The organism is Microbacterium sp. W4I20, assembly GCF_030816505.1.
Taxonomy (GTDB): domain Bacteria; phylum Actinomycetota; class Actinomycetes; order Actinomycetales; family Microbacteriaceae; genus Microbacterium.
Map to the genome: position 1 here is coordinate 3,953,328 of NZ_JAUSYB010000001.1, position 55,653 is coordinate 4,008,980.

Below are 55,653 nucleotides of genomic sequence, written 5' to 3' on the forward strand. Positions count from 1 at the left end.
CATCAAAGAGCTGAAAGCCATCCCGGCCGCGGAGTTCAAGTTCTTGGACCGCGCGGACCGCTTGCTCTACCTCGGAGACGTGCTCAGGCCGGAGTACGACGAGATCTCGCAACGGCATGCAGATGGCGAGTACATCACCGCATACAACCCGCTGAAGGTCGCGGCGGTAGATAACAGCGCGGCGAGCATCGTCCACCAGTACGAATACGTACAGCGCGCGCTCTTCCTCCAAAGAGCGGGCGACGGAACCACCGAGAACTTCGACTTTGATGCTGCACAGAAAGCAGTGTCCGCCTATTACTACATGAGTGGCGACAGCCTAGTGGTGAGCAATGAGTACAACGCGGTCTTGGAGACAATGTCGCCTCTGACCACCATCACCCGGATCATCAACTCCTGGACGGGGGAGGAGTTCGGGCCGGTGACGGCAGGCACCGACAAAGACGGCAACCCAGTGCAGTACAAGGACATCCTGGTGACGGATCACAACGGTGTTCACGAGATCAAGCGCTTCATCTTCAGCACCTTCGTGGACTGGAAAGGTCAGGACAGAGCGGTCTGGCAGTTCCTGGCGGGCACGACTCCGGAGACGCCGGAGTTGCTAGACACTTTCATGTGACCGCAGTGGTGCTGTCCGCTTCGACTGCGGTCGCGATTCGCTGGCTGAGAGGAGAAGCGTCGACGGGGCCAACGAGACGGCCTCGCTCGTGATGGCACCGGTCGGGCGCATCGATACACTGATCCTGCTTGCGCCAGGCTCCTGGCCTGCATGATCGCTGGGGGTGGGAATGGGCCAGACCAAACGTGGCTCCAAGGTCGTTGCGGGTATCGCGGGCAGCGTCATCCTCGTCGCCGTTGCTATTGGGGTTGCCGTGTGGCTGATCTCGCAACAGTCGTCGCCCACCGCAGAGCCAACGCCGAGCGCGACATCGACCCCTCCGAGCGCGGCCGAGGTCGAAGAGCTGGACAACCGCCTCGCCTCCGGTGAGCGCGAGAGTGTCGCGGCAGCCCTCGGCCTTCCACTCGACGACGCGACCGACGACATCGTCACGGGGTTCGCGGAACTCAAGGTCGAATGGGACACAGCAGTTGTCACCGAAGTGGCACCTGGTGCCTGGACGATACCGGCGTCCGTGACGCAACCCGACGGGACGACGTCCGAGTGGTCGGTCACCCTCGTCCGGTCCGACCTCGGACTCGTCTTCGTCGACTCCGAGGTCCTGTCATGAGGCTCAAGCGTTTGGCCGGCGCCGTGGTGTTGCTCGCCGTGGCTGCCATGCTCGTCGCGATTCCCGCACAAGCGAAAACTCTCGATTGCTCGGCGAACTTCTCCTTCGATAGGGACTGGAGTGCGTACGAGGGGAAGAACGTCGCGCTGGTCGTCCACGGCTGGACCGGCACCCCGATGCGGGAAACTGCGAGCCTCCTAGCGAGTGAGCTGCCTGCCTCGGAGTGGGTCGTGGACACCTTCTCCTACGAGAACGCGAACGGCGACTGGCCGGGCGAGGACTCGCAGGTCGCGGAGTGCCTACGAGCGACCCTCCTGCAGTATGCCGGCGCCACTGAACGCACCGGACCTTCGATCTACCTCGTGACTCATTCGATGGGCGGAATCGTGGCCCGCGTCGCGCTCAACCGTGGCAAGGATCCTCAGCTCGATGATCTCGTGGGCGGGGTCATCACCATCGACACCCCGCATCGCGGTTCTCCGTGGGGCGGATCAGACGTCGCAACGCTGGCTCAGTTCATCAAAGCCAACAGCGCGGGCGACGGGCTGCCCGCTGATCTGTGTCTCGCCCTTCATCACCCCGGCCCCTACCCGCCGGCGTGCGACTCCCCTCCGGCTGTGTCGACAGAGATTCCGATTCTTCAGGTCGCTGGCAGCGCGACTCTCGTCCGGACGTTCTTTCACATCAAGGTCGAGAAGTACGACCTGAACAGCGACGGCGTGGTCTGGATGGATTCCCAGGCGGGATATCGTAACTCCGTCGACAGCCCGCAGCCGCCTGCTGAGCAAGCATCGTCCTCCGTCGTTCGTTGCGAAGTCCTGTGGAAGGACACCCTCGGAAACGGGGTGGGGGGTGAGCTCGCGGGGTTCTCGCCCAGCGCCCTCGAAGCAATGCGGCTCGGGACGGCCGACATTGTGAAGCACCCACTCGCACTCCAGACCCTTTACGGGGTCATGATGGAGGCCCCGTGCGGGCACACCAAGATGACCACAAATCTGGAAGCCATCACCCGCGTGTCAGCGCAGCTGATGGAGTGGGCGAAGTCGAATGTCGACGGATGGCGCATCAGTGCTGACGGCATCGGGGCGCTCGAGGTCGGCAAGACCACGTGGGACGAAGTGTCTGCACTTCCCGGGTTCGAAGGGGACGCCAGCTACTGGGGTGAAGTCGGCTGCGTGACGGGAGGATGGTTCGGTGTGGGGGTGTCGCAGGATGGACTCGGGGTCCTCGTTGCTGGGCCCGAGGCTTCTCCTGGCGCGATTGACGTGGTGTCGCTCGGCTCCTACTTCCGCACGGGGAAGGCCGCCGACATCCCCGTATCCACCTCCGAGGGCATCCAGCTCGGAACGTCCGAAGCCGATGTCATACGCCTGCACCCCGAAGCTAAGGCCGTGACTCACCCTCTGAGCGAGGCAATCACCGACTACCAAGTCGAGGACGGGAACGGGCGGGCAATCGTCTTCGGAGTGGAGAACGCGGTCGTGACCTACATCACCGTCGGAAACGTCCCGGAGGTCTACGCCATCGAAGGCTGCGCCTAGTTCCCGTGCAACCCGTGGGCGCGCGTGTCGAGGGCCCGCTCGCAGGAGAACGCCGGCTCTTGCGCAAATACCGATCCCGGAGCACCTCGATAGGCGGGGCCCCTCGTTGACGGTCGTGCTCAGCCACTGCGCCCAAGTCCACCGGCTCGCGGTTTCCAGAGCAGAGAGCACCCTTCACCCCAGCAACGTCACACCGAACCCTGCAACCACCGCTCGCAGCTCGGCCAGGTAACGCTGCGCCTGCTCGGTGAGGGGGATTGCGGAGTGACCGATCCAGCCGATCTCGATGCGTTCGTCGGCGTCGAGCGGGATGGCGACGATCTCGGGATCGAGGTCGTCGCTGATGATGCCGGTCGAGATGGTGTATCCGTCGAGCCCGATCATGAGGTTGAAGATCGTCGCGCGGTCGGAGACACGGATCTCCCTGGCGCTCGACAGGGTGGAGAGGATCTCCTCGGCGAAGTAGAAGGAGTTGTTCGCGCCTTGGTCGAAGGTGAGCCGCGGCACGTCGGCGAGGTCGGCCAGGGTCACGCGGCTCCGTGAGGCGAGCGGGTTCTTGCGGGAGATGAAGATGTGCGGCTCGGCGACGAAGAGCGGCCGGAACGAGAGCCCGGAGTCCCGCAGCAGCTTGTCGATGACGTTCCGGTTGAAGTCGTTGCGGTAGAGGATCCCCAGCTCGCTGCGGAGCGTGCGGACATCCTCGATGATGTCCCACGTGCGGGTCTCCCGCAGCGAGAACTCGTACTCGGCCGCCGACGTCGCCTTCACCATGCGCACCAGTGCGTCGACCGCGAACGAGTAGTGCTGGGTCGACACCCCGAGCAGGCGTCGCGACGGCGGCCGGCCGAGATAGCGCTGCTCGAGCAGGGCGACCTGCTCCACGACCTGCCTGGCGTACCCCAGGAACTCCACGCCATCGGCAGTGAGCGTCACCCCGCGGGCGGAGCGGATCAGGAGGTCGCGCCCCACCCGGCTCTCGAGTTCCTTCATCGCCGCCGACATCGTGGGCTGCGCGACGTAGAGCAGATCGGCCGCCGCGCTGATCGATCCTTCCGCAGCGACCTCGATGTAATAGGTGAGCTGTTGCAAGGTGATGCCGCTCGATCGCTTGACCATAGCTTCACACTATGTCACCGCATAGCCGCAGCGCATTCTTCGATAGCAGTGCTCAGGCCGCACCATGGAGGCATGGCGCACGAATTCACCTTCCGCATCACGACCACGCGGTTCGACGAGAATTACTCGCCGTCGGCCGACTCCCGGATCACCACGAACTTCGCCAACCTCGCGCGGGGTGAGCACCGGCAGGAGAACCTCCGCAACGCCCTGACGATGATCGACCGACGGTTCAACGACCTGGCGGAGTGGGACAACCCGAACCGGGACCGCTACACGCTCGAGCTCGAGATCGTCTCCGTCGCGGTGCAGTTCGCTGCGGAAGGTGAGGACCAGGACTTCCCCCTGCTCGAGGTCCTCGACATCCAGATCGTCGACCGGCTCACCGGACGGCGCAGCCACGGGATCGTGGGGAACAACTTCTCGTCGTACGTCCGCGACTTCGACTTCAGCGTGCGGCTGCCGGCAGCCACCGAAGCAGCCGGCGGGTTCACCGTTCCCGACGACTTCGGCGATCTGCACGGCAAGCTCTTCCAGCACTTCCTCGACTCGGAGACGTACCGGGATCGCTTCACGCTGTCGCCCGTGATCTGCATCAGCGTCTCGACGAGCAAGACCTACCGTCGCACCGAGAACCACCACCCGATCCTCGGCGTCGAGTACGAGCAGAAGGATCCCTCGCTGACCGACGAGTACTTCGGGAAGATGGGGCTGACTGCTCGGTACTTCATGCCGCGCGGCAGCGTCGCGCCGCTGGCCTTCTACTTCCGCGGCGATCTGCTCGGCGACTACACGAACCTGCAGCTCATCGGCACGATCAGCACGATGGAGACGTTCCAGAAGATCTATCGTCCGGAGATCTACAACGCCAACTCGGCCGCCGCGAGCGTCTATCGGCCGACTCTCGACCAGCAGGACTACTCGGTGACGAAGATCGCCTACGACCGCGACGAACGCAGCCGGCTCGCGACCGAGCAGGGCAGGTTCGCGCACCAACACCTCATGAAGCCGCACGGCGACCTCCTCGAGCAGTGGGCCGCCGGCTCACTCGTTCCTGTCGGATGACCCACGGAGACCCCCGATCATGAACACGCTCCTCCCCACCTCCCTCGTCGGCAGCCTGCCGAAGCCGTCCTGGCTCGCCCCGCCCGAAACCCTCTGGTCCCCGTGGAAGCTCGAGGGCGACGCCCTGGTCGAGGGCACGCAGGATGCGCTGCGCATCGCCGTCCACGAGCAGCAGCACGCGGGCATCGACATCATCAGCGACGGCGAGCAGACCCGCCAGCACTTCGTCACGACGTTCATCGAGCACCTGTCCGGCGTCGACTTCGACCAGCGGGAAACCGTCCGGATCCGCGATCGATACGACGCCAGCGTGCCGACCGTCGTCGGTGCTGTGAGCCGCGACACACCCGTGTTCGTCGAAGACGCGAAGTTCCTCCGCCAGCAGACCGATCAGCCGATCAAATGGGCCCTGCCCGGCCCGATGACGATGATCGACACCCTCTACGATCGCCACTACCAGAGCCGCGAGAAGCTGGCGTGGGAGTTCGCGACGATCCTCAACCAGGAGGCGAGGGAACTCGAGGCGGCCGGGGTCGACATCATCCAGTTCGACGAGCCGGCCTTCAACGTGTTCTTCGACGATGTGCAGGACTGGGGCGTCGCGGCGCTCGAAAGGGCGGCCGAAGGGCTGCGCGCGGAGACCGTGGTGCACATCTGTTACGGCTACGGCATCAAGGCGAACACCGACTGGAAGGCGACCCTCGGAGCCGAGTGGCGGCAGTACGAGAAGTCGTTCCCGCTGCTGCAGCGCTCGAGCATCGACACCGTCTCGCTGGAGAGTCACCACTCCCACGTGCCGCTGGAACTCATCGAGCTCATCCGGGGCAAGAAGGTCATGCTCGGAGCCATCGACGTCGCAAGTCACGCGATCGAGACCCCGGAGGAGGTCGCCGACACCCTCCGGAACGCGCTCCGGTTCGTCGACGCGGACAAGCTGATCCCGAGCACGAACTGCGGTATGGCACCGCTGCCTCGTGACGTGTCGAGACAGAAACTGCGTGCGCTCAGCGCCGGTGCGGCTCTCCTGCGGGAAGAACTCGGCGGCACAGCGAGCTGAACATCCGGGGCGAGCCCGGTGCGATCGGATGCCGAGTCACACCAGCTCGTAGGGATCGTTCACGCGACCGGTGTGTCCCCAGTCGACGTCGAACTGTCCGCCCCACGGCGAGAGTTCGTCTCCGGTGTCCCGGGGGTCGTACTGCACGGCGGCGGTCGAAACGACCACGCGCGAGCGCGGGGTGATCAGTACTCGCAGACGACGGTTCCCGACCACCACGAAATCGACGAATGCCGCCGGCCCGTTCGCCGCCTCGGCGATCTGCTCCAGCAACTCGTCGAGATCCTGCTCCTGCGCGAGGAGGGCGGTCACGCCGTCGATCAGGATCTCGGTCCTCTCCATGGTCTTGATATCGCTCATCCCGGCACGATACCGCGTCCCTCGCAGGGGCCAACGGGGTTGCATCGACCCCCTCCGATCTGCAAGGCGGCGCATCCTAGGATTGCCTGGATGACCGACATCGAGACCCCACCGGCTGTGCGCGCCCCGACCTGGCGGCGACTGGTACTCAGCCCTCTCACCTGGGGTTCAGCGCTGCTGGCGGTGGCGATCATCGCGACTCTCGCGGGCGACGATCTGAGCTTCTTCCCGTTCCTGCTCATGCTGATCGGCGGCTGGTGCTTCGGCTTCTCGTTCGTGAACGCCGCGCTGGAGATGCGGCCTCCGCGCAACGGATTGATCCTGCACATCGCCGTCGCCGTCCTCGTGGCGGCAGTGCTGATCCTCGTCGTCGAGTTCGGCCGGGACGCGATGGCTTCTCTCCCGGAGCCGGTGCGGGGCGTCATCGTCGTCCTCCAGATGGCGGCGATTCCGGCGGCAGGGTGGATCTGGCTCGGACTCCTCGCGCGCATCAGTGACGGGTTCACCCGTCGGAACACGAAGAAGCGACCCTCGCCGGTACCGCCCGAGTGGGTGAAGGAAGCGAATGCCGACGGCTCAGCCGTGCGCTTTCCGGCGATACCGATCCGTGTGCGCTCCCTCCGCACCGCGATCATCGTGATCGTCGGGGTAGCAGGCAGCGGCACGACGCTGCTGCTGATCGCCCTCGACGACATCGCGATGCGCCTGGGCCCGCGTCTGCTGGTCATCGCCGTCGGCCTGCTGGTCGCTCTGCCGGTATACCTGGTGTTCACCGCGGTGCTGCGTCGGCGCACCACGTCGTGCACAGTCGCCTTCGGCAACGACGAACTGCGCGTGCGCGTGGGGGATGAGCAGCGGGCGATCCCGTTCCGTGAGCTCGAGTTCCTGCTCTGGCGCACCGGCAGCGAGTACGCCCGCATCGAAGTCCGCGGGGCGGGCGTCGACATGACCCTCGTCGCTGGGCTCGCCAAACCGCCGAGCGGGTTCACCGCCGAGCTGCCGCCGTTGCCCCGTCGGGTGTTCCGCCGGTTCGAGCTCGCCGGACTGACGCTGCAGAAGTCGCGGCGGCGCGAGGTCGTGACGTTCCGCCGCGGGGCAGGCCCGGCCGCGGTCTCAGCGCCGCGCGCGTGACCGGGCGCGGGTGACACCCTCGACTGTCGCGCGCACGGGGGTGCCGAGGTACAGGCCCAGCGATGCGCCCGAGGCGAGTCCGACTCCGATCACCGCGGCGTAGCTGAGGGAACTCCCCGCATCGATCACGTCGGCGGCGCCGCCACCGCTGTGCACCATCTCGAGCAGCCCCTGGAACACCGCGACACCCGGCACGAGCGGCACGATGGCAGCCGTCGTCACGGCCACCGACGGAACGTGCAGGTTGTGCGCGATCAGTACGCCGATGAAGCTCGCGAGGAGTGCGCCGAGTGCGCTCGCCGCCGCCGGATGCAGGTTCAGCGCCGAGGCGAGTGTGTAGCCGCCGATCGTGATCGCGCTGAGCAGCGCACTCACCAGGATGATCCCGCTTCCGGCACCGTTGAACACGGCCACGGCCACGGCGATGATGGCCGCTCCAGCGAACACGCCGGGCAGCGGACCGAACGGCGCCGGGTCGACCGGCAGCTCCATCGTGAACCCGAGCACCGTGCCCAGCTCGAGCCCGACGAGGATGCCGATGACGACGCCCAGCGTCTGCATCGTGAGATCGAGGATGCGGCCGCCTGCGGTGAGGGCGAACCCGTCGATCGCGTCCTGCGCCGCCCCGACCACGGTGAGACCGGCGAGCATCAGCACGATGCCGGAGGCGACGATGATCGACGGACGGATGCCGACGAACGGTTCGATCCCCGCGGCCCCGAGCGCCGACACCGCCACCGCGACGACCGTCGTGACGAACCCGCCGGCGATCTGGCTGAAGAACAGCGGGACCCGCAGTCGGGCGAGCGCGGCCTGGGTGATCGCCGCGCAGAGAGCGGCGATGAAGGTCAGCCCCACGATGATCGGTGAGGCTCCGAGGAGGATGCTGACGCCGACGGCGAGCAGAGCGCGCGCGACGACGACCACCGACTGCTGATAGCGGAACGGCATCCGGCGGATCACTCGGAATGCCGTGCGTGCCGACGCGAGATCCATGCCCCCTCGGATGTCGGAGACGAGGGCCTGCATGCGCTGGAGCTTGGCGTGGTCCGGCGCGGCGACGCGCACCACCCGGACGAGCGTCTCCGGCCAGGCCTCGCCGCTGAGGTGGAACGAGACCGTGATCGAGTTGTAGGTGACGTCGACCTGCACGTCTTTCAGCCCGTAGGGCGTCGCATACGCGGGTGATCGCGAGGGTCACCTCGTGCGCCGATGCCCCGACCGCGAACATGGACTCCCCGATGCGCGTCGAGAGGTCGAGCACCCGGGGGACAGTGCCCTCGTCGATCACGGGGAGGGCCTGGGTCGGCGCGACGGAGGAGGGGTCCGTATGAACGATCCGGCGCACGGAGGCGAGCAGCCGCCGGGAGGGTTTCGGGGACATGCTCCCATTCTCTCCCGGACGACGAGCGGATGCCGCGAGGGTGCGCCCCGCGGCATCCGCCCTTTCTGCCCTTTCTGACTACTTCACGGTCGCGGTGTACGCTCCCGAGCCGGAGTCGGACTTGACGACGATCCGGTACGAACCGGCCGCCGCGTTGTACGTGAACTTCTCATCCGGTCCGTTCGATACGCCCTGCGCCACGGTCATCCAGCCGAGGAAGGAGTAGTTCCTCTGCAGGTAGACGTCGAAGTCGGCGCCGGTCGGACCGTCGAGGCACACCTCGACCGCGCCGGCGGCCCGGGTGAAGGCCGCCGAAGTGGCCTGTGCCCTGACGGCGAGCGTGCCGCTGCTGGCCGTGGTACCCGTGCAGGTGCTCGGGTTCGGGTTCGGGTTCGTGCCGCCGCCCGTGACCGTCAGGGTGAAGGTCGCGGTGTCGGAGGTGACCGGGGTACCCGCGTCACGGACCGTCACGGTGACCGTCGAGGTGGCCGCCGCCGTCGGGGTGCCCGAGATCGCGCCGGTGGAGGCGTTGATCGCAAGGCCCGCCGGCAGGCCGGTCGCCGTGAAGGTGTACGGCGCCGTTCCGCCCGTCGCACTGGCCGCCACGGTGACGGGCTGTCCGACGGTGCCGGTCTTGTTGCCGATCGCAGCGAGGTCGACCGAGGTCGGCGTGGGCGTGGTGGTGCCGTTGAGGAAGCCCGTGTACAGCAGGCGGTTCGGCGACGCGGCGTCGAGCCCCGTCACCTTGCCCGGGGTGGAGTTGTCGACGATCGCCGCGTGCACCTGCGCCGGTGTTGCCGACGGGTTCTCGCCGAGGTACAGCGCGGTCGCGCCGGCCACCTGAGGTGAGGCCATCGACGTTCCCGTCGCTGACGCCGAAGCGGTGTCACCGGTGAACCACGACGACAGTATGTCGGAGCCGGGAGCCCACACGTCGAGGCAGCTGCCCCAGCTGCTCGTGGTGGCCTTGCCATCGGTGCGCGTCGTGTTGCCGACCGTGATCGTCTCGGGGACGAGTTGCGGGCTGTACCGGCAGGCGTTGTCGTTGCTGTTACCGGCGGCCGACACCCAGGTGATCCCCTTCGCGACGACGTTCTTGACGGCGGCGTCGATCGACGGGATCGAGCACGCGGTGCGGCATCCCACGCTGTAATTGACCGTCGCCGGCTTCTGGGCGTTCTCGGCGACCCACTCGATGCCCGAGAGAAGGGTCGTGCTCAGCGCGCTGCCCCTGCAGTCGAGCACGCGTACCGGGTACACCGTGGCCTTCTTGGCAATGCCGTAGGTCGACCCGACCGCGGTTCCGGCGACGTGCGTGCCGTGTCCGTTGCAGTCGCTGGCGTCACCGCCCGGCGTCTGCGCGTCGAAGCCGGGGCGCAGGCGGCCGGCGAACTCCGAGTGGGTGAGGCGGATGCCGGTGTCGACGATGTACACGTTGACGCCTGCGCCCGCGGAGTCGGGGTACTTGAAGCTGCGGTCCAGTGGCAGGTCGCGCTGGTCGACGCGATCCGTGCCCCAGCTGGGCGGGTTCGTCTGCTCGCCGATCGCGTACACGCGCTGCGCCTGTTCGACGTGGTCGACCCTGGCATCGGCGGCGATCGCGAGGGCCTGATCCTCGCTGAGTTTGGCCGAGTACCCGTCGATGACGGTGTTGAAGACGTCGAGGATCTCGCCGCCCACCGCGTCGGAAAGGGCGGACGCGATGTCGTCGGCGGCGCCGATGCCCGCCTGCGGCTTGAGGACGACGAGGTATTCGCCTTCGACCGCCGCAGCGGAGCCGGCACCGACGATCTCGGGAGCATCCGGGGAATCGGTCGTCGCTCCGGCGAACGTCGGCGTCAGGGCGAGCGTGAGACAGGTGAGGACCGCCGCCGTCGCGGCGAGTCCTCTCGGCGCGACTCTGCGCCTGGGGGTGTCAGTGAACAAGGGGTGTTCCTCTCTCTGGGGTGAGAGGGCGTCGCGGTGACGCCCCTCGCTGACGGGAGGGTCAGCGAGCGGTCCGCCCTGGGGAGCGGACACGTTCGGGGTCGGTGCCGCGCGCGCGAGCGACGCGGGCAACCGAGGGCGCTTCGTCAGAAGCGAAGGCGCGCTCTGACGGGCAGGATCAGGTCCGGTGGCGAATCGTGGTCGGGCCGACCAGATGGTCGATTCTTCCTTCATGTCGGGAACGCCGCTGGGGTGGCGTTCCGATGCTGGTCAGGGAGGTGAGCGCTTCGCGACTGAACCTAAGGGGGTCGCTCAGACAGCGTCAACCCCACCATTTGGGGGGTGCGCTGAGCCGAAAGTCAGCCCTGGAGAGGAAGGCCGTCGCGAGATCCCCGGAATTTCAAGGCTCTGAGCGCGATCTCAGACCACGACAGGCATCCCGCATTGATGGACTGCAACCAATATATTCCGTGGAGGTCTACTCGACGGGGTATTCGCGGTCCCGCAGGACGCGCGCGAGATGAGCGGCGTTGCGGGCCGCGGTCTTCGTCGCGGAGGCGACTTCTTCAGGGATCTCGTCGAGATCCTTGTAGTCGGTCGTGTGCATCGCCTCGCCGTTCCAGTAGACCGAGGACTGCGAGGGGATCGTGTATCCGACGTCGTCGAGGGACTGGAACAGAATTGCCGCGATGTGGTGCGCACCGTCCTCGTTACCCACGATGCCCGCGATGGCCACCTTGTCGAGCAGCGTCAGTCGGCCACGGGCGTCCGTCTCGCTGAGCTCGGCGTCGAGACGTTCGAGCACCCGCTGCGCGACACTCGAGTGCTGGCCCATCCAGGTCGGCGTGACGAAGACCAGGATGTCGGCATCCAGGATCCGACGCCGCAGACTCGGCCATTCGTCGTCCCCGCCCATGTCCTTCTCGACGCCCGGGCTGACGACGTGGTCGACCACGCGCACCACGTCTCCGGTCACGCCGTGAGCCGCGAGAGCGGCGAGCAGCTGCGACGCGAGAAGGTCGGAGCTCGATTCGGCGGGGGAGGGCTTCAGGGTGCAGGAGACGGCGATCGCGGTCAGCGGAGCGTTCATGGGGCGAGAGAACCACATCGCGGCCGGGCCCGGGAGGGGGTTTCCCTCTGAGGCGGGCTGCGCTAGCGGGCAGCCGCGACCGGTACGCTAGAGAGCGGCCGCTACGACAGGAGTTCCCGTGATCCTCAGCTTCATCTTCTTCCTGGTCCTCTTCCTCGGAGGCATCTGGATGATGGCTCTCGCGCAGTCGCTCGAGGACTTCCAGGCCATCGTCTTCATTGCGGGCCTGCTCATCACGAGCCTCTCGCTGGCTTTCGTGATGCGCCAGCGCGGCTCTGCCACGCGCCGACACGACAACTGGTCGGGCAGCCCCACCGAGTGATCTCGGGCGGCCTCAGCGCCGCCGTTCCAATCGCGACTCCAGGTTCGCCTTGACGGCCGGCCACTCCGGCTCGATGATCGAGTACTCCACGCTGTCGCGCAGCGCGCCGTTGCGGTAGCGGCTCATCGCACGCATCACGCCGTCCTGCTTCGCCCCGAGCCGCTCGATCGCCGTGCGGGATTGGAAGTTCACCCACTGCGTGGTGAGACCGACGCGGAAGACGCCAAGAGTCTCGAAGGCGTGCCGGAGCAGCAGCAGCTTCGATTCCGCATTCGTCCCGGTGCCGTGCGCCGACGGGCGGTTCCAGGTGTAGCCGATGTGCAGTCTCGGCACGTCGGCGACGATGTCGTAGTACGAGGTCAGCCCGAGGATTCGGCCGGTCGCATCGAACGCCGTGAACGGCACCATCTCGCCCTTGTCGATCAGGGCGATGCGACGTGCGACCTCGGCGGCGACGCCGTCGGGCGCGGGGACCGAGGTGTACCACGCGGTCTTCCACAGGTCGCCCTCCTCGACGGCGTCGATGAGCCCATCGACGTGGGCGGGTTCGAGCGGTCGGAGCTCGACGAGCTCGCCGGTGAGCGTGACGGGAGCGGGCGACGCGAGAAAGGCCATCCCGTTATTCAACCAGGGCGCGATGACGTCACGCGGCGGTGGACCGGAGCAGCGTCTCCCCGGTCCTGCGGAGGCGACGCTGATACGCGAGCACGAGTTCGATGGTGACGTCGAGCTCGAACGCGAGACTCGCCAGATGCGGCCCCCGGGCCTCCTCTGCCTCGGCGTAGGCGCGAGGCGTGATCAGCCGGCACGCCGCCCACTCGTCGGCCTGTCGTTCCTGCTGTGCCCTGATCCGCGCATCGTCTGTCGGGAGATGGCCGAGCACGGCATGGCCGAGTTCGTGGGCGAGCACACTGCGCGTGGTCCGAGCGCTCATGCCGGGGTTGAGGCGGATGGTGCGGGAGGACGGTTCAAAGCCGCCGCGGGTCGGTCCGAAGCGCTCCACGACGCGCACGCCGTGCTCCTCTGCGAGGCGGAGGAGCGGGTGCATCATGGCTCTATTCGTAGAGGTCGTCGGTGTCGGCGTCGTGCCGGAGGCGCGAGTCGAAGGCGACCTCGGGGATATCCTCGCGTGTGCCGGAGACATTCGGGGTGCGTCGGAGCACGCTGATGCGCGCGGAGCGCTCGCCGTCGTCGGCGTGCAGCCGTTCTTCCGCTCGGGCCAGGAGCACGTGCGGCTCGACGCCCAGTGCCGCGCAGATCGAATAGACCACCGGTACGGGGATGGCCCGTTTGCCCGTGACGTAGTTGTCCAGAGCGCTGCGGGCGGTACCGATGGTGCGGGCCATGGCGGCGATGCTGCTTCTCGAGGCGGCGATCTCCGCACGCAGCTGCCGGCCGACGGCGTCGTTGAAATGCTCGGCGGGTGTCTTCACGCGGCTCACCATAGCATCGCCCTGAAGCCAGAATGCCGTCATATTGGCTCATCTGCGGCTTGAATGCCTCCAGGGGAGGAGCTAGTGTCGACGCATGAGGTCGAAAGAAGGTCATTTGGTGGCCTCGGCCGTCGAAGGAGAGCTGCAGCGGGTGGAACGCTCGGTCGCGTGGCTGGCGGAACACACCGGCATCGATCCGGCCGCGCTGTCGTCGATGCTGCAGGAGCGCGAGGACTTCACCATGGTGGATCTCGCGAATATCGCCGCCGCCCTGGACGTGCCCGTCGCCGCACTGACGCCGAGCAGGCAGCCCTAACCTCCCTGGCGGCGCGGTAGCGTGAGGCGTATGAAGACCGTCCCCTTCGGATCCGCCACCGCCCCCGCCGTCATCGCCGGAATGATGCGCATCGACGACAAGGACGACGCGCACATCCGCGACCTCTACGCCGCCGCGCGCACGGCGGACATCGACTTCTTCGACCACGCCGACATCTACGGCGGGAGCATGCACTTCTGCGAGGCCCGTTTCGCCGACGCGCTCCGGCTGAGCGCCTCAGAGCGCGACGAGATCGTGCTGCAGACGAAGTGCGGCATCGTGCCGTCGGAGGGCATGTTCGACTTCTCGTACGAGCACATCGTCGCCCAGGTCGAGGGCTCTCTCGCGGCCCTGCGGACCGATCGGATCGACGTGCTCCTGCTGCACCGCCCCGATGCGCTGGTCGAGCCCGAGGAGGTCGCCCGCGCGTTCGACGAGCTCGAGGCCGCCGGCAAGGTCAGGGCTTTCGGCGTCTCCAACCACACCCCGCGGCAGATCGACCTCCTGCGCACGGCCGTCCGGCAGCCGCTGGTCGCCAATCAGCTGCAGCTGTCGATCACACACGCGCCGATCATCGCGCAGCCGGTCGCCGCCAACATGGCGGGGAGTGAGCAGAGCGTCGTCCGCGATGGCGGCGGCATCGTGGAGTACTGCCGGATCAACGGCATCACCGTGCAGGCCTGGTCGCCGTTCCAGGGCGGATTCTTCACCGGCGTCTTCCTCGGCAACCCCGAGTACGCCGAGCTCAACACGGTGCTCGATCGGCTCGCGTCGTCCTATGGCGTCACCCCGATCGCGATCGCGACGGCCTGGATCACCCGGCATCCGGCCCATATGCAGGTCGTCCTCGGCACGACGACACCGGAGCGCGTGCGGGACGCGGCGGCGGGAGCCGACATCGAGCTGACGCGGGCGGAGTGGTACGAGCTGTTCCGCGCCGCCGGGCACCTGCTGCCGTAGGCTGTCCGTCCCCGCCCGGCGTCGTCTACCCTGAAGTCATGCCGTTCCTCTCGTTCCTCGTCATCGCCCTGATGATCGGCGCGCTGATCGACCTGATCACCCGCGACCAGTCGCAGGTGAAGCACCTTCCGAAGATGGCGTGGATCGTGATCGTGATCCTGCTCCCGTTGATCGGCAGCATCCTGTGGTTCGCGATCGGACGCGAGTACGGCGAGGCGGGCATTCCCATGCCGCGGATGCGGCGCGCGGAGCGCCCCGTCGGCATGGTCGACACGCGGCCGACTCCGCCGGCGGACGTGCGCACCACCGAGCAGCAGATCGCCGACCTCGACCGTGAGATCGAGGAGTGGCGGCTCCGGGAGGAACTCGAGCGGCGACGCCGCGACGGAGAGTCTCCGGCGGGATCGACCGCCTAGCGCGAGAGAGGCCGGCCGTCGATCGGCCCGGCGAACGATTCGCGGAGGGCGCCCTCCAAGGTCGGGTGGCGGAACTCGAATCCGGCGGCGGTGAGCTTCTCCGGCAGCACCCATCGGCTCTTCAGGATCAGCTCGGTCTCGGTGCGCATGCCGATGGCGCCGATCTCCAGCATCCACCGCGGCATCGGCGCGCCGATACGCACTCCCAGCACCCGGCGGACCGTCGCCATGAACTCGACGTTGTCGACGGGGTTCGGTGCTGCGGCGTTGACCGGCCCGTCCAGCTCCGGCGTCTGTTCGAGGAAGTCGATGATGCGCGCGACGTCGTCGATGTGCACCCAGCTGAACCGCTGACGACCGTGACGAGCGCCGGGGAGATGCGCGGTTCCTGCGGCGCGGCGAGCCTTGCTGACCGGCCAGCGCCCGTCGTACTGCGGGCCGCCCAGCCCGAGGCGGGCGAGGCCGCGCACCGGTCCGAGCACGCCGCCGTCACCGAGGACGATGGCGCTGCGGAGGGCGACCCGGCGGGTGGCTGGGAGGTCGTCGGCGAACAGTGCGGCTTCCCACGCCCGGGCGACCTCGACCGAGAATCCGGTACCGATCTCTCCCGTGGACTCGGTCATCGGACGATCCTCCGCGTGCCGGTAGATCGTGGCGGTCGACGAGTTCACCCACAGCGCGGGGGGAGCGGCAGCATTCGCGATGGCGGTGCTCAGTGACGCCGTGGTCTCGAGGCGCGAGCGGAAGATCTCCGCGCGGTTCTCCGGCGTGTAGCGGCAGTTCACGCTCTTTCCCGCCAGGCCGATCACGAGGGATGCGCCGTCGACGGCGCCGTCGATCCCGGACTGATCTCCCCAGCGGAGGTCGGCGCCCGACCGGGAGATCGTGATCACCTTGCGCCCTGCCGTGCGCAGCCGCGACTGCAGGAACTGCCCCATGAATCCGGTGGAGCCTCCGATCACGACGCGCCCTGCACTCATCCGATGCTCTCCTTCTCGTCGAACGGCTCGATGCGGTAGCGGAAGTCGCCGCGATACTCGTACACGCGGCCGAGGATCGGAGCGTCGATGGTGAGCGCCACCTGCTGCCGATCCTGGGCGTCGTCGAATCGTTCGGTGAGGCGCACGACCGGGCACAGCAGGCGGGGAAGACGCACGCGCAGGCGGCCGAGGCGGAACCCGACGGCCCGGCTGGTAAGTCGCACCGCTCCCTCGTCGACGTCGATGTCGAAGCACGCGGCGATGAGGCCCGGTTCGCCGAGCTCATCGACCAGCCGGCCGCGCCGGGTGAGGGTGACCGCGTCGTGCATCGTCCAGGGGCCACGGGGGAGATGGAACGTGCGCTCCCCGATCGCGCGGGACGCGATCGTGCGGTTCTCCACGCGGAACGGGACCTCCCGCTCCCAGCAGGCAGGGACCACTCCGCGCCGCTCCAGCACACGGAGGATCGGCCAGAGCCAGCGCCGCGGCGTTCCCACGCGATGGAAGACCCCGTCGCCGATGCCGACCGAGCCCTCGGGGATGGCGCGGAAATACGACTGCAGTCGTGGGTGCAGGTCGTGGATCCGCTCGCCGAGCGCCGCAGCGTAGGGGGATTGCGGCTCGGGCGTCACCCTTCGAGCGTAGTCCGCCGCACCGCGCTGGCCGTGTCAGCCGACGGGCCGGAGCAGTCGGTCGAGGAGCGCCAGGGCCTCGTGCTGCGGGGCGCTGTCGTCCAGCAGCCACTGGGTCTGGAGACCGTCGGATGCCGCAACGACGAGAGCCGCGACGGCGTCGGGGTCGACGTCGGTGCGGATGCGGCCGCTCGTCTGCTGCTGCCGCACGGCGTCGGCGATCCCGGCGCGGATCTCGGCGAACCGGACCGTGGCGAACTCGCGCGCCGCCGGGTGGCCGTCTTCCAGCGCCGAGGCGACGAGGGTCGAGTACAGCTGCACGAGACCGGGCACCGCCCGGTTGGTGCGGGCGGAGGCGATCATCCGCTCGACGGGCGTCGCGTCGTCGAGCTGGGACTCCGGTCGGTGCCGCGGGGCGTTGCTCTCTGCGTAGACGGCGATGAGCAGTTCCTCGAGCGAGCCGAAGTAGTGCGTGAGGGCGGCATGGGTGACCCCCACCTCGCGGGCGATCGCGCGGAGGCTGGTCCGGTCGGCGCCGCGCGCGGCGAAGACCTCGATGGCGCGGTCGAGGATCTCCTGGCGGCGCGCGATGCCCTTGGCGTACGCGCCGCGCTGACGGGGCCGCTCTTCGTCTTCGGGCATGTCCGGAGTCTAGCGAATGAAAACTTCCGCGTGGAGGTATTTGGTGATAGCGTGCTGCCGTCGGGCGCTGCGCCCGCACGTCGCCGACGATTCAAGGAGCACGACCGATGACGATTCAGACCTCCGTCCAGCTGTTCACGATCAAGGATGAGCTCGAGGCCGATCTCGAGGGCTCGCTCGCCGCGGTCGCCGCGCGGGGGTTCACCGCCGTCGAGCCCTACGACTTCGTGCGCCGGGCCGCGCCGCTCGCTGAGGCGCTCTCGGCCGTCGGGCTCACCGCGCCGTCGGGGCATGCCTTCCTCGCGTCCGAATCCTTCGTCAATCCCGACGGCAGCGGCACGACCCTGCCGGTCCCGTCCCCCGCAGAGGTGTTCGCCGCGGCGAAGGTGCTCGGCATGGGCACGGTCATCGATCCGTACACGGAGCCCGCACGCTGGGAGTCGGTCGCGCAGATCGAGGAGACCGCCCGGCTGCTCAACGAGGCCGCGGCGATCGGTGAGACCGTGGGCGTGCGCGTCGGCTATCACAACCATGCCCACGAGCTAGAGGCCGTGTTCGACGGCGTGACCGGTCTCGAGGTGCTCGCGGGTCTGCTCGACGAGCGCGTCGTGCTGGAAGTCGACCTGTACTGGGTCGCGCGCGGCGGGGTCGACCCGGTCGCCCTCCTCGAGCGTCTGGGGAGCCGTGTCATCGCCGTGCACGCCAAGGACGGCACCCTCGACCCCGCCCTCCTGAATGCCTACCCGCCGGCCGACCAGGTGCCGGCGGGCGACGGCACGGTGCCCCTCGTCGAGGCGATCGCCGCGGCATCCGCTCTGGAGCTCGCCATCGTCGAGTTCGACCACTACGAGGGCGACTTGTTCGACGCGATCGAACGCAGCCGCATCTACCTCGACGAGAAGGTCGCCGGCTGATGGCGCTCGGCAACGGCCCCGTGGGCGTCGGCATCATCGGCGCGGGCAACATCAGCGACCAGTACCTGTCGAACCTCACGACCTTCCCCGACGTTCGGGTCATCGCGGTGGCCGACATGCTCGAGGAGCGGGCGCAGGCGCAGGCCGCGAAGTACGGCGTGCCGCACGCCGGAGGCATCGACGTGGTGCTCGGCGATCCGGCCATCGACATCGTCGTCAACCTCACGATCCCGGCCGTGCACGTCGAGGTCTCCGAGGCGATCATCGCCTCGGGCAAGCACGTCTGGACCGAGAAGCCGATCGGTGTGAACCGAGAGGAATCGCGACGGCTGCTGGAGAAGGCGGATGCCGCCGGCCTGCGCGTCGGCGTCGCGCCGGACACCGTGCTCGGTCCGGGGGTGCAGACCGCGAAGCGGGCGATCGCACGCGGCGACATCGGCCGGCCGCTGTTCGCCCAGACCACCTTCCAGTGGCAGGGACCCGAGGTCTTCCACCCCAACCCCGCGTTCCTGTACGCCAAGGGTGCCGGGCCGCTGCTGGACATGGGCCCGTACTACGTCTCCGCGCTCGTGCACGTGTTCGGGCCGGTCGCGGCGGTGGCGGCACTCGGCCTGCAGGGGACCCCGACGCGCCGGGTCCAGGTCGGGGAGCTGGCGGGGCAGGAGTTCCCCGTGGAGATCCCCTCGACGCTCAGCGTGCTGATGGACTTCGAGCAGGGCGGACAGGCGCAGAGCCTGTACAGCACCGACTCTCCGCTGCTGCGTCAGGGCATCGTGGAGATCACCGGCACCGAGGGCACGATCGTGATCCCCGATCCGAACTACTTCGGCGGCCCGATCACGATCACGCGTCCGCTGCAGGTCGGTCCTGAGCCGGCGGAGCAGGAGATCGTCGACGTCGCGCAGGAGGGCGTGCTCTCCGGACGCGGCGTGGGACTGCTCGACATGGCACGGTCGATCGCCACCCGGCGTCCGCACGTCGCGACGGGGGAGTTCGGGTATCACGTGCTCGACACCCTCCTGTCGATCGAGGAGGCCGCCGAATCGCGCGCCTTCGTGCCGGTGACGAGCAGCATCGAGCAGGTCGGTGCGATCGACGCGGACTTCGACCCCTTCGCCGCCACGCTCTGAGCGTCACACCGCGTGGCGGGGAGGTGCGTCAGCGCGCCTTCGCCGCCACGTAGGCGTCGACGTTCCCCGGTGACAGCACTTCGCGAGCGACCATGATCGCCGCACCCAGCACCGCCGCACGGTCGCCGGCCTGGGACTGCACGATCGCAAGATGCTGCGTGGCGAGCGGGATGGAGCGCCGATAGACGACCTCCCGCACGCCGGCGAGGAGGTGCTCGCCGGCGCGAGCGATGCTTCCGCCGAGCACGATGATCGAGGGATTCAGCAGGTTGACGACGGTGGCGAGCACCTCGCCGACGTCGCGGCCCGCCTGTCGAGTCGCCTCGATGGCGGCGGCATTCCCGGCTCGCACGAGGTCGACCACGTCGGAGGCGCTGTGCACGTCATGTCCCGCCTCGCGCAAGGCGATCGCGAGTGCGGAACCGCTGGCAAGGGCTTCGAGATCGCGGTCGTCTCCCGGCTCGCGCGATGATCCGGCGCCGGTCGGCACCTGGACATGGCCCATGTCGCCCGCCGAGCCCTGGGCACCGCGCTGCAGCTGCCCACCGGCGATGATGCCCGACCCGATGCCGGTCGACACCTTGACGAAGATCAGGTCGTCGACCTGCGGCCAGCTCGTCGCCTGCTCGCCGAGGGCGAGGATGTTGACGTCGTTGTCGACGAGCACCGGTACGTCGAAGGTCCGCTGCACGTATCCGGGCACGTCGAAGCGGTCCCACCCGGGCATGATCGGCGGATTGGTCGGGCGACCCGTGGAATGCTCGACCGGACCGGGAACACCGATGCCCACGCCGAGCAGGGGCAGACCCTCGGCCGAGGAGGTGGCGAGCAGCTCGGTGCCGTCGCCGAGGATCGTGTCGAGCAGGCTCTCGGGTCCGTCGCCGATGTCCACGGTGCGTGTGCGCGCGTCGAGGATGACGCCGGCGAGGTCGGCCACCGCGACCGTCGCATGGGTCGCGCCGAGATCCACGGCCAGCACGATTCCCGCGCGGGCGTTGAACGCCACCCGAGCGGGAGGGCGACCGCCGGTCGAGGCCGCTTCGCCCGCGGGGCGCAGGAGGTCGGAGGCGAGGAGGGCATCGACGCGCAGAGCCACGGTGGAGCGCGCGAGGCCCGTCAGCTCGGCCAGTTCTGCTTTGGTGCGGGCATGCCCGTCGCGGAGGATCTGAAAGATCTCACCGGTGCCCGGAATCGACGGCGAGACCGGGCGCAGAACGTCAACCATTGCGACAGTAAAGCACAGGCTTTGTGCTTCGTGACGCACAACTTCGAATTTCGAACGGATAACTTTTGACGGCAGGCTAGCAAAAGGGGCAGCAGCTGTGTCAGACTCCCCGACATGACAACGGATGTCACTGACACCGGTCTCGGGACGATCCGAGCCGGCATCCTCGGCGGGGGATTCATGGCGCGCGTGCACGGCACGGCATCACGAGACGCGGGCGGCGAGCTTCGGGCCGTCGCCACCAGCTCCGCCAGTGGCGGACGCACTGCTGCGCAGGCGCTCGGCGCCGAACGCGCCGAAGCCGACGCCGACGCCCTGCTCGACGCCGCCGACATCGACGTCGTCCACATCTGCACCCCGAACGCCACGCACGCCGCCCTCGCGCTCCGTGCCCTCGCCGCCGGCAAGCACGTCGTCTGCGAGAAGCCACTCGCCACGAACGTCGCCGACGCGCAGCAGCTCGCCGATGCGGCCGTCGAGCAGGGACTCATCGGCGCCGTCCCGTTCGTCTACCGCTACCACCCGATGGTCCGCGAGGCCCGGGCGCGCATGCGCCGCGGGGACGTGGGCGAGCTCCTCACTCTGGACTGCTCGTATCTGCAGGATTGGATGCTGCTGCCGGACGACGACGACTGGCGGGTGCAGTCCGCCTCCGGCGGTGCGTCGAGGGCGTTCGCCGACATCGGCTCGCACCTCTGCGACCTGATCGAGTTCATCACCGGCGACCGGATCCACGCATTGAGCGCCCGTACCCGCCGTGTGTTCGCGGAGCGCGGGGGCCGTGCGGTGGACACCGAGGACATCGTCGCGGTGCTCGTCGAGACGGAGTCCGGGGCCCTCGGCACACTGCTCATCTCGCAGATGGCTCCCGGACGCAAGAACGCTCTCACGCTCGAACTGCACGGCTCGCGACAGACCGTCCGCTTCGAGCAGGAGCGCCCCGAGGAGTTGTGGATCGGCGCGCGCACCGGGTCCCGCCTGCTGCTGCGCGATCCTGCGACCGCCGACCCGGACTCCGCGCGACTGCAGCGCGTGCCCGCGGGTCACGCGATGGGGTACCAGGACGCATTCAACGGGTTCATGGCCGACGTCTATGCGGCGATCGGCGGGGCCGAACCGGAGGGGCTCCCGACCTTCGCCGACGGATACCGCTCGGCCGTGCTGACCGAAGCCGTGCTCGAATCCGCCGCTCACGACGGCCGCTGGGTGCAGACGGCCGCGGGGGACCGCTCAGACCGCCTGGAGGTAGAGGCATGACCACGACGATCACGGAGCCCGTCCTCGCCGTCGCGAACATCCGCAAGGCGTTCTTCGGCGTCGAGGTGCTCAAGGGGATCGACTTCGACGTCCGCCCCGGCGAGGTGCACGGCCTCGTCGGCGAGAACGGCGCCGGCAAGTCGACGCTGATGAAGATCATCGCCGGTGTCCAGCCGGCGGACGAAGGCTCGGTCACCTATCTCGGCGAGGAAGTGCACCACATGCACCCGCGTCAGGCGATGGATGCCGGCATCGTCACGGTGTTCCAGGAGTTCACGCTGCTGCCCGAGCGCACCGTCGCGCAGAACGTGTATCTCGGACGCGAGCCGCGGCGGGCCGGGATCGTCGACAGCCGGGCGATGAGCACCAGGACCGCGGAGCTCCTGGCCGACCTCGGCGTCTCGTTCATCGATCCGCAGGCACGCGTCGGATCGCTCACCGTCGCCGAGCAGCAGATCGTCGAGATCGTGAAGGCGCTGTCCTTCGACGCGAAGATCATCTCGATGGACGAGCCGACGGCCGCGCTGAGCGACCACGAGGTCGAACTCCTGTACGCGATCATTCGCCGCCTCACCTCGCGCGGCGTCGCGGTCATCTACGTCTCGCACCGGCTGAAGGAGATCTTCGACCTGTGCGACCGCATCACGATCCTCAAGGACGGCGCGCTCGTCTCGACCGATGAGATCGCCGCGCTCACAACCGACGAGCTCGTACGCCGCATGGTCGGCCGGTCGATCCAGTCGTACTTCCCCGACGCCGTCGAGGGCACCGTCGTGGGGGAGCCGCGACTCGAGCTCGACGGCTGCGGCAACGCCTTCGTCGACGCCGTGTCGCTGACACTCCGCGCCGGCGAGATCGTCGGCATCGCGGGGCTGCAGGGATCCGGCCGCACCGAGCTCGTCGAGGGCGTGTTCGGCATCCAGGGCTTCACCCGGGGAACGATGCGCATCGACGGCACGCCGGCGCGCATCACGAGCGCCCGCGCGGCCGTCCGCGCCGGACTCGCGCTCGTGTCGGAGGACCGCAAGGCGCAGGGCCTCGCGCTCGGCCAGTCGGTCATGGACAACGCGCTCCTCGTCGTGCGGAGCGTCTTCGCCGGGCGCACGTCGACGTCGCGCCGCGAGGTGCCGGGCATCCTCGGCTCGCTGGAGATCAGCACGCGGGGACTCGACCAGGAGGCCCGCTTCCTCTCCGGCGGTAACCAGCAAAAGGTCGTGCTGGCGAAGTGGCTGCTCACGCAGCCGCAGATCGTGCTCTTCGACGAGCCGACCCGCGGTATCGACGTCGGCGCCAAGTACGCGGTCTATCAGCTCATGCGCGAACTCGCGGCGCAGGGCAAGGCGGTGCTCATGGTCTCCAGCGAACTGCCGGAGGTGATCGGGATGAGCGACCGGATCCTCGTCATGCACGACGGCGAACTCGTCGCCGAGCTTCCGGCCGGTTCGGCGGAGCACGAGATTCTGACCGCGGCGACAGGATCGCCCCATCCCGGCATTCCGACGGACGGAGAACTCCGATGAAGCGGTTCCGCGTCGACTCCACGATCATCGTGCTCGGCATCCTCATCCTCTCCCTGGTCGTGGGCGCGATCCTCGTGGGCACCGTCGGGCGCAACTTCCTGAGTCCCGGCAACATCCGCGACATCCTCACCGGCATGAGCGTGCTGGGCCTCGTCGCGATCGGGCAGACGCTGGTCGTGCTGGGCGCCTCCCTCGACCTGTCCGTCACGTACGTGATCAGCTTGTCCAGCCTCCTGGCGGCGACGATCATGAACGGCAATCCGGGGAACATCCCCGCGGCCGTGGTGATCACGCTGCTGGTCTGCGCCGGCGTCGGGCTGATCAACGGCCTCATCGTCACGGTGCTCAAGGTGAACGGCTTCATCGCGACCCTCGGCGTCGGTCTCATTCTGCAGGGGATCCTCAACACCAACTTCGAGGGCTCGTCCGGCAAGGTGCCGTGGGAGTTCCAGCTCATCGGCGCGACCGGCGTCGGGCCGGTGCCGGTCTCGACCATCATCATGATCGCGATGGCCGTGCTCGTCTGGTTCCTGCTCAACCGCACACGCACCGGCGCGCACCTCTTCGCGGTCGGCGGCGACCCCGAGATCGCGCGTCTGTCGGGAGTCCGCACGCGTCCGCCGCTCATCGCCGCCCACGTCGTGTGCTCGATCTTCGCCGGCCTCGCCGGTCTCCTGCTCGCCAGCCGGCTCGGCGTCGGCAGCCCGACCGTCGGACAGCAGGGCGGGTACGCGCTGCTCTCGATCGCAGCCGTCGTGCTCGGCGGCACGCTGCTCCTCGGCGGACGCGGATCCGTCTGGGGCACGCTCGGCGGGGTGGCCATCCTCGCCGTCGTCGACAACGTCATGAGCGTCATGCAGGTCAACCCGTTCCTCAAGGACGTCGTCCGTGGCGTCGTGATCGTCGCGGCCGTCGCGGTATACAGCCGCCGCTCCATCGTGCGTCGCCGTCCGCGGTTCGGCGCCGGCGGAACGCGCACCGGAGGAGACGACGCGGCGAAGGCCGCCGAACCCGAGATGGCGGCCGCGGCGTTGCAGCTCGACACCACGCAGCTCGCCGATACAAGCCCCACTCCGGAAGGAGGGCGCGCATGAACGCCCTGCGTGCACTCGTGAGCCCCCGCGGGGCGGTGTTCCTCCTGCTCGTGCTGCTGCTCGTCGCCGTGATGATCCTCAACCCGAGCTTCGCCGAGCCCGGACAGTTCATGCGCTTCGTCCAGCGGGTCGCCCCGATCGCCATCGTCGCCATCGGACAGTACTTCGTGATCATCGCCGGCGAGTTCGACCTGTCGCAGGGCTCGCTCATCACCGCGCAGGTGATCATCGCCGGCAACCTGGTCGGGCAGGACGACTCCCGCACCGTGCCGGTGCTGCTGCTCATGATCGTGTTCGGCGCGTTCATCGGTCTCCTGAACGGCATCATCACGACGCTGCTCAAGGTGCCCTCCTTCATCGTCACTCTCGGCATGATGCTCGCCCTCCTCGGTGCGGTCATGTGGTGGACCGGGGGAGCGGCGACCGGGAACCCGGCCGACAGCTTCCGCGAGATCGGTCGCGGCGGCATCCGCGACGTCCCGTTCCTCGAGTTCATCCCGTGGGCAGTGTTCCTCGTGATCGGATGGCTCGCTCTCGGCATCTGGATCACCAAGCGTCCGCTGGGCAAGCTGCTGATCGCGGTCGGCGACAACGCCAGAGCGGTCGACTATGCCGGAGCCCGCAGCGCGTGGGTGACCACTCGCGCCTTCATGATCTCGTCGCTCTCGGCCACGCTCTCGGCCGTGCTCCTCGTCGGATACGCCGGCGTGCACCCTTCGGTCGGTCGCGGTTACGAGTTCGTGGCCATCACGGCCGTCGTCCTCGGCGGTGTGGTGCTCGGCGGCGGTCGGGGCTGGATCGTCGCCGCTGCCGCCGGCGCCTTCGCGCTCGAGGCGCTCTTCATGCTGCTCAACATCGCCGGCGTCCCCTCGACGCTGCGCGACGCCGTCCAGGGCATCATCATCATCGCCGCCGTCGCGTACTCCGCCGTCGCGTTCCGCGCCCGGCGAAAGCGCGGCCCTCGGCCCTCAGAACTCATCACCGCAGGAACCACAACCACGAATACCCGCACGACCACCAGCACCATCCACACAGAAACCAGAGGAGATCAATAATGCGACGATCAATGAAGATCGCCACCGCGGGGGTGGCTCTGTTCGGCCTCATCGCGCTCGCCGGGTGCACCACGGACCCGTCCGTGGCGCCGCCGGAGTCGGAGAATCCCGAGGAGACGACGACCGAGACGACCGAATGGTTCGATCAGGAGCTGTTCGACAAGCAGAACGAGGAGCGGGGTGTCGAACCGGAGGGCCCGGCGGACGAGCCGTACCTCCAGCACATCAACGCCGAGATGGTCGACACGTCGGAGTTCGCCAGCGAGGGGGCCAAGAAGGCCTGCTTCGCGAACGCGTCGATCTCCAACCCGTGGCGCCAGACCGGCTGGATCACGATGAACGAGCAGCTGAAGGCGCTGCAGGCCGACGGCGCGATCAGCGAGATGGAGACGCGCGACGCGCAGGACTCCGATGACACGCAGATCGCGGACATCGACTACTTCATCTCGGAGGGGAACTGCGACGTCTTCCTCATCTCGCCGAACAGCACGGCCGCGATGACCCCGGCGGTCGAGCGGGCCTGTGAGACGGGCAAGCCGGTCATCGTCTTCGACCGCGGTGTCGACACCGACTGCTACGTCTCGTTCATCCACCCCATCGGCGGCTTCGCCTGGGGCATCGACACGGCCGAGTTCCTCATCGACAACCTCGAAGAGGGCGACAAGGTCGTGGCGCTCCGCATCCTCCCGGGTGTGGACGTGCTCGAGCACCGCTGGGCGGGCGCCGAGAAGCTCTTCGATGAGGCCGGCATCGAGGCCGTGGACTACTTCACGGGCGCCGACCCCGCTGAGATCAAGAGCATCATCGCCGACGAGCTCGCCAAGGGCGACGTGCACGGCATCTGGATGGATGCCGGTGACGGCGCCGTCGCCGCCATCGAGGCGTTCGAGGATGCCGGAGCGGACTACCCGGTCATGACCGGTGAGGACGAGATGAGCTTCCTCCGCAAGTGGAAGGACACGGGGCTCACGGGTCTCGCGCCGGTGTACTCCAACTTCCAGTGGCGCACGCCGCTCCTCGCCGCCCAGATGATCTTCGCGGGTACCGAGGTGCCGAAGGAGTGGGTGCTCCCGCAGAAGCCGATCACCGAGGGCGAGCTCGACGAGTACCTCGAGGCGAACGACGGAATGCCCGACGGGCACTACGCCAAGTTCGGCGGGGAGAACCTTCCGGGGTACCCCACCGTCTGGCAGGACCGACAGATCCCGTAAGTCGCGTGCGGGCGTTCCGTCTCGTTCTTCGGAACGAGACGGAACGCCCGCCCCATGCAGGACAGAGGAGCAGGATGCCGCGCACGATCGCCGTCAACACCTGGGTGTGGACCTCGCCGCTCACGGATGCGACGCTCGAGCCGCTCGCCCGGAAGGCAGCGGCGCTCGGCTACGACGCACTGGAACTACCGCTCGAGAACGTCGGCGACTGGGACCCGGCGGCCGCGCGTGACACCCTCGACCGCCTCGGACTGGGGGCGATCGTGATCGGCGCGATGGGGCCGGGCCGTTCGCTGATCGCCCGAGCCGGTGACGTCGCTGCGACGCAACAGTATCTTCGCGCCTGTCTTTCGGCCGCGAGAGTTCTCGGGTCGGCAGTCGTCGCCGGACCCTTCTACGCGCCGACGGGCGTCACCTGGCGGATGGATGCCGACGAGCGCGCGGCCGTCGTGGCGGAGCTGCGCGACAACCTCGCGCCCCTCGCCGCCGAAGCGGCGGATGCCGGGATCACGCTGGCGATCGAGCCGCTCAACCGCTACGAGACGAGCATCCTCAACACGGTCGAGCAGAGCCTCGATGCCGTCGAGCCGCTTCTCGGCGCCGGCGTGGGCCTCGCTCTCGACACGTACCACCTCAACATCGAGGAGAAGAAGCCCGCCGACGCGATCCGTGCGGCGGGATCAGCTATCGCGCATGTGCAGGTGTGCGGCAGCGATCGCGGTGCCGTCGGCGATGACCACACCGACTGGCCCGAGATCCTGCGGGCGCTGGACGATGCCGGGTACCGGGGCCCGCTGGGCCTCGAGAGCTTCACCGGCGAGAACGCCACGATCGCGGTCGCCGCGTCGGTGTGGCGTCCGCTCGCGCCGAGTCAGGACGAACTGGCCGTCCGCAGCATCGCCGCCCTCCGCGCGCTGGAGCGCGCCTGAGCATCCGTCCTCCCCCCGATCTCACTGACAGGAACCCTCATGCCCATCCAGCACACCGTCGTCTTCCGGCTCATCCATCCGGAGGGGGCCGCCGAGGAACGCGAGTTCCTGGCGACCGGGCACGCCGTGCTCACGTCGATCCCCGGCGTCGCGGATTTCACCATCCGCCGCCAGGTGAGCGCCAAGAGCGACCTCACGCATCAGTTCTCGATGGTCTTCGCCGATCAGGACGCGTACGACGCGTACGACGCCCACCCGGCTCATCGGGCGTTCGTGGCGGAGCGCTGGATGCCGGAGGTCGCGGCCTTCCAGGAGTACGACTTCGTGGGCTGAGCCCCGATCAGGGCTCGCGCAGCTTCACGAGCCGCTCGTGCCCGGTCTCCTCGAGCTCGGCGATCTCGTCGCGCGACTTCAGGAAGTCCGAGAACGACCGGTACCCGAGCGCCTTCTCGCTGAAGGAGGGGTCCATGCGGCGCATGTGGGTCTTCACCGCAGAGCTGTGCAGCCACTCGTCGGCGTCGGCCTTGTCGTGACCGAGGCGCAGGGCGCGCTCGAGCAGTCGGGTGGCCTCGCTCTGGTCATCGACCTTCGCGGCCGGCGCGGCCTTCGACTTCGCGCGCCGGGGCGCCTTGGTCTTGGCGGCATCGGGGACCGCTTCCGCCGCGGGGGCCGCGGTCTCGGTGACCGTCACGGCGGGAGCTGCCACAGGCTTGGTCGGACGCACCACGCCCGGCAGCGAGTCGTAGGCTTCGAACTCGTCGCAGGCGGCGGCCAGCGACTTGGCGGTCGAGCCGGCGACGCCGACGCCGATCACGTAGCGTCCGAGACGCTTGCAGCGCTGGGCCAGTGGCACATAGTCGCTGTCGCCGGCCACGATCACCACGTGGGTGAGGTCGGGCAGGCGGAACATGTCCTCGACGGCGTCGACGGCGAGACGGATGTCGGCGCCGTTCTTGGCGTACGCCGCCGCGGGGAACAGCTGCACGAGGTCGACCGCGCGGGCGACGAGCTGGGAGCGGTACTCGGCGTTGACGGGGGAGGACCAATCGGCGTAGGCGCGTGTCAGCACCAGGGTGCCGAACGATGCGGCGTAGTCGATGATGGCACCGACCTCGATCATCGCCCGGCCGAGCCGTTCGGTGACGTCGGGGTCGTTCGGGTTCTCGGTGATGCGCTGACGGTCCTTGCCGTAGGCGTTGCGCCCGTGCACCCGGTCGTACCAGGAGATCACGATGTTGTCGAAGTCGAGGTAGACGGCGACGCGGGCGTTCGTCGGCTCAGCCACGGTCGGCCTCCTCGCCGGGGTAGCTGACGCCGATCTGTCGGCGGATCTCGTCGAGGAGGCCCATGATGGCGACGCTCTCGGCGATGGGGAGGAGGTCGCCCTCGAGGGTGCCCTCGGCCACCAGCCGTTCGGCGGCCAGCGCCTCGTACTGCATGCCCCGGCCCTCGACCTTCGAGACGTACTCTTCGAGGACGGTGCCGTCGGGCTGCACGACGCGGAAGGTGGTCGGGACGTACCAGGTGCGGTCGATGTCGATGCGTGCCTCGGTCCCGATGATGGTCGCGGTGTTCGGCCCCGCGGCGCGTGACGAGGACAGCGTCGTGGAGAGCGCCCCGCCCTCGTGGGTCATGATCGTGGCGACCTCGGCATCCGCGCCGGTCTCGATCAGGCGCCCGACCGCGTGGACGCTGGTCGGCGCACCGAGGATGTCGTGGACGAACGAGATCGGGTAGATGCCGAGATCGAGCAGCGCTCCGCCGCCGAGCTCGAGCGCATTGAGCCGGTGGGTCGGATCGGAGGGCAGCAACTGGGTGTGCTCGGCGCTCACGGCGCGGATCTCGCCGAGCGTGCCTTCCGCGATGATCTCGCGGATGCGGATCATGTGCGGCAGATACCGCGTCCACATCGCCTCGGTCACGAGGAGGTTCTTCTCGGCGGCGAGCCGCTGCAGGTCCTCGGCCTCGGCGCGGTTCAGGGTGAAGGCCTTCTCGGCGATCACGTGCTTGCCGTGCTCGAGAGCGAGGCGGGCGTTCTCGTGGTGCATCGGGTGCGGCGTGGAGACGTAGATGATATCGATGTCGGGATCGGCGACCAGCGCCTCGTAGGAGGGATGGGCGTGCGGGATGTCGAAGCGGGCGGCGAACGCGTCGGCCGACTCCTGCGAACGTGATCCCACGGCCACCAGATCGAGTCCTGCGGTGCGCAGATCGGATGCGAAGGCGGCGGCGATGCCGCCGGTTGCGAGGATTCCCCAACGAAGACCAGTCATCATCTCAGCGTAGAGGGTGCCACCCGTGTGACGGTCTGTGACACCGGATGACCTCGGGCTTCGGTGCGCTGGCCGCAGGGCGGAGTCGCTTCTACGGTGACGGACATGACCGATCCCCTGATCATCGGCGCCATGGTGCGCACTCTCGGCGCCTACCCGTCGGGATGGCGGCAGCCGGGCGCGCACCGAGACCCGGCGAACGACGCCGACATCCTCCGCCACATCGCGAAGGAAGGGGAGGACGCCGGTCTGGACTACCTCTTCTTCGGCGACTGGCTCGCGACGGGACCCGATCTGGAGTTCCGCGATCCCTATCTGCTCGCGCGCATCGATCCGGTCAGCGCCGTGCTCTTCCTCGCCGGGGTCACCTCGCGCATCGGTCTGATCGCCACGGTGAACACGACCTACGCCGATCCGTACACGACGGCACGGTCGCTGGCCTCCCTCGACGTGCTCACGCGGGGCCGGGCAGGGATCAACCTCGTCACCGGAGCGGAGCCGCGCGCCGCGGGCAACCACGGCCGGGAGGTGCACGCCGCGAACGAGACGCGCTACGACCGGGCGGAGGAGTTCGTCACCGCGCTCCGCCGGCTCTGGGACTCGTGGAGCGAGGACGCCTGGATCGCGGATGCCGAGCGCGGCGTGCTCATCGACCCGGCGGGGCTGCGCCGCACCGACCTGCGCGGCGCGCAGGTGCAGGTCACCGGCCCGCTCAACGTCGCCCGTCCGCCGCAGGGGCAGATCCCGATCGTCCACGCGGGCACGTCGCCGCGGTCGCGCACGCTCGCCGCCACGGAGGCCGATCTCGCGCTCATCGCCGCACCGAACCTGGCGGATGCGATCGCGACCAGGGCGATCCTGCGGGACATCGCCGCGGATGCCGGGCGGTCGCCGGACGCGCTGAAGGTGATCGCGCCCGTGCTGCCGGTCGTGGCAGACACCGACGACGATGCCCGGCGCATCGTGCAGCGTCTGCTCGCGCTGGTGCCTCTCGCCGAGGGGCACCAGTCGGCGCGCACGGCGTTCCCGACGAATCGGACCGTGGCGGCGCTCGCCGACGCGTTCGAGGTGGCCGCCGACGACGGGCTGCGCGCCGCCGCCTTCGACGAACCGGTCACGGCCGCCCGTGCCGCGCGGCTGGGCGGGGGCGGCGCGGCGCTCATCGAGCGGCTGTCGCGCATCGCCGGCGTGGGAGTCGGGAGCGGCGATCCGCTCACCTGGCGCCACCTCGTCGCCGCGCACGCGGTGCCCGCCGCCTTCGTGGTGGGTGATGCCGGCACGATCGCCGACCACTTCGAGACCTGGCGCGACGAAGGAGCGGCCGACGGCTTCAACGTGCTCTCCGCCTTCCAGCCGGCGCAGTTCGAGGCCTTCACGCGCATCGCCGCACCCGAGCTGCGCCGCCGCGGCCTGCTGCGGAGCGCGTCGGAGGATGCCGGGACGACGCTCCGCGACCGCCTGCGGGTTACCTCGTATGTCGACGCGTGACGAGAGGTTTCGTCTCGCGACCCCGGGTGTCCGTCGCCGCGCGCCGCGGCATCCGCCTTCCCTAGCGTGATCCCCACCTCGCACTTCCGCACCATCCCTCAGCACAGAGAGCATTCGCAGCCCAGGAGGCCCCCATGAATCGCCGTCACATCCGCGCCGCCGCCGCAGCGGTCCCGCTCATCCTGGCGACAAGCCTCGCCGCGTGCGCCTCCTCGCCCGCACCCGCGAACGCCCCGGCCGAGGGCGGCGACCCGGTCACCGGGGGCACGCTCACCTACCTCGAGCACCAGACGTACACGAACCTGTACCCGCCGCAGGCCGGCTTCTACCCGAACGGCGGCGTCGTCAACAACATCGCCGCCCGCCTGACCTGGCAGAACCCCGAGACGCTCGAGATCGAGCCGTGGATCGCGGCCGACTGGACCGTGAACGACGACGCCACCGAGTACACGTTCGACCTCAAGCCCGATGTGACATTCTCGGACGGCTCGCCCGTGGATGCCGAGGCGGTGGCGAAGAACTTCGACACCTACGGCCTGGGCGACGCCGACCGCGGGCTCACGATCTCCGAGGCCATCAACAACTACGCCGGCAGCGACGTGGTCGACGAGGACACGGTCACGTTCCGCTTCACCGCCCCGTCACCCGGCTTCCTGCAGGCGACCTCCACCATCAACTCCGGCCTGTTGTCGCCGGAGACGCTCGACGGGACCATCGAGGACTTCGGGGCAGGCAACGCCACCGAGATCATCGGCGCAGGACCCTTCACCGTCAGCGACGAGAAGCTCGGCACCGAGTACACCCTCGCCGCCCGCGAGGACTACGCCTGGGCGCCGGAGAGCGCGGAGAACCAGGGTCGCCCCTACGTCGATGCGGTGCACGTGCTCGTCACACCGGAGGACTCGGTGCGCATCGGCTCGCTGCTCGCCGGCCAGGCCGACTATGTGCGCTACGTGCAGGCCTTCGACGAGGAGCGGGTCGAGGGGGCCGGCTTCACCCTGTACGCCCCGCAGACCCGGGGCGTGAACAACTCGATCGCGCTGCGGCCGGGAAACCCGCTCCTCGGCGACATCCGCGTGCGTCAGGCGATCATCGCCGCCGTCGACGCCCAGGAGGTCGTCGACACCCTGTTCACCGACAACTACCCGGTCGCGACCTCGGTGCTCTCCTCCGAGGCCCTCGGGTACAAGGACGAGTCGGAGCACTACGCGTACGACCCCGACAAGGCCGCCGATCTCCTCGACGAAGCGGGCTGGAAGCCCGGCTCCGACGGCATCCGCGAGAAGGACGGCGAGCGCCTGGCGATCACGGTCTACGAGGCGAAGCCGCAGCCGCAGTCCACGCAGACGCTCGAACTCGTCGCGCAGCAGCTGGCGAAGGTCGGCGTCGAGCTCACGGTCAAGCCCGGCGACGCCGGCAGCTACGCCGAGGACACGCGCGATGCCGAGGTGACCGGGTTCTACCACTCGATGGTCGGCCGTGCGGATCTCGACGTGATCAAGAGCCAGTACTACACGAAGAACCGCGACGTGCTGATCTCCGAGGACGCGGAGCTCGATGCGCTGCTGGATGCCGTGGCATCGGAGCCGGACGCCGACAAGCGGATCGCCGCCTCGCAGGCCGTGCAGGACTACATCGCCGAGCAGGCGTATGTGATCCCGCTGTTCGAGGAGCCGCAGGTGTACGGCGCGGCCACCTACGTGCAGGGCGTCGCCTTCGAGTCGGTGGGTCGTCCGACCTTCTCCGGCGTCTGGCTCGCCGACCACTGATGAGCAACCGGGAGCACCGATGACCTTCGTCCTCCGACGAGCCGGGCAGGCCGCGATCGTGCTGATCGCGGCCTTCACGGCCACCTTCTTCCTGCTGCAGCTGCTGCCCGGCGACGCGATCCTGATCAAGTTCTCCGACCCGAGCCTCGGACTCTCGCCCGAGCAGCTCGACAGCATCCGCGCCAGCTACGGCACGAACCTGCCGTGGTGGGAGCAGTACGTGCACGCCGCTCTGGGATTCGCCGCCGGCGACTTCGGCTACTCCACGCAGTTCGGCACCCCGGTGCTCACGATGCTCGGTGAGGCGCTCCCGTCGACGCTGCTGCTCGCGTCGCTCGGGCTGATCGTGGCGCTGCTGCTGGCCGTGCTGATCGCGGGACTCTCGTCGCTCGCCCCGTTCGCGTGGCTGCGCGACGGGCTGCGCCAGATCCCCGGGCTCTTCGTCGCGGTGCCGGTGTTCTGGCTCGGCATCCTGCTCATCCAGGTCTTCTCCTTCGGGCTCGGCTGGGTACCGATCGTGGGCGCCGATCCGGTGTCGGGACTCATCCTGCCCGTCCTCACGCTGGCCGTGCCGATCTCGGCCCCGCTCGCCCAGGTGCTCGTCCGCGCGGTCGACCAGGTGCAGGCGCAGCCGTTCATCACGGTCGTCCGCGCGAAGGGCGCGCCGCCGGTCTGGGTACTCACCCGCTCGGTCGCGAGGAATGCCGCGGTGCCGACGCTCACGATCGCCGGCGTGCTGTTCGGCGAGCTCGTCGGCGGTGCGGTGGTCACCGAGACCGTCTTCGGCCGCACGGGTGTCGGGCGACTGACGGAGCAGGCGGTGGCGAACCAGGACATCCCGGTGCTGCAGGGCGTTGTGCTGCTGTCTGCCCTGGGCTTCGTGCTGGTCAGCTTCGCGGTCGACCTGGTCACCCCGCTCATCGATCCGCGTCAGCGGCGCGTCGCCAGGGCGACGACCCCGCGCACACTGCAGGAGGTGACGGCATGACCGTCCCCGTTCTCACCACGCTCCCCATCCCGGTGGACACAGAACCCGACGCGGATGCTGACGGTGGCGCATCCATCCGCCCACGCCGGCCGCGACGCACGCGCCCGTGGGGCCTGTACGCGGCGATCGCGGTCGTCGTTCTCGCCGTGCTCTGGGCCGTCATCCCCGGACTGTTCGCGCCGGGGAATCCGCTCACCGGCGCGCCGGCCGACAAGCTGCTGCCGCCGAGCGCGGCGCACTGGTTCGGCACCGATACCCTGGGCCGCGACCTGTTCGGGCGCGTGGTGCACGGCTCCGTGCACTCGCTGTCGGGCGCGCTCATCGCGGTCACGGTCGGCCTCGCCCTCGGCACCCTGATCGGCGCGATCGCGGGAGCCATCGGCGGGATCGTCGACGACGTGCTGATGCGCATCGTCGACGTCCTGCTGGCGATCCCCGGCCTGTTGCTCTCGCTGTCGGTGATCATCCTGCTCGGGTTCGGCACCGTGAACGCCGCGCTCGCAGTGGGTCTCGGCAGCGTCGCCGCGTTCGCCCGGCTGATGCGCGCCGAGGTCGCCCGGGTGCGGCGCACCGAGTACGTCGAGGCCGCGTACGGCAGCGGAGCCACGTTCTTCGCCGTCCTCCGGCGTCACGTGCTGCCCAACTCGCTCACCCCGATCGTGGCGCTCGCCGCCCTGCAGTTCGGCACCGCGATCCTCGCGATCTCGACGCTCGGGTTCCTCGGCTACGGCGCCCCGCCGCCCACGCCGGAATGGGGGCTGCTGATCGCCGAAGGACGCAACTACATCGGGACCGCGTGGTGGCTCACCGCCCTCCCTGGCCTCGTCGTGGTGGCGGTCGTGCTCAGCGCCAACCGGATCAGCCACCGACTCGGAAGGAACATCCGATGAGCGTTCTCACCGCGACCGACCTGCGCATCTCCTACGCCGGACGCGAGGTCGTGCACGGCGTCTCGTTCGAGATCGCGGAGGGCGAGACCCTGGCTCTGGTGGGGGAGTCAGGGTCGGGCAAGTCCACCACCGCGCACGCCCTGCTCGGACTGCTTCCCGCGGGAGGGCGCGTCGACAGCGGCAGCGTGCGACTGGGCGACCTCGACATCTCGGGCTGGTCGGATCGCGCGCTCCGCGGCATCCGCGGCACGGCGATCGGGCTCGTTCCGCAGGATCCGACGACGTCGCTCGACCCGGTGCGGACCATCGGTGCTCAGGTCGAGGAGATGCTGCGGCTGCACGGCCACCGGGACCGGCGCTCGCGGCGAGCGCGCGTCATCGAGCTCCTCGACCGCGTCGGCATCGACGACCCCGACCTGCGGGCACGGCAGTACCCGCACGAGCTCTCCGGCGGCATGCGGCAGCGCGTGCTGATCGCGAGCGCGATCGCACTCGGCCCGCGGCTGCTCATCGCGGACGAGCCGACGAGCGCGTTGGACGCGACCGTGCAGCGCAAGGTGCTCGACCTGCTCGACGAGCTGCGTCGCGAGGAGGGCACCAGCATCCTCCTGGTGACCCACGACCTCGGGGTCGCGGCCGACCGCGCCGAGCGCCTGGTGGTGCTGAAGGACGGCCGGATCGTGGAGCAGGGTCCGAGCGAGACCGTGCTCGCGTCGCCGTCCGACGGCTACACGAAGCAGCTGCTGGCGGATGCTCCGGCCTTCGCGACCGGCTTCCGTCGCCCCGACGCGCCCCCGTTCCTTCGCGATGCCGCGGCCGTCGCTGCGGAGAACCCGTACGCCATCGTGGCGGAGGGCCTGGTCAAGCAGTTCCGGGTGGCCGGGCGCGAGCCCTTCCGGGCGGTCGACGACGTCTCGTTCCGGGTGCGGCGCGGCACCACGCACGCGCTGGTGGGGGAGTCCGGCTCCGGGAAGACCACCACGGCCCGGCTCGTCACCCGCTTCCAGCAGCCGGATGCCGGCACGATCGAGGTCGCCGGTGCCGAGGTCACCCACGCGTCCCGCGAGCAGCTGCGCGCCCTTCGCCGGCGCATCCAGCTGGTCTACCAGAACCCGTTCGCCTCGCTCGATCCGCGCCAGTCGATCGTCGACATCGTCGCGGAGCCGCTGACGAACTTCCGCGTCGGCTCCCGGGGTGAGCGCCGGGAGCGGGCGCTCGCGCTCATCGACCGGGTTTCGCTTCCCGCCGACGTCGCACGCCGCACCCCGCAGGAGCTGTCCGGCGGGCAGAGGCAGCGGGTGGCGATCGCGCGCGCCCTGGCAATCGATCCGGAGATCGTGGTGCTCGACGAGGCGGTCTCCGCGCTCGACGTGACGGTGCAGGCGCGCATCCTCGAGCTCCTCACCTCGCTCCAGGCCGAGCTCGGGCTCACCTACCTGTTCATCTCGCACGACCTCGCGGTCGTCCGGCGCATCAGCCACACCGTCTCGGTGATGCGCCGCGGCCGGATCGTCGAGGAGGGCCTGACGGAGGAGCTGTTCCACGACCCGCAACACGACTACACCCGGGAGCTGCTCGCCGCGGTTCCCGGACGGACGGAGATTCCTGCATGACCGCCCTCACCGTCGCCTTCTTCACCCGGCTGCTCGACGACGCCTCGCCCGCGGAGCGGTACGCACTCGCCACCGCCCAGATCCAGCAGGCGGAGCGCCACGGCATCGGCCGGGCCTGGGTCGCGCAGCACCACTTCCGGGCGGCCGAGGGCGGTCTGCCGTCTCCGCTGGTGTTCCTGGCGAGCGTCGCGGCCCGGACCACGAGCATCCGGCTCGGCACCGGTGTGATCACGCTTCCGCTGGAGGATCCGGTGCGCGTCGCCGAGGATGCGGTCGTGGCCGATCTGCTCGCCGACGGCCGCCTCGATCTCGGACTCGGCAGCGGCGGCACCCCGTCGTCGTTCGTGCCGTTCGGTGAGGACGTGCGCGACAAGGCGCCAACGTACGACCGCAAGCTCCGGCTGCTGCTCGATGCGCTCGCCGGCCGCGACGTCGGAGCCGAGAACACGCTCTATCCGGATGCCGGCACGCTCGCCGACCGCATCTGGCAGGCGACTTTCTCGGCGCCGGGCGGACACCGGGCCGGCGTCCACGGTCACGGTCTGCTGCTCTCCCGCACGCAACCCCGGCGGGAGGACGCACTGCATGCACCGCTCTCGGCGCTGCAGGATCCGATCATCGACGCCTACCTCGAGGCGCTTCCCGCCGGTGTCGCGCCGCGGATCACCGCCTCGCGCACGGTGTTCGTCGCCGATCACCGTGCCGAGGCGCTGCGCTTCGCCGAGGTCGGGTTGCGGCGGGCGGCCGAAGGCTTCCGGCGTCAGGGGCAGACGATCCCCGGTGACAGCATCGACGAGCTCATCGCGGCTCTCGACACGCACCTGGGCACGCCGGAGGAAGTGGCCGAGTCGCTCGCTGCCGATGCCACCCTCGCCCGCGCGACGGAGGTCGCGTTCCAGGTGCACTCGGTCGATGCCCCGCACGAACACGTGCTGCGGTCGATCGAGCTCTTCGCCACCGAGGTCGCGCCGGCGCTCGGCTACGCACTCACGGACACCACCGACATCGACACCACCGACACCATCAAGGAGAAGGCATGACCACCGACATCGTCGATCAGCTCGCGGGGGTGACGCCTGAGCTCGACGCGCTCCGGCGCCGCCGCCCGGTGACCAGGGATCAGCTGCAGGCGAGCTTCGACGCGCTGTTCCAGCCGGTCTCGGTCGAGCACGTGTCGCAGACGGAGCGCGAACTCATCGCCGCCTTCGCCACGCGGCTCGCTGGCAGTGCCGACCCGACCGGCACCTTCTACGCCGATCGGGCGCTCGCCGCCGATCCGTCTCGTGCCGCTGTCGTGCTGTCCGAGGCGTCGGATGCCGCGGTCGAGGGCCCGTTCGGCTCCTACACCGAGCTCGGCCTGCAGGACGAGAGCACCGCGGGCGAGCGCTACGTGCCGTCGGATGCCGCGATCGAGGCACTGGGCGCTCGGCTCGCCGCCGCGCTCGCGCACACCCACCTCCTGGTGTTCCGTCCGCGTGAGGCGTCGGCCGCCGACATCACCGCGCTGCTCGACGCCGGATGGTCGGCGGACGGCATCATCACGCTGTCGCAGCTGGTCTCCTTCCTGGCGTTCCAGCAGCGGGTCATCACCGGGCTGCGGACGCTCGCCGCCGCCGGGTTCGTGCCGGCGACTCAGACCGATTCCGAGGAGGAAGCCGCATGACCACCGATCAGACCGTGCTCAGGCACGATGCCCCGCACCCGCACGCCTTCACGCGCGGCGAGGTCGGCTGGCTGCCGCATCTCCCTCCGCTACCGGAGGACGAGCTCACGGAGCGCCATTACGACGGACTCGTCGATGCGGCCCGCGCGAAGAACGACTACTTCCGGCTGCTGGCGCGCGACCCTGAGATCCTCAAGGCGCGCACTCTGGTCGACAAGGACATCTTCTACAACGTCGCCGAGGGGCTGCCGCGTGCCGAGCGCGAGCTCGCCGCGACGGCCGCCTCCCGCCGCAACGGGTGCGTGTTCTGCGCGTCGGTGCACTCGCGGTTCGCGGCGCATCACGGCAAGCGCGTCGACGACGTGGACCGGCTGCTCGACGAGGGGGTCGATGCCGACCTCGGTGAGCGCTGGAACGCGGTCGTCGCGGCATCCGTCGCTCTCACCGATACGCCCAGCGCCTTCGGCGAGGGCGAGATCGCGCGGCTGCGTGCGGCCGGCCTCGACGATCTGGAGATCGCCGATGTCATCCACGGTGCGGCGTTCTTCAACTGGGCGAACCGGCTCATGCTCTCGATCGGACGGCCAGTGGTGCCGGCCTGATCGCTGGCGCGTCGCGTTACGGAACGAGGATGATCTTGCCCGAGGCGGCGCCGGACTCCACGAGCTCGTGCGCCTGCGCCGCTTCAGCAAGGGGGAGTTCGGGTCCGATCTCGATCGTGAAGTCGCCGGACGCGAGCAGCTCGATCGTCTTCGGGAGTGCTTCCGCGCGAAGCGCGAGTTCCTCCTTCGTCAGTGGCTTCGGCGATCCTCCGGAGAACGCGCGGATGCCGAACGACGCGGCATCCGGTCCGCGGACGATCGTCGCGATGCGGTCCCGGTCCTCGACCAGGGCGAGTGAGGTCTCGATCGCCTCGTCGGTGCCCGCGCAGTCGAGCACGACGGTGACGGGCGCGGGGGCCGCCTCTCGCACGCGCTCCAGGAGGCCCTCCTCGTAGGAGATCGGGATCGCGCCGAGCTCTCGCAGCTGCTCGTGGCGGGCCGGGCTCGCGGTGGCGATCACGGTCGCACCCCAGGCCACCGCGAACTGCACGGCCGCCTGGCCGACGGCTCCGGAACCGCCGTGCACGAGCAGCACATCGCCGGCGGTCACCCCGATCGACCGCAGCGCCTGGTACGCGGTGCCGGCGGGGATGCCGATCGCGGCGCCCTCGGCGGCGGTGACCGCGTCGGGGAGCGCGGCCAGCTTCTCGACCGGAACGACGAGAGCGGAGGCGTACGTGCCGAGCGTGTCGCGGACGGCCACCCGATCGCCGACGGCGAACTCGTCGACGCCCTCGCCGAGCGTCTCCACCACGCCCGCGCCGTCGAAGCCGACCGGTCGCGGCTCGGTGATGTCGGGGGACGGGCGCTTCCGGGAGCGCAGCTTCGCATCGATCGGATTCACGCCCGCCGCCTCGATGCGCACGACGACCTCGCCGCGCGCGGCGACGGGATCGGGAACCTCGATCTCGTGCAGGACTGCGGGGGAACCGAACTCGGTGTAGACGATCGCGCGTGCCATGCGATCCAGGCTACCCGCGCTCAGCGCCCGGCGAGCGCCTTCGTGATCCGCTGCGGCGATACGGCCTGCGCGGTGCCCAGGCGCTGCGCGAACACGCTGACCCGGTACTCCTCGAGCAGCCAGCGCACCTCGACCAGGGCCGGCGGCGCATCGGCGGCGAGCGGGATCGTGCCCCCGGCATCCTCGAAGGCCTGCGCCATCCGCTCGTACTCCGTCATGCGCGCCCGGTCCTTGCCCGGCTCGCTCGTCAGGGTCTTCAGGCGGTCGAGCATGCCCTCGAGGTAGCGGGGGAAGTGCGCGAGGCGCTCGACGCCCGCCGCCGAGACGAATCCCGGATGCAGCAGCCCCGACAGCTGCGTGCGGATGTCGTTCAGCGGGCCGAGGAGCGCGAGGGAGTTCTGAGACTTGATGCCGCGCTCGACCTCGCGCGACTTCGTCAGGATGCGTGCGACGAGCGAGACACAGGCGAACAGATCGTCGACGAGGGATGCCGAGACGGCATCGCGGACCCGCGCGAACTCCGCCTCGGTGCGCACGATGCCGGTGCCCCCGGTCGCCCCGTCGATCACGCGCCGCGCGACAGCGGCCCGACCGTCTTCGATGAGAGCCGCGGCGGACTGGTACGGCGATGCGGCGAGCGCCAGCTTCTCCTGACTGGTCAGGTGCTCCTGCACGTACGACGAGGGGGAGGGCACGCCCAGCAGCACCAGTCGCAGCACGCCGTCGCGGGTCGCTGCGGCTGCAGCATCCGCCGTTGACTCGACCCGCACCGACACCGTCTTGCCCTGGTCGACGATCGCCGGATACCCGCGCACCACGCCACCCGCCACCCGGGTGTCGAGCACCTCCGGGAGGTCCCCGAAGCTCCACGACGTGAGGCCGGTCTTCTCGATCGATCCCGCGCCTCCCGCGGCGGCCACGGTCGCCGTCGCATCCCTCGCGCCTCGCGGACCGCGCGGGGGCGCGGCGATCGACCGAGCCACACTGCTGCGGGCCCGGTCGGAGAGGCGGGTCTGCAGCTCGCGCAGATCCCGTCCGGCTCCGACGACCCTGCCGCGTTCATCGACGGCCCGGAAGTTCATGCGCAGGTGCGCCGGCACCCGGTCGTCCTCGAAGTCGGCGTCCGACACGAGCTGATTCGCGAGCGGCTGGATCAGGCGCGCGAGCGCCTCCTTCAGCGTGCGCGCCGGCAGGCCGTTGTGATTCTCGGGCCCCTGATCCGCGAGCTCGGCGCCGAACTTGTCGGCCCAGTCGGCTGCCGGGACGACGTGGCGGCGGATCGCCTTGGGCAGGGCGCGCAGCAGGCCGGTGACGAGTTCCGCGCGCAGACCCGGCACCTGCCAGTCGAAGCCGCGATCCTCGATCTGCGCGAGCAGTGGCAGCGGCACGACCACGCTGACTCCGTCGTCGGCCGCTCCCGGCTCGAACCGGTACGCGAGACCGAGCACCTGATCGCCCTGGTTCCATCGCGTCGGGAACTCGGCCTGAGCGGCGCGGCTCTCGTCGTCGAGCAGGTCGCCCTCGCGCATCACCAGCAGCTTCGGGGTCTGCTGCAGCGCCTCGCGCCACCACGCCTCGAACGACCGCACGTCGAACACCTCGGCCGGGATTCGCTCGTCGTAGAAGCGGAAGACCGCCTCGTCGCCGGCGAGGATGTCGCGGCGGCGCTCACGTTCCTCGAGCTTCTCGAGGCGCTTGCGGAGCTCGGCGTTGCTGCGCCAGAACGCGCTGACGCGCTTGTCGATGCGCGTGGGATCCCATTCGCCCTCGACGAGCGCGTGTCGCACGAAGAACTCGCGGGACGCCGCACGGTCGATGCGCGCGAACTGCACGCGCCGACGGGGGATGATCTCGAGGCCGAAGAGGGTGACCTTCTCGAACGCGACCGCGGCGCCGGCATCCTTCGACCAGTGCGGCTCGGTGACCTGGCGCTTGGCGAGGTCTCCGGCGAGCGGCTCGGCCCAGGCAGGATCGATCGCGGCGACGGTGCGCGCGAACGTGCGGGAGGTCTCGACGATCTCGGCCGACATCACCGCCTGCGGGCTCTTCTTGCGCAGGCCCGAGCCGGGGAAGATCGAGAAGCGGATGCCGCGGGCGCCTCGGTACTCGGCGATGCGGCGGCCCTTCTGCTCCTTGGCGGGGGAGTGGGACTTGCCGGCCGGTGCGGTGCGCTCGTCGAGGATGCCGATCTGCGACAGCAGGCCCGACAGGATGGCGCGATGGACCGCGTCGGGATCGGCCGTCGTGGTCCCTGAGCCCGACGAAGGTCCGTTCGTCTTCACCAGGGTGCTCAGCTGACGATGCACGTCGAACCATTCGCGCACACGCACGTAGTTCAGGTGCTCGGAGCGGCACAGGCGGCGGAAGGCGCTGGAGCCGAGCTCGCGCTGCTGTTCGCGCAGATGGTTCCAGAGATTCAGCAGGGCGAGGAAGTCGCTCGTCGGGTCGGCGAACCGCGCGTGCAGGCGGTCGGCCTCCTCGCGGCGCTCCTCCGGTCGCTCCCGGACGTCCTGGATCGTCATGCCCGCCACGATGGGCAGCACGGCGTCCAGGACCTGGGTCCCTGAGCCGGTCGAAGGGCGCCCGGCTTCGATCAGCATGCGGGCGAACCGCGGGTCGACCGGCATCCGCGAGATGTCGCGACCGATGCGTGTGAGGCGCGGGGCGTCGTCGCGGCGCGACGGTGAGACCGCACCGAGCTCTGTCAGCAGGTCGAAGGCCGCCTTCACGCCGCGGGAGTCCGGCGGCGTGAGGAACGGGAAGGCAGTGATGTCGCCGAACCCCAGCGACAGCATCTGCAGGATGACCGAGGCCAGGGACGTGCGCAGGATCTCGGGTTCGGTGAACTCCGGACGTTTGTCGAAGTCCTCCTCCGAGTACAGCCGGATGGCGATGCCGTCGCTCGTGCGACCGGCGCGACCGGCGCGCTGGTTCGCCGACGCCTGCGAGATCGCCTCGATCGGGAGCTGCTGCACCTTCGACCGATTGCTGTAGCGCGAGATGCGGGCGGTGCCCGTGTCGATCACGTACCGAATGCCGGGGACCGTCAGGCTCGTCTCCGCGACGTTCGTGGCGAGGATGATCCGGCGGCGCACGCCCGCGACTTTGGACCGCTCGAACACCCGGTGCTGCTCGGCCGCAGAAAGTCGGCCGTACAGTGGGAGCACCTCGGTGGGGGAACGGTCCTTCGCATAGGCGCCGCGCACGGCGTCCGCGGCGTCCCTGATCTCGGCTTCGCCCGGCAGGAAGACGAGCACGTCGCCCGGCTCCTCGCGGTCGAGCTCGCGCAGCGCGGCGACGATCGCGGAGACCTCGTCCTCGTCCGCTGTCTCCTCGGTCTGTTCGCGGTAACGGATCTCCACGGGGTAGGTGCGCCCGGACACCTCGATGATCGGAGCAGGCCTTGATTCGGTCCCTGAGCCTGACGACCCTTCGTCTCGCTGCGCTCGCTCAGGACCCGGGGCGAAGTGCTTCGCGAAGCTCTCGGGGTCGATCGTCGCCGAGGTGATGATCACCTTGAGGTCGGGCCGCTCCGGCAGGATTCGGACGAGGTAGCCGAGCAGGAAGTCGACGTTGAGCGAGCGCTCGTGCGCCTCGTCGATGATGATCGTGTCGTAGCGGGTGAGCAGCCGGTCGCGGTGGATCTCGTTGAGCAGGATGCCGTCGGTCATCAGGGCGACGCGGGTCTCGTCCGAGACCTTGTCGGTGAAGCGCACCTTGTAGCCGACGAGTGTGCCGAGCTCGACCTGCAGCTCTTCGGCCACGCGTTCCGCGATGGTCCGGGCGGCCAGGCGTCGCGGCTGCGTGTGCGCGATGCGCGTGCGACCGAGCTCGAGCGCGATCTTCGGCAGCTGCGTCGTCTTGCCCGACCCGGTCGCGCCGGCGACGATCACGACCTGATGGTCGCGGATGGCGTCGGCGATCTCGCCCCGGGCCGCACTGACGGGGAGTTCCGGGGGGTAGTGGATCACGGGGAGGGACGCAGACATAGCCCTCTATCGTAAGCCGCACAGCGTCGTGCCCCTACGATCATCGAGTGACGACGACAGAGCTGTGGCATCCGATGCGCTGGTTGCGCGACTTCGGCCGCCCGCCGCGCATCCTCGGCCTCGACATCGCCCGCGGCCTCGCGATCCTCGGAATGGCCGGGGCGCACATCGGCGAGAACGAGGCGTTCGACTGGGCGGATCCCGCCACGTGGACCGATCTCGTGCACGGCCGTTCCTCGATCCTGTTCGCGATCCTGGCGGGTGTCTCGATCGCCCTGATGACCGGACGCACCGTTGTTCCGGAACGCGAGCGCCTGCCCGGCATCCGACTCACTCTCATCGGTCGTGGGGCGGTGATCTTCGTGATCGGACTGGCGCTCGAGATGCTGAACACGCCCATCGCCGTCATCCTCACGCTGTACGGCCTGCTCTACGTCGCGGTGATCCCGTTCCTGCGGTGGCGGCCGTGGCAGCTGCTGATCGGCGCCGGGGTGCTCGCCCTCGCCGGGCCCGCGCTCCTCGCCTTCCTCGGCGCGGTGCTGTTGCATCCGTTCGGGGCGGGGGTCGGCTTCGTCCTCTACGGGACCTACCCGATCACCGTGTGGATGGCGTTCGTCCTGGGCGGAATGGCGCTCGGGCGGATGCGCGTCGATCGGGTGCGCACCGCGGCCGTCGCCCTCGGAGTCGGGGTGGTGCTGGCGGGGATCGGCTATGGTCTCGGAGCCGCGGGGCAGGCCGCCGGCTTCGCGATCCCGACCGAGAGCAGCTCGTACATCGACGCGTCCTCCTCGCTCTTCGAGAGCGGCGACAGCGGCGCGTCGTCCGCGCCGAGCGGATGGGCCGGATATCCGCAGGCTCTCGCCGAGGCCGATCCGCTCCGCGCCGTGCTCGCGGCGATCTTCGGCGTGGAGCCGCACAGCGGAGGCACCGCGGAGGTGCTGGGCTCGGGAGGGTTCGCGCTCGCCGTGATCGCGCTGTGCCTGCTCCTCAGCAGGCCCCTCCGCTGGCCCCTGCTCCCGCTGGGCGCGCTCGGTTCTATGCCGCTGACGGCATACAGTGGCCACGTGCTCGTGATCGCGCTCGTGTCGGGGCCTGGCGGCTTCGTCGTGAGCAACGAGTTCTGGGGCCTGATGGCCGTCGGCCTCCTCCTCTCGGCCACCCTCTGGTCGATGCTCTTCGGACGCGGTCCCCTCGAGCGACTGGTCGGGCGGGCGGCGGTCGCGATGGCCGGGACGTCACGGCCCGCCCCCGACCACGTCACCCGTCCTAGGCTGGAACCATGACGATTCCTGCACTCGAACTCAACGACGGCCACTCCATCCCGCAGCTCGGCTACGGCGTCTTCAAGGTGCCGGCGGCAGAGACGGAGCGCGCCGTCAGCGACGCGCTCGAGATCGGCTACCGGCACATCGACACGGCGGCGATCTACGGCAACGAAGAAGGCGTGGGGGCGGCCATCGCCGCATCCGGCATCGCCCGTGACGAGCTGTTCATCACGACCAAGCTCTGGAACGACCGTCACGACGGTGAGCAGCCGCGCGCCGCCATCGCCGAGAGCCTCGAGAAGCTCGGGCTCGACCAGGTCGACCTGTATCTGGTGCACTGGCCGACGCCCGCGAAGGACGACTACGTGCACGCGTTCGCGAAGCTGGTCGAACTGCGCGAGGCCGGGCTGACCCGCAGCATCGGCGTCTCGAACTTCCTGGTCCCGCACCTGCAGCGCGTGGTGGACGAGACCGGCGTCACCCCCGCGGTCAACCAGATCGAGCTGCACCCGGCCTACCAGCAGCGCGACGTCGTGGCGTGGTCCGACGAGCACGGCATCCGCACCGAGGCGTGGGGCCCGCTCGGCCAGGGCAAGTACGACCTGTTCGGCACGCCCGCGGTGGCGGATGCTGCGGAGGCTCACGACGTCACCCCCGCCCAGGCGGTGCTGCGCTGGCACCTGCAGAAGGGGATCATCGTCTTCCCGAAGTCGGTGCGCGCCGAGCGCCTGCGCGAGAACCTCGATGTATTCGGCTTCGAACTGACCGACGCCGAGGTCGCGGCGATCGACGCTCTCGACCCGCTGGACGGTTCGGGGCGCGTCGGCTCGCACCCGGACGAGGTGAACTGAGCCTCTCCGTTCCCGCACATGACGCCCCGTGTCGCCGACCGCGACACGGGGCGTCGTCGTGGGTACCGTCGAGGTCATGACAGCTCCGTTCCGCGTCGTCGCCGTGTCGGGTTCCCTGCACGAGCCGAGCAAGACGACCGCCCTCGTCCGCGCGATCACGGCCGCCATCGGAGAGCGGGCGCCGATCGAGGCGCAGCTCATCGAGCTCACGCAGATCGGTCCCGGCCTCGCCGGAGCGCTGCGCCGCGACCAGCTGCCGCCCGAGGTGGAGGAGCAGCTCCGCGCGATCGAGACCGCCGACCTCCTCATCGTCGGCAGCCCCGTCTACCGCGCCTCGTTCACGGGTCTGTTCAAGCACCTCTTCGACTTCGTCGGCCAGTACGACCTCGTCGGAAAGCCCGTGCTGCTGGCGGCCACCGGCGGGGGCGAGCGTCATGCGCTGATCATCGAGCACCAGCTGCGTCCGCTGTTCGGCTTCTTCCAGGCGCTGACGCTCCCGCTCGGCGTCTACGCGAGCGACACCGACTTCGACAAGTACGAGATCACGTCCGAGATCCTGCAGTCGCGCATCGCGCTCGCCGCAGAGCGTGCTCTTCCGCTCGTCGGCTACGCGGCCTCACGACCGGTCGAGCTGCTCGTCGGCTGAGCCCTTCCGCCCTGTGCGGCGTAGCGTGAGAGCATGACCAACCGGCTCGCCGACACCCTCAGCCCGTACCTGCGAGCGCACGCCGACAACCCCGTGGACTGGTTCCCGTGGGGTGAAGACGCCTTCGAGGAGGCGCGTCGGCGCGACGTGCCGCTGCTGATCTCGATCGGCTACTCGACCTGTCACTGGTGTCACGTGATGGCCCGGGAATCGTTCGCCGACCCGGCGATCGCGGCGCTCATGAACGAGGGCTTCGTGTCGGTGAAGGTCGACCGCGAGGAGCATCCCGACGTCGACGGTGCGTATATGGCCGCGGCGTCCGCGTTCACCCAGAACCTGGGCTGGCCCCTGACGGTGTTCGCGACGCCCCGTGGTCGCACCTTCTACGCCGGCACCTACTGGCCGCCGGACGCCCGGCCGCCCATGCCCGCGTTCCGCGACGTGCTCGCCGCCGTCCGAGAGGCGTGGATCGAGCGCCGAGCGCAGGCGGAGGAATCGGCGGATGCCGTCCGCGACGCGCTCGCCCGCGCCGCCGTATCCGCTCCCTCCGAGCTTCCTTCCGCGGGGCCGATCGCCGAGGCCGCGGAGGCCATCTCCGCACGGGAGGACCGGCACTTCGGCGGTTTCGGGGGCGCCCCGAAGTTCCCGGTCGCCACGACGCTGCGGTTCCTGCAGAACCCGCTCGTGCGGCGCGAGGCGCCGGAGGCGGCGGCATCCGCTCGACGTGCGCTCGCCGCGATGACGGAATCGGCGCTGCACGACGAGGACGGCGGGTTCTTCCGCTACGCCACGCAGCGCGACTGGACGGTGCCGCACTATGAGCGGATGCTGACCGACAATGCGCAGCTGCTCGAGGTCGCCGTCGACGAGGGCGACGCGCAGACCGCACGCGGGATCGCCGGCTTCCTGCTGGCGACTCTGCAACGCTCGGAGGGCGGGTTCGGTGCGGCGCAGGACTCGGAGTCCTGGATCGATGGTGTGCGCAACGAGGGCGGGTACTACCTGCGACCGGTTGCCGAGCGGGCTGAGCTCGAGCCGCCCGCCGTCGACGGCAAGGTCATCACGGGCTGGAACGGCATGGCCATCGGGGCGCTCGCGCGCGCCGGGGCGTGGGCGGGCGAGGGCTCCTGGATCGATGCTGCGGCAGCTGCCGCCGAGGCCGTGCTGCGCGTGAACCGCGACGGGTCAGGACAACTGGTCCGGGCATCGCTCGACGGGGTCGCGTCGAAAGCCGTGGCGACGGTCGCCGACCTCGCCCTGCTCGCGGACGGCCTGTTCGCGCTCGCGGTAGCGACCGGCGAGGTGCGCTGGGCATCCTCCGCCCGCGACGTGCTCGACCAGGCGCTGGCGGGCCCACGGCTCGACCCGCAGCTGGCGGAGAACGGCATCGTCGCGTCACCCGACCAGACCGACGGCGACCTGCCGTCGGGAGTCGCGGCCGTTGCTGCGGCAGCTCTCACCGCTTGGCGACTCGGTGCGGGGGAGCAGTACCGCGAGGCTGCGGCGGCGGTGGTCCGCGAGCACGGCGGACGCGGCCTGGAACAGCCGTTCGCGCACGGCAGCCTGCTGCGCGCGGCGGCCGGGTTGATCGACCCACCGCGGCAGATCGTCGTCGTCACCGATGATCCGAGTGGGGGCCTCGCCTCCGCCGCCCGACGGGCCGATGCCGACGTCGCAGCCGTGGTCACTCCGACACAGGCCCAGGCCTTCGCGGATGCCGGGTTCGAGCTGTTCGAGAGCAAGGCTGAAGTGGCCGAGCGCGCGTACGACTGCCGCGCGTTCGTGTGCCGGCTGCCGGTGAGCGACCCGGCCGGTATCCCGCTCGCGCGCTGACACCGCGCGGGCTCGTCAGCGGGCATTCCGCGGATGCTGACGAGCGACTCGCTCGTTCCCGCGGCGGTAGTTCCCCGTCACGCGTGCCATCAGCTGCTGTGGGTCGCCTTGCTCGGCCTGTGCGAGGAACTCGGCTGCCCGCGCGCCGCGCAGCACGGTCGCTGTCCGACCCTGGTGTCGGATGACGATCTCGTCGCCGCGAACGAGGAACTCGAAATCCGACGGGGTGCCCATGGAGCGAGCGTAGCGTTCATCCGCTTTCGTGTGCCAACGGATTGACACACATCAGTGGTCAGTGTACCGTTCGAGTGATACACGGAATGAGGGTGATCATGGACGGGATCATGGTGGGGGTCTACTCCCTGAGCGTCGTCGCGGCAGCGGCTGTCGTCTGGCTCGTGGTGAATCGGCGCCGAGGAAGTGTGCCTTCGGGCCGGCTCGCCCCGATCGTCGGCGCCGCGCGGCGTCGGGCGCTGATCGCGGTGCTCTTCGCGGCCACGGTGTTCCTCGTGGGCATGCTCGCCGGGGTCGCCCTGCCGGAGCTGCTCGGGCAGCCCTTCGCGCTCACGCCGCTCGTCGCCGGGGCGGCCGGCCTGGCTCTGTACGGAGCGACGCCGCCGCGCGCGGTCTCCGTGCGCGACGACGAGCCGCGTGATGCCGTCCTGGTGCCGCGCTCCGCTCTCTCCGCGGTGCCGGCGCGCTGGGCGGCAGTGCTGCTCGTGGTGAGTGCGCTCTTCGTCCTGCTCGTCGTGTTCTGCGGGATGACGGCGGGAGTCGACGAGGCCGGGCGTGCGCGGACGATCCGCTTCGAGGCGCCCGACATGGCTTCGTGGTCGAGTCCCTACCCCGGGTGGTTCTACGGCGTCCCCGCGCTGCTCGGACTGCTGTGTCTGTCGGTGTGCATGGTCATCGCGCTGCGACGCATCAGCTCTACCGCGGCATTCCCGCGTGCCGCCGACGCCGAGCTCGATCGGCACTGGCGTCGACGCTCGGTCGAGGTGGTGCTCAAGCTCGCCATCGGCGCCGTGCTCTTCTCGTTCGGCGGGATCTCGGTGATCGCGGGTCTCACGATGGGCAACGCGGTCATCGACGGCAGCACGCTGGTCGTGTGGTGGGTGATCGCGGTGTCGCTGAGGATCATCGGCCTGGTGGCGCTGGTGCTGAGCGTCGGAAGTGTGACACTGGCCGGTCTGACCGCCGCGACGATCGGCAAAGCCGCTGCCTCCGAGGCGATGCCCTCCGAGGTCGCCGTCCGATGATCACCGTCGATCCCGCCAGTGCTGTCGCGCCGTTCGAGCAGGTGCGGTCTCAGATCGCCGACGACATCCGCTCCGGTCGGCTCGCGGCGGGGAGCCGCCTGCCCTCCATACGGCAGCTCGCCGCCGACCTCCGTGTCGCGGCCGGGACGGTCGCGAAGGCCTACGCGGCGCTGGAGGGGGAAGGGTTGATCGAGAGCAGCAGAGCACGCGGCACCCGGGTGCGCGCGGGCAATACGCACACGACCGTTGTCCGGGATGCGGCGCGGACCTTCGTCGCTGCGGCAGAGGGCATCTCGCTCGACGAGGCGCTCGGCGCCGTGCGCGCGGCCTGGACGAATCGCCCTTCGACCTGACTGAGCAATCTGCACAGTGGATGCGGCAGTCCTGCCCTCGCGCTGCGCGCGTTGTCCAGCATCCGGTGCACCGATTGCTCACCCCTCGGCATCCGGTCTACTGTTGCGCGACGGCAGGCAGCACCGCCAGGGCTGCCGCCCGATCACAGCAAGGACGCTTTGACACATGCCACTTCCCACCCGTGCCGCTCTGGATGCCGTTCCCGCGTACCGCCAGGGCCGCTCCGCCCCGGCTGGCGCATCGAAGCTCTCCTCGAACGAGTCGCCGCACCCGCCGCTCCCGTCCGTGGTGCGCGCGGTCAGCGAGCGCCTGACGAGCATCAACCGGTATCCCGACATGAGCGCCGCCGCACTCCGCGACGACCTGGCCGCGCGCTATCGCGTCGATCCCGCCCTGGTCACGGTCGGTGCCGGGTCGGTCGAGATCGCCTCGCAGCTCATCCACGCGGTCGCGGGTGAGGGCGACGAGGTCATGTTCGCGTGGCGGTCGTTTGAGGCGTACCCCTCGCTGGTGCGCATCGCCGGCGCGACTCCGGTGGCCGTGCCGCTGAACGCCGACCATGCGCACGACCTCGATGCGATGCTCGCCGCGATCACCCCGCGCACCCGCCTCATCTTCGTGTGCAACCCGAACAACCCGACCGGCACGGTCGTCAGCGCCGATGAGCTCGAGGCCTTCGTGGCCGCCGTGCCGCACGACGTGCTCGTGGTCATCGACGAGGCCTACGTGCACTTCGACCGGACCGACAGCTTCGGCGCCGGTATCGAGCTGTTCCGCCGCCACCCGCACGTCGCGGTGCTGCACACGTTCTCCAAGGCGTACGGCCTGGCAGGGCTCCGCATCGGGTATGCGATCGCGCCCGCCGAGATCGCCGAGAGCCAGCGCAAGGTCGCGGTGCCGTTCGGCATCACCGACCTCGCCCAGGCGGCCGCCAGGGCATCGCTGGCTGCGGAGGACGAGCTCTCGGTCCGCATCGACGAGGTCGTCGCCGAGCGGGAGCGGATGCTGACCCTCCTGCGCGACGCCGGATGGCCGGCCGTCCCCTCCCAGGCCAACTTCGTCTGGGTGCCCGCCGGGGAGCGGACCGCAGAGCTCGAGATGCTGCTGCGCGAAGGTGGCGTGATCACGCGCGCCTTCCCCGGCGAGGGCGTGCGCATCTCGTCGGGCAGCACCGTCGACATCGACCGCGTGACGGCGGCCCTTCTCACCGATCGCAAGGAGGCGACCGTATGACCACCGACCGCGACACCCAGGTGCCCGCCACCACCACGACCACCAAGGGGCTGCACCCGGGCCTCACCCGTCGCCAGATCTCGATGATGGGGCTCGGCGGCGCGATCGGCGCGGGACTCTTCGTCGGATCCGGTCAGGCGATCGGCCTGGCCGGCCCTGCCGTGCTGATCTCGTACCTCGTCGCGGGCGGCATCGTCGTGCTGGTGATGGCGATGCTGGCCGAGATGGTCGCGGCGCGGCCCAGCTCCGGCGCATTCAGCTCCTATGCTCAGCGGGCGATGGGGCGGAGTGCCGGCAGCGCGGTCGGCTGGCTCTACTGGATCCAGCTGGTCGTCGTGATCGCCGCCGAGGCTACGGGGGCGGCGGGCATCGTCGCGAACTGGATCCCGGGGATCCCCGCCTGGGTGTGGGTGCTCGTGTTCGTCGTGGCGCTCACAGCGGTCAACCTGTTCGGGGTGCGCAACTACGGCCGCTTCGAGTTCTGGTTCGCCGCGATCAAGGTCGCCGCGATCATCGCGTTCCTCGTCGTCGGCGTGTGCGCCATCGTCGGCCTCATCCCGGGCGTCTCGGGCACGGGCGTCGCGAACCTGGTCGACAACGGCGGCTTCGCCCCGAACGGCATGACCGGCATCGCGGCCGCCCTCCTCATCGTGGTGTTCGCCTTCGGCGGCACCGAGGTCGTCGCGATCGCGGCGGCCGAATCCGACGACCCGTCGCGCAACATCCGCCGCATCGTCCGCGAGGTGCTGGTCCGCATCCTGATCTTCTACGTCGGCTCGATCTTCGTCATCGTCACCGTTCTCCCGTGGGACGACGCCGCCGTGAAGGACGGGCCGTTCTCGGCGGTGCTCGCCACCCTGAACGTGCCGGGGGTCGGGCTCGTCATGGACCTCATCGTGGTGATCGCCCTGCTCTCCGCCATGAACGCCAACATCTATGGCGCATCCCGCATGGCGTACTCGCTGGGGGAGCGTGGGCTCGCGCCGCTGGTTGCCACGCGGACGAGCCTGAAGGGCGTCCCGTATGTGGCCGTGCTGGCATCCGTCGCCTTCGGGTTCGTGACCGTGGGGCTGAACTGGGCGTTCCCCGACGTCGTGCTCCCGGCGCTGCTGAACGTCGTCGGCTCGACGCTGCTGGTCATCTGGACGGCCACGGCGGTCGCGCAGATCATCCTCCGTCGCCGCGCCGACCAGGCGGGCGAGGCCATGCCGATGCGCATGTGGGGCTTCCCGTGGCTCTCCTGGCTGTGCCTGGTGCTGCTCGCGGGCGTGATCGCGCTGGCGATGATCGACCCGGCCGCGCGCATTCAGCTCCTGCTCACCCTCGGGCTGACCGCGGTGCTGCTGATCGTCGCGCGGGCGACGCGGAGCTTCGCGCGGCCCGGAGTGGTGCGGGACTGACCGATGCGCATCGACCATCTCGACGCCGAGCTCATCCGCATGCTGACGGAGTCGCCGCAGCTGCCGATCCTGGAGTGCGCCCGACGACTGGGAATCGCTCGAGGCACGGCGACGAGTCGGCTCGCGCGACTGCACGAGGGCGGGGTGATCGAGGCGATCGTGCCGCGCATCGATCCGAGCGGCTTCGGGTACTCCGTCGTGGCCTTCTGCCTGGTGGAGATCGACCAGAAGGTGGGCCACGACGACGTCGCGCGAGCACTGGCGGATGCTGTGCCTGAGATCGTCGACATGCACACGGTGACCGGGGCGAGCGACATGCAACTGCGTCTGGTCGCGCGAGACGCCACCCAGCTGCAGGAGGTGCTCGACCGCGTCGCGCTGGTGCCGGGTGTCGCCCGCACGGCGTCGTCGATCGCGATGCGCACGCACCTGTCCGGGCGGGTCCTTCCGCTGGTGGAGCACGTCGCGGCGGACGTGTCGTAAGGGCGTCCCTCGAGGCGGGAGGTCAGACCCAGCCGGGCATCCAGTTGTGGAGCAGCCAGAACTGGTACGGCACGCTCATCCCCGTCCAGAGCGGATAGAAGAACGCCGAGAGCAGCACGACGAACCCGAGGAAGATGAAGACGGTGCGCTCGCCGGACTGCCGCCGGTACAGCGACTCGTCGCGCCGACCGGCGATGATCCGCAGCGTCAGGGCCAGCGCGATCACCAGGAACGGCACCATCACCACGGTGTAGAACTGGAAGATCGTGCGCTCGGGGAACATCAGCCAGGGCAGGTAGGTCGCGGCCAGCCCGACCAGGGGGATGCCGACCTCCGCACCGACCGGCTGCCGACGGATCCAGCCGCGCACCAGCAGGAAGAGTAGGTAGATCGAGGCCGCCACTCCGCCGAACCAGATGAGCGGGTTCGGCACCGAGGAGATCACGGCGATGCAGTGGTCGACACCGCACGGCGCGGGGTCGGTGCCGACCCACACCGCGGTGGGCCGGAGCAGGAACGGCCACTCCCAGGCCGGACTCGCATACGGGTGGCCCTTCGTGAGCCCGACGTGGAACCCGAGCATCGACTGGTGGTACTTCCACAGCGCGACCAGCGGGTTCGCGTCACTCTGCCGGTCGTATCCGCCGGCGGTGACGAGCCAGCCGGTCCAGCTGACGAGGTACACCGCGAACGCCGGGAAGACCATCAGGACGAAGGAGACCGGGCCCTGGCGGAAAGCGGCATCCGTCGGCCAGAGGACCACGCCGGCCCGGCGACGTGCCAGCGCATCCGTCACGACGACGTAGAGCCCGAACGCGGCGAGCGCGTAGAGGCCCGACCACTTGACGGCGGATGCTGCGCCCAGCGCGGCACCGGCGGCGATGAGCCAGGGGCGGCGCCACAGGATCGGCCCCCAGAACGGGTCGGGCGCTTCGGGGTTCCGTCGCTCCAACCGCGGGATCGTCCGCTGCCGATCGAGGAGCACGAACAGCACGCCCAGCAGGATGAAGAACGTCAGGATGCCGTCGAGCAGCGCGATGCGGCTGAGCACGATGCTGAGGCCGTCGATCGCGAGCAGCGTCGACGCGACGGTCGCGACGACGACGGAGCCGGTGAGCCGCCGTGCGACGAGGTAGACGAGCAGCACGGATCCCGCGCCGAGGAGGGCGGTGGCCAGGCGCCAGCCCGCGCTGTTGTCCGGGCCGCCGAGCGCCATCCCCAGCGCGATGAGCCACTTGCCGAGCGGCGGGTGCACGATGAACGCGCCCCGATCGGAGAGTGGCAGCTCCTGGAGCGTGATGAACGCCTCGTTGGCGTTCTCGCCCCAGACACCCTCGTAACCCAGGGTCCACAGCGACCAGGCATCCTTGACGTAGTAGGTCTCGTCGAACGCCAGCTGATGCGGGTGGCCGAGGTTCACCAGACGCAGGACGGCGGCCAGCGCCGTGATGACCAGCGGCGCGAGCCAGCGGACGGGACGGCCCCAGTCGGGACTCCGCAGCATCCGATCGCGGAACTGCCCGTAGCGCGTCAGCCGGTCCTCGGGGGCAGGCAGCAGAGGCACGGGCGCGGTCACCGGTCCAGCCTAGACAACGCGCCTATGCTGAGCGGGTGATCATCCTCGCTGCCACTCCGATCGGAAATCTCGGCGATGTGTCTCGCCGCCTGGTCGAGGTGCTCGAGAACGCCGAGACCATCGTCGCGGAAGACACCCGGACGACGCAGAAGCTCCTGAAGGCGCTGCAGATCGACAACCGGCCGCGGCTGATCGCCCTGCACGACCACAACGAGAAGCAGAAGGCCGCCGAGATCGCAGCTCTCGCCGCCGAGTCCGACGTCGTCGTCATGAGCGACGCGGGGATGCCGACCGTCAGCGACCCCGGCTACGGCCTGGTCGCCGAGGCCGTGGCGCAGGGGATCACGGTGACGGCGATCCCCGGTCCGAGTGCAGTGCTGATGGCGCTGGCGATCTCGGGTCTGCCCACCGACCGCTTCACCTTCGAGGGCTTCCTTCCACGCAAGCCGGGGGAGCGGCGATCCGTGCTCCGGGCGCTCGCGTCCGAACCGCGCACCATGGTGTTCTTCGAGTCGCCGGCCCGCCTCGCGAGCGCTCTCGCCGACATGGGCGGAGCGTTCGGTGACGTGCGGCGCATCGCGG

The 55,653-nt window shown here is 69.5% G+C and carries 55 protein-coding genes (2 of these 55 running past the window's edge); 37 read left to right on the top strand and 18 right to left on the bottom strand.

The annotated features are described in order from the left end of the window. The 3 genes from QFZ21_RS19230 to QFZ21_RS19240 all read left to right on the top strand — a co-directional run. Positions 1-619, top strand: the 3' portion of a protein-coding gene (locus QFZ21_RS19230; RefSeq protein WP_307380740.1) for a hypothetical protein. Its footprint begins 176 nt before the window's first position; the window shows 619 of its 795 coding nt (coding positions 177-795); its start codon lies off the left edge, out of view; the stop codon is at positions 617-619. 169 nt (positions 620-788) lie between these two features. Then, positions 789-1,229, top strand: coding sequence for a hypothetical protein (locus QFZ21_RS19235; RefSeq protein WP_307380741.1), 441 nt, complete (start codon positions 789-791; stop codon positions 1,227-1,229). Further along, on the top strand, positions 1,226-2,770 hold the full coding sequence (locus QFZ21_RS19240) for a triacylglycerol lipase (RefSeq protein ID WP_307380743.1): 1,545 nt from the start codon (positions 1,226-1,228) through the stop codon (positions 2,768-2,770). The genes QFZ21_RS19235 and QFZ21_RS19240 overlap by 4 nt, the downstream gene beginning before the upstream one ends. A gap of 174 nt (positions 2,771-2,944) precedes the next feature. Here QFZ21_RS19240 and QFZ21_RS19245 read toward each other — a convergent pair whose 3' ends face one another. Further along, positions 2,945-3,886 carry a LysR family transcriptional regulator gene (locus tag QFZ21_RS19245; RefSeq protein ID WP_307380745.1) on the bottom strand — a complete coding sequence of 314 codons (942 nt, stop codon included), beginning with the start codon at positions 3,884-3,886 and terminating at the stop codon, positions 2,945-2,947. Positions 3,887-3,958: 72 nt separating this feature from the next. Between QFZ21_RS19245 and QFZ21_RS19250 the strand changes: the two genes are divergently transcribed. Together QFZ21_RS19250 and QFZ21_RS19255 are read left to right on the top strand one after the other, a co-directional pair. Next, positions 3,959-4,951 (top strand): DUF1852 domain-containing protein, encoded by a 993-nt coding sequence (locus QFZ21_RS19250; protein WP_307380748.1) that lies wholly within the window; start codon positions 3,959-3,961, stop codon positions 4,949-4,951. A 19-nt stretch (positions 4,952-4,970) separates the two neighbouring features. Next, positions 4,971-6,008 (top strand): methionine synthase, encoded by a 1,038-nt coding sequence (locus QFZ21_RS19255; protein WP_307380749.1) that lies wholly within the window; start codon positions 4,971-4,973, stop codon positions 6,006-6,008. A 36-nt stretch (positions 6,009-6,044) separates the two neighbouring features. Here QFZ21_RS19255 and QFZ21_RS19260 read toward each other — a convergent pair whose 3' ends face one another. Then, positions 6,045-6,368, bottom strand: coding sequence for a hypothetical protein (locus tag QFZ21_RS19260; RefSeq protein ID WP_307380751.1), 324 nt, complete (start codon positions 6,366-6,368; stop codon positions 6,045-6,047). A gap of 90 nt (positions 6,369-6,458) precedes the next feature. On the opposite strand from QFZ21_RS19260, the gene QFZ21_RS19265 reads away from it, so the two are divergent. After that, the gene (locus tag QFZ21_RS19265; RefSeq protein ID WP_307380752.1) at positions 6,459-7,499 is read left to right on the top strand and encodes a hypothetical protein; all 1,041 of its coding nucleotides are present in this window, start codon (positions 6,459-6,461) and stop codon (positions 7,497-7,499) included. Here the strand turns inward: QFZ21_RS19265 and QFZ21_RS19270 are convergent. From QFZ21_RS19270 to QFZ21_RS19280, 3 genes are all read right to left on the bottom strand, one after another. Further along, a complete protein-coding gene (locus tag QFZ21_RS19270; RefSeq protein WP_307380753.1) occupies positions 7,482-8,651 on the bottom strand; it encodes a threonine/serine exporter ThrE family protein in 1,170 nt (389 codons plus the stop codon). The genes QFZ21_RS19265 and QFZ21_RS19270 overlap by 18 nt on opposite strands. Before the next feature lie 310 nt (positions 8,652-8,961). Next, positions 8,962-10,809, bottom strand: a complete 1,848-nt coding sequence (locus QFZ21_RS19275) for a S8 family peptidase (RefSeq protein ID WP_307380754.1) — start codon at positions 10,807-10,809, stop codon at positions 8,962-8,964. Positions 10,810-11,287: 478 nt separating this feature from the next. Next, on the bottom strand, positions 11,288-11,899 hold the full coding sequence (locus QFZ21_RS19280; protein ID WP_307380755.1) for a flavodoxin family protein: 612 nt from the start codon (positions 11,897-11,899) through the stop codon (positions 11,288-11,290). A gap of 118 nt (positions 11,900-12,017) precedes the next feature. On the opposite strand from QFZ21_RS19280, the gene QFZ21_RS19285 reads away from it, so the two are divergent. Next, entirely contained in the window at positions 12,018-12,221 is a 204-nt protein-coding gene (locus QFZ21_RS19285; RefSeq protein WP_307380756.1) for a hypothetical protein, read from the top strand. Between the two features lie 12 nt (positions 12,222-12,233). Here the strand turns inward: QFZ21_RS19285 and QFZ21_RS19290 are convergent, their stop codons facing one another. From QFZ21_RS19290 to QFZ21_RS19300, 3 genes are read right to left on the bottom strand one after another with little or no spacing between them, the layout of a single operon-like run. Continuing rightward, positions 12,234-12,836: a GNAT family N-acetyltransferase gene (locus tag QFZ21_RS19290; RefSeq protein WP_307380757.1), complete on the bottom strand. Its 603-nt coding sequence runs from the start codon at positions 12,834-12,836 to the stop codon at positions 12,234-12,236. A gap of 28 nt (positions 12,837-12,864) precedes the next feature. Continuing rightward, positions 12,865-13,272, bottom strand: a complete 408-nt coding sequence (locus tag QFZ21_RS19295; protein ID WP_307380760.1) for an ImmA/IrrE family metallo-endopeptidase — start codon at positions 13,270-13,272, stop codon at positions 12,865-12,867. Positions 13,273-13,276: 4 nt separating this feature from the next. After that, positions 13,277-13,654 (bottom strand): helix-turn-helix domain-containing protein, encoded by a 378-nt coding sequence (locus QFZ21_RS19300; protein ID WP_307380763.1) that lies wholly within the window; start codon positions 13,652-13,654, stop codon positions 13,277-13,279. A gap of 94 nt (positions 13,655-13,748) precedes the next feature. On the opposite strand from QFZ21_RS19300, the gene QFZ21_RS19305 reads away from it, so the two are divergent. The 3 genes from QFZ21_RS19305 to QFZ21_RS19315 are packed head-to-tail and all read left to right on the top strand — an operon-like array spanning position 13,749 to position 15,346. After that, positions 13,749-13,970, top strand: coding sequence for a helix-turn-helix transcriptional regulator (locus QFZ21_RS19305; RefSeq protein ID WP_307380765.1), 222 nt, complete (start codon positions 13,749-13,751; stop codon positions 13,968-13,970). Between the two features lie 30 nt (positions 13,971-14,000). After that, positions 14,001-14,930: an aldo/keto reductase family oxidoreductase gene (locus QFZ21_RS19310; RefSeq protein WP_307380767.1), complete on the top strand. Its 930-nt coding sequence runs from the start codon at positions 14,001-14,003 to the stop codon at positions 14,928-14,930. Positions 14,931-14,968: 38 nt separating this feature from the next. Then, the gene (locus tag QFZ21_RS19315) at positions 14,969-15,346 is read left to right on the top strand and encodes a PLD nuclease N-terminal domain-containing protein (RefSeq protein ID WP_307380769.1); all 378 of its coding nucleotides are present in this window, start codon (positions 14,969-14,971) and stop codon (positions 15,344-15,346) included. On the opposite strand, the gene QFZ21_RS19320 is transcribed toward QFZ21_RS19315, so the two are convergent. From QFZ21_RS19320 to QFZ21_RS19330, 3 genes are read right to left on the bottom strand one after another with little or no spacing between them, the layout of a single operon-like run. Further along, a complete protein-coding gene (locus QFZ21_RS19320; RefSeq protein WP_307380770.1) occupies positions 15,343-16,326 on the bottom strand; it encodes an epimerase in 984 nt (327 codons plus the stop codon). The genes QFZ21_RS19315 and QFZ21_RS19320 overlap by 4 nt on opposite strands. Beyond that, positions 16,323-16,958: a DUF4166 domain-containing protein gene (locus tag QFZ21_RS19325; protein WP_307380772.1), complete on the bottom strand. Its 636-nt coding sequence runs from the start codon at positions 16,956-16,958 to the stop codon at positions 16,323-16,325. The genes QFZ21_RS19320 and QFZ21_RS19325 overlap by 4 nt, the downstream gene beginning before the upstream one ends. A 36-nt stretch (positions 16,959-16,994) precedes the next feature. After that, positions 16,995-17,600: a TetR/AcrR family transcriptional regulator gene (locus tag QFZ21_RS19330; protein ID WP_307380774.1), complete on the bottom strand. Its 606-nt coding sequence runs from the start codon at positions 17,598-17,600 to the stop codon at positions 16,995-16,997. A 107-nt stretch (positions 17,601-17,707) separates the two neighbouring features. Between QFZ21_RS19330 and QFZ21_RS19335 the strand changes: the two genes are divergently transcribed. Next, positions 17,708-18,514 carry a sugar phosphate isomerase/epimerase gene (locus tag QFZ21_RS19335; protein WP_307380776.1) on the top strand — a complete coding sequence of 269 codons (807 nt, stop codon included), beginning with the start codon at positions 17,708-17,710 and terminating at the stop codon, positions 18,512-18,514. Continuing rightward, complete coding sequence (locus QFZ21_RS19340; RefSeq protein ID WP_307380779.1) at positions 18,514-19,644, top strand: Gfo/Idh/MocA family protein; 1,131 nt, start codon at positions 18,514-18,516, stop codon at positions 19,642-19,644. Before QFZ21_RS19335 ends, QFZ21_RS19340 begins: the two co-directional genes overlap by 1 nt. A gap of 28 nt (positions 19,645-19,672) precedes the next feature. On the opposite strand, the gene QFZ21_RS19345 is transcribed toward QFZ21_RS19340, so the two are convergent. Then, the gene (locus QFZ21_RS19345) at positions 19,673-20,869 is read right to left on the bottom strand and encodes an ROK family protein (protein ID WP_307380780.1); all 1,197 of its coding nucleotides are present in this window, start codon (positions 20,867-20,869) and stop codon (positions 19,673-19,675) included. A gap of 114 nt (positions 20,870-20,983) precedes the next feature. Here QFZ21_RS19345 and QFZ21_RS19350 point away from each other — a divergent pair, with 114 nt between their 5' ends. The 7 genes from QFZ21_RS19350 to QFZ21_RS19380 all read left to right on the top strand — a co-directional run bounded on the left by QFZ21_RS19350 (position 20,984) and on the right by QFZ21_RS19380 (position 28,268). Further along, positions 20,984-22,126 (top strand): Gfo/Idh/MocA family protein, encoded by a 1,143-nt coding sequence (locus tag QFZ21_RS19350; protein ID WP_307380782.1) that lies wholly within the window; start codon positions 20,984-20,986, stop codon positions 22,124-22,126. Further along, positions 22,123-23,646, top strand: coding sequence for a sugar ABC transporter ATP-binding protein (locus tag QFZ21_RS19355; protein ID WP_307380783.1), 1,524 nt, complete (start codon positions 22,123-22,125; stop codon positions 23,644-23,646). Before QFZ21_RS19350 ends, QFZ21_RS19355 begins: the two co-directional genes overlap by 4 nt. Then, positions 23,643-24,740 (top strand): ABC transporter permease, encoded by a 1,098-nt coding sequence (locus QFZ21_RS19360; protein WP_307380784.1) that lies wholly within the window; start codon positions 23,643-23,645, stop codon positions 24,738-24,740. Before QFZ21_RS19355 ends, QFZ21_RS19360 begins: the two co-directional genes overlap by 4 nt. Continuing rightward, positions 24,737-25,795 (top strand): ABC transporter permease, encoded by a 1,059-nt coding sequence (locus QFZ21_RS19365; protein ID WP_307380786.1) that lies wholly within the window; start codon positions 24,737-24,739, stop codon positions 25,793-25,795. The genes QFZ21_RS19360 and QFZ21_RS19365 overlap by 4 nt, the downstream gene beginning before the upstream one ends. An 11-nt stretch (positions 25,796-25,806) precedes the next feature. Continuing rightward, complete coding sequence (locus QFZ21_RS19370) at positions 25,807-27,006, top strand: substrate-binding domain-containing protein (RefSeq protein WP_373426030.1); 1,200 nt, start codon at positions 25,807-25,809, stop codon at positions 27,004-27,006. Positions 27,007-27,080: 74 nt separating this feature from the next. Then, positions 27,081-27,935: a sugar phosphate isomerase/epimerase gene (locus tag QFZ21_RS19375; RefSeq protein ID WP_307380791.1), complete on the top strand. Its 855-nt coding sequence runs from the start codon at positions 27,081-27,083 to the stop codon at positions 27,933-27,935. A 39-nt stretch (positions 27,936-27,974) separates the two neighbouring features. Further along, the gene (locus QFZ21_RS19380) at positions 27,975-28,268 is read left to right on the top strand and encodes a Dabb family protein (RefSeq protein WP_307380793.1); all 294 of its coding nucleotides are present in this window, start codon (positions 27,975-27,977) and stop codon (positions 28,266-28,268) included. Between the two features lie 7 nt (positions 28,269-28,275). Here QFZ21_RS19380 and QFZ21_RS19385 read toward each other — a convergent pair whose 3' ends face one another. Together QFZ21_RS19385 and QFZ21_RS19390 are read right to left on the bottom strand one after the other, a co-directional pair. After that, entirely contained in the window at positions 28,276-29,220 is a 945-nt protein-coding gene (locus QFZ21_RS19385) for an NYN domain-containing protein (protein ID WP_307380795.1), read from the bottom strand. Then, positions 29,213-30,208: a Gfo/Idh/MocA family protein gene (locus QFZ21_RS19390; RefSeq protein WP_307380798.1), complete on the bottom strand. Its 996-nt coding sequence runs from the start codon at positions 30,206-30,208 to the stop codon at positions 29,213-29,215. Before QFZ21_RS19390 ends, QFZ21_RS19385 begins: the two co-directional genes overlap by 8 nt. Positions 30,209-30,313: 105 nt before the next feature. Here QFZ21_RS19390 and QFZ21_RS19395 point away from each other — a divergent pair, with 105 nt between their 5' ends. The 8 genes from QFZ21_RS19395 (at position 30,314) to QFZ21_RS19430 (ending at position 39,221) form a co-directional block, all read left to right on the top strand. Beyond that, positions 30,314-31,696, top strand: a complete 1,383-nt coding sequence (locus QFZ21_RS19395; RefSeq protein WP_307380799.1) for an NtaA/DmoA family FMN-dependent monooxygenase — start codon at positions 30,314-30,316, stop codon at positions 31,694-31,696. A 134-nt stretch (positions 31,697-31,830) separates the two neighbouring features. Continuing rightward, entirely contained in the window at positions 31,831-33,465 is a 1,635-nt protein-coding gene (locus QFZ21_RS19400) for a TIGR04028 family ABC transporter substrate-binding protein (RefSeq protein ID WP_307380801.1), read from the top strand. Positions 33,466-33,484: 19 nt separating this feature from the next. Next, a complete protein-coding gene (locus QFZ21_RS19405; protein ID WP_307380802.1) occupies positions 33,485-34,453 on the top strand; it encodes an ABC transporter permease in 969 nt (322 codons plus the stop codon). After that, complete coding sequence (locus QFZ21_RS19410) at positions 34,450-35,343, top strand: ABC transporter permease (protein ID WP_307380803.1); 894 nt, start codon at positions 34,450-34,452, stop codon at positions 35,341-35,343. The genes QFZ21_RS19405 and QFZ21_RS19410 overlap by 4 nt, the downstream gene beginning before the upstream one ends. Beyond that, entirely contained in the window at positions 35,340-36,956 is a 1,617-nt protein-coding gene (locus QFZ21_RS19415; RefSeq protein WP_307380804.1) for an ABC transporter ATP-binding protein, read from the top strand. Before QFZ21_RS19410 ends, QFZ21_RS19415 begins: the two co-directional genes overlap by 4 nt. Continuing rightward, positions 36,953-37,996, top strand: a complete 1,044-nt coding sequence (locus tag QFZ21_RS19420) for a putative FMN-dependent luciferase-like monooxygenase (protein WP_307380805.1) — start codon at positions 36,953-36,955, stop codon at positions 37,994-37,996. The genes QFZ21_RS19415 and QFZ21_RS19420 overlap by 4 nt, the downstream gene beginning before the upstream one ends. Beyond that, the gene (locus tag QFZ21_RS19425) at positions 37,993-38,619 is read left to right on the top strand and encodes a CMD domain protein (protein WP_307380807.1); all 627 of its coding nucleotides are present in this window, start codon (positions 37,993-37,995) and stop codon (positions 38,617-38,619) included. Before QFZ21_RS19420 ends, QFZ21_RS19425 begins: the two co-directional genes overlap by 4 nt. Continuing rightward, positions 38,616-39,221, top strand: coding sequence for an alkylhydroperoxidase domain protein (locus tag QFZ21_RS19430; RefSeq protein ID WP_307380810.1), 606 nt, complete (start codon positions 38,616-38,618; stop codon positions 39,219-39,221). The genes QFZ21_RS19425 and QFZ21_RS19430 overlap by 4 nt, the downstream gene beginning before the upstream one ends. Before the next feature lie 16 nt (positions 39,222-39,237). Here QFZ21_RS19430 and QFZ21_RS19435 read toward each other — a convergent pair whose 3' ends face one another. Together QFZ21_RS19435 and hrpA are read right to left on the bottom strand one after the other, a co-directional pair. After that, positions 39,238-40,182 carry an NADP-dependent oxidoreductase gene (locus QFZ21_RS19435; RefSeq protein WP_307380813.1) on the bottom strand — a complete coding sequence of 315 codons (945 nt, stop codon included), beginning with the start codon at positions 40,180-40,182 and terminating at the stop codon, positions 39,238-39,240. Between the two features lie 20 nt (positions 40,183-40,202). Further along, entirely contained in the window at positions 40,203-44,171 is a 3,969-nt protein-coding gene (gene hrpA / locus QFZ21_RS19440; protein ID WP_307380816.1) for an ATP-dependent RNA helicase HrpA, read from the bottom strand. A gap of 47 nt (positions 44,172-44,218) precedes the next feature. Between hrpA and QFZ21_RS19445 the strand changes: the two genes are divergently transcribed. The 4 genes from QFZ21_RS19445 (at position 44,219) to QFZ21_RS19460 (ending at position 48,766) form a co-directional block, all read left to right on the top strand. Continuing rightward, positions 44,219-45,454: a heparan-alpha-glucosaminide N-acetyltransferase domain-containing protein gene (locus tag QFZ21_RS19445; protein WP_307380819.1), complete on the top strand. Its 1,236-nt coding sequence runs from the start codon at positions 44,219-44,221 to the stop codon at positions 45,452-45,454. Further along, a complete protein-coding gene (locus QFZ21_RS19450; RefSeq protein ID WP_307380820.1) occupies positions 45,451-46,287 on the top strand; it encodes an aldo/keto reductase in 837 nt (278 codons plus the stop codon). The genes QFZ21_RS19445 and QFZ21_RS19450 overlap by 4 nt, the downstream gene beginning before the upstream one ends. A gap of 76 nt (positions 46,288-46,363) precedes the next feature. Further along, complete coding sequence (gene msuE, locus QFZ21_RS19455) at positions 46,364-46,933, top strand: FMN reductase (protein WP_307380822.1); 570 nt, start codon at positions 46,364-46,366, stop codon at positions 46,931-46,933. A gap of 33 nt (positions 46,934-46,966) precedes the next feature. Further along, a complete protein-coding gene (locus QFZ21_RS19460; protein WP_307380824.1) occupies positions 46,967-48,766 on the top strand; it encodes a thioredoxin domain-containing protein in 1,800 nt (599 codons plus the stop codon). 15 nt (positions 48,767-48,781) lie between these two features. Here QFZ21_RS19460 and QFZ21_RS19465 read toward each other — a convergent pair whose 3' ends face one another. Then, positions 48,782-49,000: a hypothetical protein gene (locus tag QFZ21_RS19465; protein WP_307380827.1), complete on the bottom strand. Its 219-nt coding sequence runs from the start codon at positions 48,998-49,000 to the stop codon at positions 48,782-48,784. A gap of 98 nt (positions 49,001-49,098) precedes the next feature. Between QFZ21_RS19465 and QFZ21_RS19470 the strand changes: the two genes are divergently transcribed. The 5 genes from QFZ21_RS19470 to QFZ21_RS19490 all read left to right on the top strand — a co-directional run bounded on the left by QFZ21_RS19470 (position 49,099) and on the right by QFZ21_RS19490 (position 53,495). Further along, a complete protein-coding gene (locus QFZ21_RS19470; RefSeq protein WP_307380828.1) occupies positions 49,099-50,025 on the top strand; it encodes a hypothetical protein in 927 nt (308 codons plus the stop codon). Then, a complete protein-coding gene (locus QFZ21_RS19475) occupies positions 50,022-50,378 on the top strand; it encodes a GntR family transcriptional regulator (protein WP_307380830.1) in 357 nt (118 codons plus the stop codon). The genes QFZ21_RS19470 and QFZ21_RS19475 overlap by 4 nt, the downstream gene beginning before the upstream one ends. A 166-nt stretch (positions 50,379-50,544) precedes the next feature. Then, the gene (hisC, locus tag QFZ21_RS19480) at positions 50,545-51,612 is read left to right on the top strand and encodes a histidinol-phosphate transaminase (RefSeq protein ID WP_307380832.1); all 1,068 of its coding nucleotides are present in this window, start codon (positions 50,545-50,547) and stop codon (positions 51,610-51,612) included. After that, on the top strand, positions 51,609-53,012 hold the full coding sequence (locus tag QFZ21_RS19485; RefSeq protein ID WP_307380834.1) for an amino acid permease: 1,404 nt from the start codon (positions 51,609-51,611) through the stop codon (positions 53,010-53,012). The genes hisC and QFZ21_RS19485 overlap by 4 nt, the downstream gene beginning before the upstream one ends. A 3-nt stretch (positions 53,013-53,015) precedes the next feature. Continuing rightward, positions 53,016-53,495: an Lrp/AsnC family transcriptional regulator gene (locus tag QFZ21_RS19490; RefSeq protein ID WP_307380836.1), complete on the top strand. Its 480-nt coding sequence runs from the start codon at positions 53,016-53,018 to the stop codon at positions 53,493-53,495. Between the two features lie 22 nt (positions 53,496-53,517). Here QFZ21_RS19490 and QFZ21_RS19495 read toward each other — a convergent pair whose 3' ends face one another. Continuing rightward, a complete protein-coding gene (locus QFZ21_RS19495; protein WP_307380839.1) occupies positions 53,518-55,071 on the bottom strand; it encodes a dolichyl-phosphate-mannose--protein mannosyltransferase in 1,554 nt (517 codons plus the stop codon). A 35-nt stretch (positions 55,072-55,106) separates the two neighbouring features. Between QFZ21_RS19495 and rsmI the strand changes: the two genes are divergently transcribed. Then, positions 55,107-55,653, top strand: partial view of a 16S rRNA (cytidine(1402)-2'-O)-methyltransferase gene (rsmI, locus tag QFZ21_RS19500; RefSeq protein WP_307380841.1) — the 5' portion only. Its footprint extends 275 nt past the window's final position; only the first 547 of its 822 coding nucleotides appear in the window; it begins with the start codon at positions 55,107-55,109; the stop codon falls past the right edge of the window.

Bases quoted from the DNA above. Each gene is read 5' to 3' on its own strand.
- QFZ21_RS19235 (WP_307380741.1), top strand. From the start codon at position 789: ATGGGCCAGACCAAACGTGGCTCCAAGGTCGTTGCGGGTATCGCGGGC.
- QFZ21_RS19240 (WP_307380743.1), top strand. From the start codon at position 1,226: ATGAGGCTCAAGCGTTTGGCCGGCGCCGTGGTGTTGCTCGCCGTGGCT.
- QFZ21_RS19245 (WP_307380745.1), bottom strand. From the start codon at position 3,886: ATGGTCAAGCGATCGAGCGGCATCACCTTGCAACAGCTCACCTATTAC.
- QFZ21_RS19250 (WP_307380748.1), top strand. From the start codon at position 3,959: ATGGCGCACGAATTCACCTTCCGCATCACGACCACGCGGTTCGACGAG.
- QFZ21_RS19255 (WP_307380749.1), top strand. From the start codon at position 4,971: ATGAACACGCTCCTCCCCACCTCCCTCGTCGGCAGCCTGCCGAAGCCG.
- QFZ21_RS19260 (WP_307380751.1), bottom strand. From the start codon at position 6,368: ATGAGCGATATCAAGACCATGGAGAGGACCGAGATCCTGATCGACGGC.
- QFZ21_RS19265 (WP_307380752.1), top strand. From the start codon at position 6,459: ATGACCGACATCGAGACCCCACCGGCTGTGCGCGCCCCGACCTGGCGG.
- QFZ21_RS19280 (WP_307380755.1), bottom strand. From the start codon at position 11,899: ATGAACGCTCCGCTGACCGCGATCGCCGTCTCCTGCACCCTGAAGCCC.
- QFZ21_RS19290 (WP_307380757.1), bottom strand. From the start codon at position 12,836: ATGGCCTTTCTCGCGTCGCCCGCTCCCGTCACGCTCACCGGCGAGCTC.
- QFZ21_RS19295 (WP_307380760.1), bottom strand. From the start codon at position 13,272: ATGATGCACCCGCTCCTCCGCCTCGCAGAGGAGCACGGCGTGCGCGTC.
- QFZ21_RS19305 (WP_307380765.1), top strand. From the start codon at position 13,749: ATGAGGTCGAAAGAAGGTCATTTGGTGGCCTCGGCCGTCGAAGGAGAG.
- QFZ21_RS19310 (WP_307380767.1), top strand. From the start codon at position 14,001: ATGAAGACCGTCCCCTTCGGATCCGCCACCGCCCCCGCCGTCATCGCC.
- QFZ21_RS19315 (WP_307380769.1), top strand. From the start codon at position 14,969: ATGCCGTTCCTCTCGTTCCTCGTCATCGCCCTGATGATCGGCGCGCTG.
- QFZ21_RS19320 (WP_307380770.1), bottom strand. From the start codon at position 16,326: ATGAGTGCAGGGCGCGTCGTGATCGGAGGCTCCACCGGATTCATGGGG.
- QFZ21_RS19330 (WP_307380774.1), bottom strand. From the start codon at position 17,600: ATGCCCGAAGACGAAGAGCGGCCCCGTCAGCGCGGCGCGTACGCCAAG.
- QFZ21_RS19335 (WP_307380776.1), top strand. From the start codon at position 17,708: ATGACGATTCAGACCTCCGTCCAGCTGTTCACGATCAAGGATGAGCTC.
- QFZ21_RS19340 (WP_307380779.1), top strand. From the start codon at position 18,514: ATGGCGCTCGGCAACGGCCCCGTGGGCGTCGGCATCATCGGCGCGGGC.
- QFZ21_RS19345 (WP_307380780.1), bottom strand. From the start codon at position 20,869: ATGGTTGACGTTCTGCGCCCGGTCTCGCCGTCGATTCCGGGCACCGGT.
- QFZ21_RS19350 (WP_307380782.1), top strand. From the start codon at position 20,984: ATGACAACGGATGTCACTGACACCGGTCTCGGGACGATCCGAGCCGGC.
- QFZ21_RS19355 (WP_307380783.1), top strand. From the start codon at position 22,123: ATGACCACGACGATCACGGAGCCCGTCCTCGCCGTCGCGAACATCCGC.
- QFZ21_RS19360 (WP_307380784.1), top strand. From the start codon at position 23,643: ATGAAGCGGTTCCGCGTCGACTCCACGATCATCGTGCTCGGCATCCTC.
- QFZ21_RS19365 (WP_307380786.1), top strand. From the start codon at position 24,737: ATGAACGCCCTGCGTGCACTCGTGAGCCCCCGCGGGGCGGTGTTCCTC.
- QFZ21_RS19370 (WP_373426030.1), top strand. From the start codon at position 25,807: ATGAAGATCGCCACCGCGGGGGTGGCTCTGTTCGGCCTCATCGCGCTC.
- QFZ21_RS19375 (WP_307380791.1), top strand. From the start codon at position 27,081: ATGCCGCGCACGATCGCCGTCAACACCTGGGTGTGGACCTCGCCGCTC.
- QFZ21_RS19380 (WP_307380793.1), top strand. From the start codon at position 27,975: ATGCCCATCCAGCACACCGTCGTCTTCCGGCTCATCCATCCGGAGGGG.
- QFZ21_RS19390 (WP_307380798.1), bottom strand. From the start codon at position 30,208: ATGACTGGTCTTCGTTGGGGAATCCTCGCAACCGGCGGCATCGCCGCC.
- QFZ21_RS19395 (WP_307380799.1), top strand. From the start codon at position 30,314: ATGACCGATCCCCTGATCATCGGCGCCATGGTGCGCACTCTCGGCGCC.
- QFZ21_RS19400 (WP_307380801.1), top strand. From the start codon at position 31,831: ATGAATCGCCGTCACATCCGCGCCGCCGCCGCAGCGGTCCCGCTCATC.
- QFZ21_RS19405 (WP_307380802.1), top strand. From the start codon at position 33,485: ATGACCTTCGTCCTCCGACGAGCCGGGCAGGCCGCGATCGTGCTGATC.
- QFZ21_RS19410 (WP_307380803.1), top strand. From the start codon at position 34,450: ATGACCGTCCCCGTTCTCACCACGCTCCCCATCCCGGTGGACACAGAA.
- QFZ21_RS19415 (WP_307380804.1), top strand. From the start codon at position 35,340: ATGAGCGTTCTCACCGCGACCGACCTGCGCATCTCCTACGCCGGACGC.
- QFZ21_RS19420 (WP_307380805.1), top strand. From the start codon at position 36,953: ATGACCGCCCTCACCGTCGCCTTCTTCACCCGGCTGCTCGACGACGCC.
- QFZ21_RS19425 (WP_307380807.1), top strand. From the start codon at position 37,993: ATGACCACCGACATCGTCGATCAGCTCGCGGGGGTGACGCCTGAGCTC.
- QFZ21_RS19430 (WP_307380810.1), top strand. From the start codon at position 38,616: ATGACCACCGATCAGACCGTGCTCAGGCACGATGCCCCGCACCCGCAC.
- QFZ21_RS19435 (WP_307380813.1), bottom strand. From the start codon at position 40,182: ATGGCACGCGCGATCGTCTACACCGAGTTCGGTTCCCCCGCAGTCCTG.
- hrpA (WP_307380816.1), bottom strand. From the start codon at position 44,171: ATGTCTGCGTCCCTCCCCGTGATCCACTACCCCCCGGAACTCCCCGTC.
- QFZ21_RS19450 (WP_307380820.1), top strand. From the start codon at position 45,451: ATGACGATTCCTGCACTCGAACTCAACGACGGCCACTCCATCCCGCAG.
- msuE (WP_307380822.1), top strand. From the start codon at position 46,364: ATGACAGCTCCGTTCCGCGTCGTCGCCGTGTCGGGTTCCCTGCACGAG.
- QFZ21_RS19460 (WP_307380824.1), top strand. From the start codon at position 46,967: ATGACCAACCGGCTCGCCGACACCCTCAGCCCGTACCTGCGAGCGCAC.
- QFZ21_RS19465 (WP_307380827.1), bottom strand. From the start codon at position 49,000: ATGGGCACCCCGTCGGATTTCGAGTTCCTCGTTCGCGGCGACGAGATC.
- QFZ21_RS19470 (WP_307380828.1), top strand. From the start codon at position 49,099: ATGGACGGGATCATGGTGGGGGTCTACTCCCTGAGCGTCGTCGCGGCA.
- QFZ21_RS19475 (WP_307380830.1), top strand. From the start codon at position 50,022: ATGATCACCGTCGATCCCGCCAGTGCTGTCGCGCCGTTCGAGCAGGTG.
- hisC (WP_307380832.1), top strand. From the start codon at position 50,545: ATGCCACTTCCCACCCGTGCCGCTCTGGATGCCGTTCCCGCGTACCGC.
- QFZ21_RS19485 (WP_307380834.1), top strand. From the start codon at position 51,609: ATGACCACCGACCGCGACACCCAGGTGCCCGCCACCACCACGACCACC.
- QFZ21_RS19490 (WP_307380836.1), top strand. From the start codon at position 53,016: ATGCGCATCGACCATCTCGACGCCGAGCTCATCCGCATGCTGACGGAG.